This window comes from Streptacidiphilus neutrinimicus (genome assembly GCF_000787815.1).
In the GTDB taxonomy this organism is placed as follows: Bacteria; Actinomycetota; Actinomycetes; order Streptomycetales; family Streptomycetaceae; genus Streptacidiphilus; species Streptacidiphilus neutrinimicus.
The window spans coordinates 87,375-143,271 of sequence record NZ_BBPO01000010.1 but is presented as its reverse complement, the minus strand read 5'-3'; the positions used below and the strand labels follow the sequence as shown (position 1 = coordinate 143,271).

Sequence of the window (55,897 nt, the reverse complement as noted above, 5' to 3'; positions counted from 1 at the left end):
GCTCGCTGATACGCCCGCACCACGGCACCACGTCGACGCCCGTCCCGGCCCTGCGCAACGCGCTCGGCCGGGCGGGCGTCGACCCGTATCTGCTGGCGATCCTGGGGACCGTCGGTCTCGCGGCCCTGTTCCCCGCGCGTGGCGGCGCCACGCCCGCGGTCTCGGTGGCCACCGAGGTCGTCATCGGCCTGTTGTTCTTCCTCTACGGCGCGCGGCTGTCGCCGAGGGCGGCGCTGGACGGCGCGAAGCAGTGGCGGCTGCACCTGACGATCCTGCTCGCCACCTTCGCCCTCTTCCCGCTGCTGGGCGTCGCCGCGCAGACGCTCACCGCGCCCCTGCTGGGCCCTTCCCTGGCGAAGGGCGTGCTCTTCCTGACGCTGCTGCCGTCGACGGTGCAGTCCTCGATCGCGTTCACCTCGATCGCGGGCGGGAACGTCGCGGCGGCGGTCTGCGCGGCCTCCTTCTCCAGCCTCATCGGCATCGTCCTGACACCGCTGCTGACGGCGTGGCTGATGGGCGGCAGCGCCCGGATCGACGCGGGCTCCACGGTGGACCTGCTGCTGCAGTTGCTGTTGCCGTTCCTGCTGGGTCAGCTCTCCCGCCGCTGGATCGCGGGCTGGATTTCCCGGCACAAACCCACGCTGACGCTGGTCGACCGGGGGTCGATCCTGCTGGTCGTCTACAGCGCGTTCTCCGAGGGCATGGTCGACGGCGTCTGGAACGCGCTGTCGCCGACGCGGCTGGCCCTGCTGCTCGGCGTCTGCCTGGCACTGCTCTTCGCCGTGCTCGGCGTCACGACACTCGCGGGCAAGCGGTTGGGCTTCTCTCGCAGGGACCGGATCGTGCTCATCTTCTGCGGCAGCAAGAAGAGCCTGGCCAGTGGCCTGCCCATGGCGGCCGTGCTGTTCCCGGCGTCAGCGGTGAGCCTCACGGTGCTGCCGCTGATGCTCTTCCATCAGATCCAATTGATGGCCTGCACTGTTGTTTCGCGTCGGATGAACCGCCAGGAGCGCGGGGGACTGCGCGAGCAGCCACCCACACGGTCGGTCCCCGAACGCGCAGGGCCATCCGCACACGGTGGTACTCGCGCAGTTCCCCGCGCCCCTAGGTAGTGCCGCTCACCGCCGTCCGGAAGCCACCGGGACGGGGCCCCGGCGCTGGCCCGGGAAGGTTGCCGGCCGGCGCGGAGCGTCCTGCGGCGATGACGCCGGGAAGCTGCTCGTCGGGGGCGTCAGCGGGGCCAGCTGGACCTGGACGCCGCAGTCGGCCAGCGCGTCCAGCTCGCGGGCCGCAGGCTCGACCAGCGTCGCCTGCTCGTCCGTGACGAGGTGGGTGATCGCCTCGCTGGCGACGGTCTGGAACATCGTGTCGTTGCCGAGCTTGCTGTGGTCCGCCAGGACCACGACCTCCGCCGCGGCGTTCACCAGCGCGCGGTCGACGGACGCGCTCAGCATGTTCGTCGTGGACAGGCCGCGCTCCGCGCTCAGCCCGCTGCCGGAGATGAAGGCGCGGGTGACCCGCAGGCCCTGCAGGGACTGCTCGGCGCCGCTGCCCACCAGGGCGTAGTTGGACCCGCGCAGCGTCCCCCCGGTCATCACCACCTCGACGCGGTTGGCGTGCGCCAGCGCCTGCGCCACCAGCAGCGAGTTGGTGACGACGGTGAGGCCCGGGACCCGGGCCAGCCGACGTGCCAGCTCCTGCGTGGTGGTGCCGGCGCCGACCACGATGGCGTCACCCTCGGCGACCATGGTCGCGGCGAGGTCGGCGATGGCGCTCTTCTCGGCGGCGGCGAGATGAGTCTTCTGAGGGTATCCGGGCTCTCGGGAGAATCCGCCGGGGAGCACCGCGCCCCCGTGCCGACGGTCGAGCAAGCCCTCGGCCTCCAGGGCGCGTACGTCTCGGCGTACGGTCACCTCGGAGGTCTGGACGACGCGGGCGAGCTCCCGGAGCGAGACCGCTCCGTTTGCTCGCACCATTTCGAGGATCAACTGACGACGTTCTGCTGCGAACACGAAACAGACGGTAACGTGCACGACCGTTAGCTTTCAGGCGATTGCGCCTACTTGCCCAAAACGTCCGCAGCGGACCGGCGCACACCTCTACACTGTGCGCCGCACTTACGGCACGACGCGCTCCCCGAACGCGCCGTCAGCTCTCCTCTGCGCGCTTGCGCACGTGCAACTGACGCGCCGCCTCGGCGATCGAGCCCGACACCGAGGGGTAGACCGTGAACGCGTTGGCGATCTGCTCGACCGTCAGGTTGAGGTCCACCGCCAGCGAGATGGGGTGGATCAGCTCGCTCGCCTTCGGGGCCACGACGACGCCGCCGACCACGATGCCAGTGCCCGGGCGGCAGTAGAGCTTCACGAAGCCGTCGCGGATGCCCTGCATCTTCGCGCGCGCGTTGCTGCGCAGCGGCAGCTTGACGCAGACGGCGTCCATCTTGCCGCACTCGACGTCCGCGGCGCTGTAGCCGACGGTGGCGATCTCCGGGTCGGTGAAGACGTTGGACGAGACCGTCTTCAGGTTCAGCGGCGCCACCGCGTCGCCGAGCGCGTGGTACATCGCGATGCGGCCCTGCATCGCCGCGACGGAGGCCAGCGGCAGCACGCCGGTGACGTCGCCGGCGGCGTAGACGCCGGGCGCGGAGGTGCGGGAGACCCGGTCGACCCTGATGTGGCCGGAGTCGGAGGTCTTCACCCCGGCCGCCTCGAGTCCGAGGTCCTCGGAGTTGGGGATCGAGCCGACCGCCATCAGACAGTGCGAGCCGGTGATGACCCGGCCGTCGGAGAGCGTGACCTCGACCTTGTCGCCGATCCGGCGCGCGGACTCGGCGCGGGAGCGGCCCATGACGTTCATGCCGCGACGGCGGAAGACGTCCTCCAGCACGGTGGCGGCGTCCGGGTCCTCGCCGGGCAGCACGCGGTCGCGGCTGGAGACCAGGGTGACCTTGGAGCCGAGCGCCTGGTACGCGCCGGCGAACTCGGCGCCGGTGACGCCGGAGCCGACCACGATGAGCTCCTCGGGCAGTTCCTCCAGGTTGTAGACCTGGGTCCAGGTGAGGATCCGCTCGCCGTCCGGCTCGGCGTCGGGCAGCTCGCGCGGGTGGGTGCCGGTGGCCAGCAGCACGACGTCGGCGCGCAGCTCGTGGCTCTCCCCCTCGGCGGTGTCGACGATGACGGCCCGCGAGCCGTCCAGCGCCTGCCCGCCCTCCAGACGGCCGGACCCGCGCACCACGGTGACTCCGGCGCGGGTGACGGACTGGGTGATGTCGTGCGACTGGGCGACGGCGAGCCGCTTGACGCGTCGGTTGACCTTGCCCAGGTCGACGCCGATGAATCGTTCGTTCGCGAGCTGCGCCCCGTCCGCGACGACGATGCCGAGCTCCTCGTAGGAGCTGTCGAAGTTGGTCATCACCTCGGCCGTCGCGATCAGCGTCTTCGAGGGGACGCAGTCGGTGAGCACCGCGGCGCCGCCGAGGCCGTCGCGATCGACGATGGTCACCTCCGCGCCGAGTTGCGAGGCGACCAGCGCCGCCTCGTAGCCGCCAGGTCCGCCACCGATGATCACAATCCGAGTCACGTACCCCATTGTCCCGCACAATCGGACGCACCTTGCACCGGCCCGTACGCTAGGACCCATGACGCTCTACGCCGCGTATGCCAGCAACCTCGACGCGCGGCAGATGAGCCGCCGTGCCCCCCACTCGCCGCTGCGCGGCACGGGCTGGCTGGACGGTTGGCGGCTGACCTTCGGCGGCGAGCAGTTCGGCTGGGAGGGCTCGATCGCGACGGTCGTCGAGGACGAGAAGGACCAGGTCTTCGTCGCGCTGTACGACATCGCCCCCATGGACGAGCAGGGCCTCGACCGCTGGGAGGGCGTCCCGCTCGGCTTCTACCGCAAGCTCCGCGTCCGCGTGCACACCCTCGACGGCGACGTCACCGCGTGGACCTACGTGCTGAACGACTACGAGGGCGGCCTGCCCTCCGCGCGCTACCTGGGCATCATCGCCGACGCGGCGGAGTCCGCCGGAGCTCCCCACGACTACGTCATGGAGCTGCGCAAGCGCCCCTGCTGAGCCGGCCGGCCCGCCGATCGCCCGACTCCCCGGACACCCCGGGAGAGCCGCCGATCGGCGGGTTTTTCGTGTGTTCATCCGAAGAGCGACACGAGATCACCCGCAATGTCATCCGTTTGTGCTCTACGCGCGTAGGAGATTCTGGTTATCCTCGTTCTGTGAACGCTTTCCCCCAGCCGAACGCCGGCTCCACTCCCGCCAGCCCCTACGAGGCAGCCGCAGCCGCAGCCGCGCGTCTGCGCGAGCTCACGGACGGGCACCCGCACGACGTCGCGCTCGTGATGGGCTCCGGCTGGGTCCCCGCCGCCGACGAACTGGGCAAGCCTGACTTCGAGTTCGCCATCACCGAGCTGCCGGGCTTCCCGGCCCCCGCCGTCGCGGGCCACGCCGGCAAGATCCGGTCGATCAAGGTCGGCGACAAGCGCGCCCTGGTCTTCCTCGGCCGCACCCACTACTACGAGGGCCACGGCGTCGCCGCCGTCGCCCACGGCGTGCGCACCGCCGTCGCGGCCGGCTGCCGCACGGTCGTGCTGACCAACGGCTGCGGCGGTCTGCGTCAGGGCATGGAGCCCGGCCAGCCGGTCCTGATCAGCGACCACATCAACCTCACCGGCGCCTCCCCCATCGTCGGCGCCAATTTCGTGGACCTGACGGATCTGTACGCCTCCCGCCTGCGCGCGCTGTGCAAGGAGGTCGACCCCTCCCTGGAGGAGGGCGTCTACGTGCAGTTCCCCGGCCCGCACTACGAGACCCCGGCCGAGATCGGCATGGTCCGCGCGATCGGCGGCGACCTGGTCGGCATGTCCACCACGCTGGAGGCCATCGCCGCCCGCGAGGCCGGCGCCGAGGTGCTCGGCCTGTCGCTGGTCACCAACCTGGCCGCCGGCATCACCGGCGAGCCGCTCAACCACGAAGAGGTCCTGGAGGCCGGCCGCGCCTCGGCCACCCGCATGGGCGCGCTGCTGGCCAAGGTCCTCGAGCGGATCTGACCCTTCATTTTCTTCGATCCCCCGCATGGCATCCGACGGTTGGCGCGCCGGATGCCATGCTTTTTGTACGGCTTTGCACGGCACTTGCAGCACTTGCACCGCGCCTGCGCGGCGACTTCCCAGACGAGGACGTGACGCGATGACTGCCCACCACGACGGCGATCTGCTCTCCCGGGCGCGCATCTGGCTGGCCGAGGACCCGGATCAGGAGACCCGCAAGGAGCTCTCCTCGCTCCTCGCCGCCGCCGAGGGCGACCCGCACGAGGGCAGCGAGAAGGCCTGGTCCGAGCTGGCCGAACGGTTCAGCGGCACCCTGCAGTTCGGCACCGCGGGCCTGCGCGGCGAGATGGGCGCCGGGCCGATGCGGATGAACCGCGCCGTCGTCATCCGCGCCGCGGCGGGCCTCGCGGCCTACCTCAAGCGCGGGGCGAGCGCCGGGCTCGTCGTCATCGGCTACGACGCCCGCCACAACTCCGAGGCCTTCGCCCGCGACACCGCCGCGGTGATGGTCGCCCAGGGTCTCAAGGCCGTGCTGCTGCCCGGTCCGCTGCCCACCCCCGTGCTCGCCTTCGCCGTCCGCCACTTCGGCGCGGCCGCCGGCGTCGCCGTGACGGCCAGCCACAACCCGCCGCGCGACAACGGCTACAAGGTCTACCTGGGCGGCTCGTTCGGCGGCTCGCAGATCGTCCCGCCGCACGACGCCGGCATCGCCGCCGAGATCGACGCCATCGGCACGCTCGACGAAGTGCCGCTCGCGGTCGAGGGCTGGGAGGTCCTCTCCGAGGCGGACGTGCTGGAGCCCTACCTGGCCCGCGCCGCCGCCGTCGTGGACGAGCACGCGCCGCGCGACCTGTCCGTCGTGTACACCCCCATGCACGGCGTCGGCCGCGGCACCTTCCTGGCCGCCTTCGAGCGCGCGGGCTTCCCCGCGCCGACCGTGGTGGCCCCGCAGGGCGACCCGGACCCGGAGTTCCCGACCGTCTCCTTCCCGAACCCGGAGGAGCCCGGCGCGATGGACCTGGCCTTCGCGGCCGCCGCCGAGCACCAGCCGGACATCGTCATCGCCAACGACCCCGACGCCGACCGCCTCGCGGTCGCGATCCCCTCCGGCGCCCCGGAGCACGCCCTCGGCTGGCGGATGCTGCGCGGCGACGAGGTCGGTGCGCTGCTCGCCGCACACCTGGTCGCCAAGGGCGCGAAGGGCACCTTCGCCACGACGATCGTCTCGTCCTCCCTGCTCGGCCGGATCGCCGAGTCGGCGGGCCTCGGCTACGCCGAGACGCTGACCGGCTTCAAGTGGCTCTCACGTGTCGACGGCCTGCGCTACGGCTACGAGGAGGCGCTCGGCTACTGCGTCGACCCCGACGCGGTCCGCGACAAGGACGGCGTCAGCGCCGCCCTGCTGATGGCCGAGCTCGCCGCGACGCTGAAGGCCCAGGGCCGCACCCTGCAGGACCTGCTGGACGACCTGGCCGCCATCCACGGCCTGCACGCCACCGACCAGCTCTCCGTCCGCGTCGCCGACCTGCGCGTCATCGCCGACGCCATGGCCCGGCTGCGCGAGCAGCCGCCGACGCGCCTCGCCGGCCTGCAGGTCGACTCCGCGGAGGACCTGGAGGCCGGCTCCGCCAAGCTCCCGCCGACGGACGGCCTGCGGTACCACCTCAGCGGCGAGGGCGTCTCCTCCGCACGCGTCGTGGTCCGTCCGTCCGGGACGGAGCCGAAGCTGAAGTGCTACCTGGAGGTCGTGGTCCCGGTCGGCGGCGTCGCCGGACTGGGCGCGGCGCGGGAGCGGGCGGCCGCGCTGCTGGCCTCCCTCAAGACGGACCTGGCCGTGGCAGCGGGCATCTGATCTGACATGCTGTCGGCGTGTCGATTTCCGGTGCCGAACGCCTGATCCTCATCCCCGGCGTGCGCAATCTGCGCGACGCCGGGGGTTTCCCCACGACGAGCGGCGCCCGCGTCGCCGAGGCGCTGCTGTACCGCGCCGGCTCCCTCCACGAGCTGACCCCGGAGGGCGCGGAACGGCTGGCTGCGCTCGGCCTGCGCACGATCATCGACCTGCGGTCCGCGCCGGAACTCGAGGTCTGGCCGGACCACCCGCTGGACGGCGCGGTCCGCTTCCTGCACCTGCCGACGTTCCCGCCGCGGGAGCGCGAGACCGCGCACGACGCGCGGGACGCTCGTGACGCGGAGGCGGGGGAGGAGACGCTGGAGGACCTCTACGCCTTCATGTCCGCGACGGCGGGCCCCGCGATCGCCGCGACCGTCAGCGCGCTGGCCGCGCCGGGCGCGCTGCCCGCGCTGATCCACTGCGCGGTCGGCAAGGACCGCACCGGCGTCACGGTGGCCACCCTCCTCTCCGCGCTCGGCGTCAGCGACGCCGACATCGTCGCGGACTACCACCTCTCCAACGCCGGCCTCGGCCTGGACCGCGGCCCGGTCTACTACGTCGACGAGCACGGCACGGAGCGCCGCTCCCGCCCGGTCCACGAGGCCCTGATGACCACGTTCCTGGCCTCCCTCCGCGCCACCCACGGCGACGCGACCCAGTACCTCCTGGCCCACGGCGTCACCGAGCCCGAACTCACCACCCTCCGGTCCGCCCTCCTCTGACCCGCAGCAACCGCTCCCGGGTCGTCAGGGGACAGTGCAGCTTCCCCAGCGCCGCAGGCCGGGAAGTGCAGCTTCGCCTCAGCCCACGGCCAGCAGGATGATCAGGGCCAGCGCCCCCGCGACGATCGGGCCGATGATCCACCACGTCCAGGCGACCTTGACCTCCGGCGTGCCCGCATCCTCCGGGAGGGACTCGCGGTACGCGGCCACGCGTTCGTTCAGCTCGTCCACCGCTTTGTCCGCGTAAGCCTCCGTCGGCTGCTGCGAGGCGGCCGCCGTCGGCGCACCGAAGAGGCTGGGGCGCGGCTGGCGCGCCGTCGCGGAGGACGGGGCGTTGGAAATCGTGCCCCGGTCCCCCGCGTCGATCATCGCGCGGCGGTTCGCGCGCTTCCGCTGGCGGAGCGAGACCGGCAGGGCCCAGATGACGAACTTGTGCCCGCCCGCCCGCAGTTCGACGGAGAGCGCGGCGTTCAGCGACTCCACGCCGTCCCAACGCGTCTCGATGGTGCGGAAGGGGTTGCGCACCAGCAGCCGATCGGCGCCCGCGCGGACCTGGGGCCAGAGGGTGAACGCGACGATCAGCGGGGCGCCGAGGACCAGGACGGACGCCGCGAGGCCCGGCGCGGTGCCCGCGCCGCGCACCATCGCGTCGATGCTGAGCCAGAGGAGCAGGGCCAGGAGCAGGACGCCGCCGACGATGCCGCCCCCGCTCCGATAGACCTTGTCCTGAAACGTGGGGGCCGTGTTCTCACGGGCCGGGGTGTCGCTCATGGTCATCGATTCTGCCCCAGTTCACCCCGCTCACCACCGGAGCGCGGGTCTCAGAATCGCATCGGCGGGACAAAGTCACACGGACGCCCCCATGACGAAACGCTACGCGTGTAGATATGCTGCATTGGTGAGCATGTCCTCCTCCTCCACTGTCAGCGGGCGCCTCGCCGCGAGCGGGCTCGCCGAGGTCGCCTCCTCCGAGGCGTCCCTGCGGCGCTTCCTGCACGGGCTGCCCGGCATCGACGCCGTCGGCCTGCAGGCACGCGCCGCGGGTCTCGGCACGCGGTCGATCAAGACCACCGCCAAGGCGTACGCCATCGATCTGGCCATCTCCATGATCGACCTCACCACGCTGGAGGGTGCGGACACCCCCGGCAAGGTGCGCTCGCTCTGCCAGAAGGCCAAGAACCCCGACCCCGGGAACCCGGACGTCCCGCACACCGCGGCCGTCTGCGTCTACCCGGACATGGTCCCCGTCGCCAAGGAGGCCCTCGGCGGCGCGCCGATCAACGTCGCCGCCGTCGCCACCGCCTTCCCTTCCGGCCGGGCCGGGCTGCCGGTCAAGCTGGCCGACACCGCCGAGGCCGTCGCCGCCGGGGCCGACGAGGTCGACATGGTCATCGACCGGGGGGCCTTCCTCGCCGGCCGGTACCTGGAGATCTACGAGCTGATCGCCGAGATCAAGAAGGCGTGCGAGCGCCCGGACGGCACCACCGCGCACCTCAAGGTGATCTTCGAGACCGGCGAGCTCGTCACCTACGACAACATCCGCCGCGCCTCCTGGCTGGCGATGCTGGCCGGAGCCGACTTCATCAAGACCTCCACCGGCAAGGTCACCGTCAACGCGACCCCCGCCAACACGCTGGTGCTGATGGAGGCCGTCCGCGACTTCCGCAGTGCCACCGGCATCCAGGTGGGAGTCAAGCCGGCCGGGGGTATCCGTACCACCAAGGACGCCATGAAGTACCTGGTCATGGTGAACGAGATCCTCGGTGACGACTGGCTCTCCCCGGACTGGTTCAGGTTCGGCGCCTCCAGCCTGCTCAACGACCTGCTGATGCAGCGGCAGAAGCTGGCCTCCGGCCGCTACTCCGGTCCCGACTACGTGACGGTGGACTGATCACCATGGCACTGTTCGACTACGCCCCCGCGCCCGAGTCGCGCGCCGCCGCCGGCGACATCGCCTCGACGTACGGGCACTTCATCGACGGCGAGTTCGTCGAGTCCACCGGCTCCGAGGCCCTGAAGACCGTCGACCCCTCCACCGAGGAGGTCCTGGCGGAGTTCGCCCAGGGCACCGAGGCCGACGTGGACCGCGCCGTGGCCGCCGCCCGCAAGGCGTTCACCTCCTGGTCCGCCCTGCCCGGCGCCGAGCGCGGCAAGTACCTGTTCCGCATCGCCCGGATCATCCAGGAGCGCTCGCGCGAGCTGGCGGTCCTGGAGTCGATCGACAACGGCAAGCCGATCAAGGAGACCCGCGACGTCGACCTGCCGCTGGTCGCCGCGCACTTCTTCTACTACGCCGGCTGGGCCGACAAGCTGGAGTTCGCGGGCTACGGGGCCAACCCGCGCCCGGTGGGCGTGGCCGCCCAGGTCATCCCGTGGAACTTCCCGCTGCTGATGCTGGCGTGGAAGATCGCCCCGGCGCTCGCCACCGGCAACACGGTCGTGCTGAAGCCCGCCGAGACGACTCCCCTCACCGCGCTGCGCTTCGCGGAGATCTGCCGCCAGGCGGGCCTGCCCAAGGGCGTCGTCAACATCATCACCGGCGACGGACGCACCGGCGCCGCGCTGACCGCGCACCCGGAGATCGACAAGGTCGCGTTCACCGGCTCGACCGAGGTCGGCCGCGCCATCGCGCGCACCCTGGCCGGGACGACCAAGCGCCTGTCGCTGGAGCTCGGCGGCAAGGCCGCCAACATCGTCTTCGACGACGCGCCGGTCGACCAGGCGGTCGAGGGCATCGTCGACGGCATCTTCTTCAACCAGGGCCACGTCTGCTGCGCAGGCTCGCGCCTGCTGGTCCAGGAGTCGATCCACGACGACGTCATGGACGCCCTCAAGCGCCGCATGTCGACGCTGCGCGTCGGCGACCCGCTGGACAAGAACACCGACGTCGGCGCCATCAACTCCGCCGCGCAGCTCGCGCGGATCCAGGAGCTGACCGCCGCGGGCGAGGCCGAGGGCGCCGAGCGCTGGTCCCCCTCCTGCGAGCTGCCGTCCGCCGGTTACTGGTTCGCCCCGACGGTGTTCAGCAACGTCTCCGCCACGCACCGGATCGCCCGCGAGGAGATCTTCGGCCCGGTCCTGTCGGTGCTGACCTTCCGCACGCCGGAGGAGGCCGTGGCCAAGGCCAACAACACCCCGTACGGGCTGTCGGCCGGCATCTGGACCGAGAAGGGCTCGCGCATCCTGTGGATGGCGAGCAAGCTCCGCGCCGGCGTGGTGTGGTCCAACACCTTCAACAAGTTCGACCCGACCTCGCCCTTCGGCGGCTACAAGGAGTCGGGCTACGGCCGCGAGGGCGGTCGCCACGGTCTGGAGGCCTACCTCGATGTCTGAGCCCACCAGTGCTCTCCGCCTTGACGTCTACAAGACCTACAAGCTCTTCGTCGGCGGCAAGTTCCCGCGCTCCGAGAGCGGACGGGTGTACGAGGTGACCGACCGCAAGACCGGCGAGTGGCTCGCCAACGCCCCCCAGGGCACCCGCAAGGACACCCGCGACGCGGTCTCCGCCGCGCGCAAGGCCTTCGGTGGCTGGTCCGGCGCGACCGCGTACAACCGCGGTCAGATCCTCTACCGCGCGGCCGAGATGCTCCAGGGCCGCCGCGAGCAGTACCTCGCCGAGGTCGCGGTCTCCGAGGGCCTGACGGCGAAGAAGGCGGCGCCGCTCGTCGACGCCGCCATCGACCGCCTGGTCTGGTACGCGGGCTGGACCGACAAGGTCGCCCAGGTCGCGGGCAGCGCCAACCCGGTCGCCGGCCCGTACTTCAACCTGTCCACCCCGGAGCCCACCGGCGTCGTCGGCGTCGTCGCCCCGCAGGGCGGCAACGGCTTCTCGCTGCTGGGCCTCGTCTCGGTGCTGGCCCCCGTCATCGCGACGGGCAACACCGCGGTCGTGGCGCTGGCCCCGAACGCCCCGCTGCCCGGCCTCTCGCTGGGCGAGGTGCTGGCCACCTCCGACCTGCCGGGCGGCGTGGTCAACCTGATCTCGGGCCACACCGAGGACATCGCCCCGACGCTGGCCTCCCACGCCGACGTCAACGCGCTCGACCTGTCGGGCGTCGTGGCGGAGGAGGGGCCGGCCTCGGCCAAGGACCTGGAGGTCGCGGCGGCGGACACGCTCAAGCGCGTCCTGCGCCCGGAGCCGGCGTCCCACGACTGGACGACCGCGCCCGGCACCGACCGTCTGCTCACCTTCCTGGAGACCAAGACGGTCTGGCACCCGATGGGGATGTGACTCTCCCCTCACCGACGCGGGCACGTGCTCTCTCGCCGTGAGCACGTGCCCGTTCCTTTACCTGGGGATGTCACACTGGTGTCCCGTGGCTACCTCTTCCGTGAACCCTTCCCCGGCGCGCGTCATCCTCCTCTGCGGCCCCTCCGGTTCCGGCAAGTCCACCCTCGCCGAGCGCGCCGGGCTCCCGGTGCTCCAGCTCGACGACTTCTACAAGGACGGCGACGACCCGACGCTCCCCCGGCTCCACGACGGCAGCGTCGACTGGGACGACCCGCAGTCCTGGCACTTCGACGAGGCGATGGCGGCGATCCGCGCGCTCTGTGACACGGGTTCGACGGACGTCCCGGTCTACTCGATCCCCGCGAACGGCCGCGTCGGCACCCACACGATCACGCTCGACGGAACCGCCGCGTTCATCGCCGAGGGCATCTTCGCCGCCGAGATCGTCCGCGCGTGCGAGGCCGAGGGCCTGCTCGCGGACGCGATCTGCCTGCGCAACCACGCGTTCACGACGGCCTACCGCCGCTTCCTCCGCGACGTCCGCGAGGCCCGCAAGTCCGTCCCGTACCTGCTGCGCCGCGGCTACCGCCTGATGCGCGCCGAGCGGGCCGTGATCACCCGGCAGAAGGAGCTCGGGGCCACCCCGTGCAACGGCCGCGAGGCACTGGAGCGCCTCAGTGCCCGTGGGCGCGAGGCACTGCCCTTCCAGCCAGCCGCGGCGTGACACACAGAAGGCCTGGACCCCGGCGTCCCCCAACGCCGAAGCCCAGGCCTCGTGCTGCTGTGGGCTACCCCCGTGCCCACAGCCTCCCCCTCAAATGTGGTCTGTGTCGCTCTCAGGCGACGAGCTCGCCGAAGGCGTGGCCCAGGTCCCCGTCCTGCGCCGCCAGCGTCTCGTCCTCGCGGAGCCGGCGCAGCGCGCGCCAGATGCCGCTCTTGACCGTGCCGACGCTGATCCCCAGCACGTCGGCGATCTCCGGGTCGGTCTTGCCCTCGTAGTAGCGCAGCACCAGCATGGTGCGCTGGTTCTCCGGGAGCTTGGCCAGCGCCTGCCACAGCACCGTACGCAGCTCCGTGCCGCCCATCGCGTCGGTGTCGCCCGCGGTCTCCGGCATCTCCTCGGTGGGGTACTCGTTGACCTTGCGGCGGCGCCACGCCGAGATGTGCAGGTTGGTCATGGTGCGGCGCATGTAGCCGCCGACCGCGGCCTTGTCGGAGATCCGGTCCCAGGCCCGGTAAGTGCTGAAGAGCGCGCTCTGCAGCAGGTCCTCGGCCGCGAAGCGGTCCCCGGTCAGGTGGTAGGCCGTGGCGTAGAGCGAGGCCCGGCGCTCCTTCACGTAGGCGGTGAAGTCGTCGGCGTTGCCGGACTCCCAGGCGCCCGTGGAACCGAACGCCGCCTCGTGGCGTCCCACGGCGTGAAGGTGACGGACGGAGTACGTCTGGTGAGGCAGGGTCGCGGCGGCCTTGTCGGCGTGCGCCTCGAGGACTGCGTTCATCGGGTACTCCCTCGGATTCCGGTCGGTGCTGCTCGTTGCCGCGCCTCGGTGCTTGCTGCCGGGCGCTGGTTCCGCCCGACAGAGAAAATCCTGCCCGGGGGTTTTCATCGCCCTGTCCGTCGACTGTCACAGGCGTGTCACAGAGGCTGCCACGCCGTACCCCGGCGCACGGGAGGGTCGATCCCGCGCGGGCGGTACGCCACAATGAACCGCGTGTCTCACCTGTTGCTCATCGAGGACGACGACGCGATCCGTACCGGACTGGAGCTCGCGCTGACCCGCCAGGGTCACCGTGTCTCCGTGGCCGCCTCCGGCGAGGACGGCCTGAAGCTCTTCAAGGAGCAGCGCCCGGACCTGATCGTGCTCGACGTCATGCTGCCCGGCATCGACGGCTTCGAGGTCTGCCGGCGTATCCGCCGCACCGACCAGCTGCCGATCATCCTGCTGACGGCGCGCTCCGACGACATCGACGTGGTGGTCGGGCTGGAGTCCGGGGCGGACGACTACGTCGTCAAGCCGGTGCAGCCGCGTGTCCTGGACGCGCGCATCCGCGCGGTGCTGCGGCGCGGCGAGCGGGAGAGCTCGGACTCGGCGGCCTTCGGCGACCTGGTGATCGACCGCAACGCGATGACCGTGACGAAGCGCGGCGCGGAGCTCCAGCTGACCCCGACCGAGCTGCGGCTGCTGCTGGAACTGAGCCGTCGGCCCGGCCAGGCGCTGTCGCGCCAGCAGCTGCTGCGGCTGGTCTGGGAGCACGACTACCTGGGCGACTCCCGGCTGGTGGACGCCTGCGTCCAGCGCCTGCGCGCCAAGGTCGAGGACGTGCCGTCCGCGCCCACCCTGATCCGCACCGTGCGCGGTGTCGGCTACCGCCTGGACGCCCCGGCGTGACCAAGGGCTCCACGACCACCGCGCCGTCCGGCAACGGCCACGGCCACGATCGCTCCCCCTCCGGCCAGAGCTCCGGCGTGCCCCCGCACGGGGCCGAGCCGGGTCCGGCGCACCCGCGCGCCAGCTGGGTGGTGCGTCGGCTGCGGCTGACGTCGCTGCGGATAAGGATGATCGCCGTCTGCTCGGTGGTCGCCCTGGCGGCGGCGGTCTCCTCCTCGGGCATCGCGTACTGGCTCAACCGCGACGCGGTGCTCAAGCGCACCCAGGACACGGCCCTGGCCGACTTCCGCAACCAGCTCGACCGCACTGTCACCGCGCTGCCGCTGGAGCCGAGCTGCCAGGACCTGCAGCTGGCCGCCAACGTCGTGGCCACCACCGGGCTCCGCTACGACGTCGCGATGACCTCGCCGAGCTGCACGGTGGCCTCGCTGCGTTCCCACTACACGGCCGCCGACGTGCCCGACGCGCTGCGCCGACAGGTCGAGCAGCCGTGCATGCACTGCACCACGTCCCCGGGCCAGTACCACCTGTTCTGGCAGCGGGTGAACCTGGGCGGCGTGCCCTACCTGATCGGCGGCACCAAGGTGCTGCCGAGCGGGCCGACGGCCTACATGTTCAAGTCCCTGGACGACGAGCAGCGCGACCTGGACTCGCTGGCCTGGTCGCTGGGCATCGCGACGCTGCTGGCCCTGGTGGGGGCCGCGCTGCTGGCCCAGGCCGCGGCGGCCACCGTGCTGAAGCCGGTGGCCCGGCTCGCGGAGGCCGCGCGCCGACTGGGCGAGGGCAACCTCGACACCCGCCTGGACGTCACCGGCCAGGACGAGCTGGCGGAGCTGTCACGGACGTTCAACCACACGGCGGCCGCGCTGGAGGCGCAGGTCGACGAGTTGAGCGCGCGCGAGCACGCCAGCCGCCGCTTCGTGGCCGACATGTCGCACGAGCTGCGCACGCCGCTGACGGCGATGACCGCCGTCACGGACATCCTCGAGGACGAGGCGGACATGCTCGATCCCATGATCGAGCCGGCCGTGCGCCTGGTCGTCAGCGAGACCCGGCGGCTGACCGAGCTGGTGGAGAACCTCATGGAGGTGACCCGCTTCGACGCGGGCACCGCCAAGGTGGTCCTCGACGAGGTCGACATCGCCGACCTGATCACCTCCACCATCGACGCCCGCGCCTGGCTGGACGCCGTCGAGCTGGACGCGCCGCGCGGCCTGGTCGCCCGGCTGGACCCGCGCCGCATCGACGTGGTGCTGGCCAACCTGATCGGCAACGCGCTCAAGCACGGCGGCTCGCCGGTACGCGTCCGGGCCCGCGAGGAGTCCGACGCGCACGGCGACTGGCTGGTCGTCGAGGTCGCCGACGGCGGCCCGGGCATCCCGGACGACGTCCTGCCCCACGTCTTCGACCGGTTCTTCAAGGCGGACGCCTCGCGCCGCCGCTCCGAGGGCAGTGGACTCGGCCTGTCGATCGCGATGGAGAACGCCCGCATCCACGGCGGCGCCATCACCGCGGCCAACGCCGCGGACGGCGCCGGGGCCGTCTTCACGCTCCGGCTGCCGAAGAACCCGCCGATCAAGGACGGCATCACGCAATGAGCACCACCCAGCGCACGGTGGCCAGGTCCGCCCGGACCAGGGCCGTCCCGACCAGAGCGGTCCCGAACGGGTCCTTCGGGCGTGGGGCCTCCCCGGGTCCCTCGCCCGCGGAAGGGGCTCCCGGGCAGGGCGCGGGCCCGGGCGCGGGCCGTCGGCGGGGGCACGCGGCCACGGCCGCGCTGTCCGCGGTCGTCGTCGCCGCGATCGCCGCGGTCACCCTGAGCGGGTGCGGCATCCGCAGCACCGCCGTGCCGGTCGACGCGGGCATCCCCGCCTCCCGCACCGCGTGCCCGCCGACGCCGGGAGCGACGGGCGCACCGTCGGCCGACAGCACGGGACCGGCCGTCCTCACCACCCAGGCGCCGACGTACGTGCTGCCGGGCGTTCCCAGCGACTTGCCCTCGCAGCTCTCGTCGGAGACGCCGTGGGAGGCCCTGGCCTCCGCGCTTCCGGTCGGTCCCGGGCAGTTGTCGTCCGGGGCCGCGAGCGGGTCCGGCAGCGGGTCCGGGCCGGCGTCCACGACGCGTCCGTCCGCCGTCTCCGGCTCGGAGCGAGCGACGCCCCACCAGTCCGCCGCGCCCCGCGCGGCGTCCCCGGCCTCCTCGTCGGCCTCGGCTGCCTCGCCTGCCTCGCCTGCCGGGAACGCCTCGTCCGTGCCGTCCTCGTCGGGGTTCTCCGTGAACGACTGCCCCGGCGTCTCCGCCAACGGCACGCCGTGACGCGGCCGCCCGCGGCGCCGACGTCGGCGCCGAGACCGCACGCGCGGTGAGGCCCTACCGGGCGGGAGCGCGGGGGGCGGACGGCAGCGGCCGCCGGGCTGGGCGCGCACGTGACGGCGCACACAACGTCACACGCAACCACGCGCCCCACCCCGCGCGTCCCTGCTGGCGTGCAGCACGGAGAGAGCAGCGCTGATCCCCGTCCCTTCGCCGCCCGATCGGGCGGCGCGACGCCCGCCGTCCACGCGGGCGCCCGACGCCTCGGCCTGCTGCTGCTGACGGTCCATCTGACGCTGCTGCTGTGGACCACCTTGCGCAGCACCCCGGCGGTCTGGCTCGCCGACAGCAACCTCACGCCGTTCGCCTCGGTCCGCGCCGAGTTGGCCGGCGGCACTCTGCGGAACTACCTGGAGCTGCTGCGCAGCCTGCTCGCGCTGGCGCCGCTGGGGGTCCTGCTGCCGCTGGCCGGCGGTCGCCGGGACGCACCGCTGCTGCTCTCGTTCACGCGCACCCTGCTGGCGGGCGTCCTCGTCGCGACCGGCCTGGAGGTGCTGCAGACCACGCTCTCACTACGGCTGCTCAACGTCGACGACATCCTGCTGGCCTGCATCGGGATCGCGCTGACCCACCTGGCGGTGGTCCCCCCGGCCCGTGCCTGGCTGCGCCACCGCGCGGCGGTGCAGCTCGGGCGGAGCGACGCGGCGTACGCGGCGAGCGCCCCTGAGGGCGACCCTGAGGGCGACCCTGAGAGCACCCCTGAGACCAGGACCTTCCGGGGCACGAATCCCGGAAGGGTGCGAATCATCGGCGGGACTGACGCCGCCGCTCTCCCTGCGCGAGAGGCTTGAGACATCAAGCCGGCGGCCGGCCCCGGAGCACGGGGGCGGCCCGATCGACAGGAGTGATCCCATGTCCGCGACCGCCACTCTCGCCCGCCCCCGCAGCGGCCGCATGATCGGCGGTGTCTGCGCGGGAATCGCCCGGCGCTTCGGGCTGAGCCCGCTCACCGTCCGCGTGCTCTTCCTGCTCTCCTGCCTGCTGCCCGGGCCGCAGGTGCTCATATACCTGGCCCTGTGGCTGCTGCTCCCGGCCGAGTACTGATCCTCCCCGGTCCGAGCGGGGTGTCCGGCACGCCTCCGGGCCCGCCGGACACCCCGTCAGCCGGCGGTCCGCTCAGCTGATGGACGGCGGGTTCAGCGGCAGGTTCTGGTGCAGCGAGTCGAGCGCGTGCCCCGTCCCGCCCTGGAGCTGCCCGACGGCGGGCAGGCTGCTGAGGCTGCCCACGGCGGGCAGGCCCCCGTCGCGCTGCTGCGGCGTCAGGGACTGCACGGCGCGCGTCGGGACCGGCAGCGAGGACGTGGCGTTCTGCACCATCGGGGCGGCGCCGTTGATGACGCCCTGGGTGGTCGAGGTCAGGTTGTGCAGGCCCCCGCTGGGGGCGGTCAGCGACGACGCCGTGCCGGTCAGCGGGCTGGTCTGGGGAAGCCCGCCGAGCGGGTCCGCCGCGGCAGGTCCGGCGACGGCGGTGACGGCCGCGACGCCGAGCACGGCCGTACCGGCCGCCTGCAGGGTGGCCTTCTTCATGAGCAGTCTCCTCGTGTCCTGCGAGCCCGGCGATCACCGCACGTGCTCGACTGGCCGCCCAACGTATCCACGAGGTCCCGGACGCCCCAAATCCCGGTCCACCGATCGGCGTACCGGGATTCAGGGTGTTGACGGGCGCACGGGCGACCGACGGCCGCGAGGGCTCAGGCGAAGAGCCACTCCGCCTTCAGCGCGGCGTAGCCCGGCTTGATCACGTCATTGATCATGGCCAGTCGCTCGTCGAACGGGATGAAGGCGCTCTTCATCGCGTTGACGGTGAACCACTGCAGGTCGTCCAGCGTGTAGCCGAAGGCGTCGACCAGGTGCTGGAACTCCTGGCTCATGCTGGTGCCGCTCATCAGACGATTGTCGGTGTTGACCGTCACCCGGAAGTGGAGCCGGCGCAGCAGGCCGATGGGGTGCGCCGCGTAGGAGTCGGCGGCCCCGGTCTGCAGGTTGGAGGTGGGGCACATCTCCAGCGGGATGCGCTTGTCGCGCACGTAGGCGGCGAGTCGGCCGAGCTCGACCTGCCCGTCGTCCTTGACGGTGATGTCGTCGATGATGCGCACGCCGTGACCGAGGCGGTCGGCGCCGCAGCACTGGATCGCCTCCCAGATGGAGGGCAGACCGAAGGCCTCACCGGCGTGGATGGTGAAGTGGTTGTTCTCGCCCGCGAGGTACTCGAAGGCGTCCAGGTGCCGGGTGGGCGGGTAGCCGGCCTCGGCGCCGGCGATGTCGAAGCCCACCACGCCGTGGTCGCGGTAGCGGTTGGCCAGCTCGGCGATCTCACGGGAGCGGGCGGCGTGCCGCATCGCGGTGAGCAAGGTGCCGATCTTGATCCGGTCGCCGTTCTCCCGGGCCCGCTGCTCGCCCAGGCGGAATCCCTCGTTGACGGCCTCGACGACCTCGTCGAGGGTCAGCCCGGCCTCCAGGTGCTGCTCGGGGGCGTACCGCACCTCGGCGTAGACGACGCCGTCCCGGGCCAGGTCCTCGGCGCAGTCGGCGGCGACGCGGATCAGTGCCTCGCGGGTCTGCATGACGGCACAGGTGTGCGCGAAGGTCTCCAGGTACCGCTCCAGCGAGCCGGAGTCGGCGGCGTCACGGAACCACTGGCCGAGCTTGACCGGGTCGCGCTCGGGCAGAGCGTCGTACCCGACGGCGTCGGCCAGCTCAATGATCGTCTCGGGGCGCAGTCCACCGTCGAGATGATCGTGCAGGAGCACCTTCGGCGCGCGACGGATCTGCTCCGAGGTCGCGGCGGGGATCAGCGCACTGACGGTTTGAGGGTTGTGGGTCACCATTGCCCGATCGTAGCTCCTACGCGCGTAGACGTACCACCTGCCGGACGCGGGAAGTTGCACCGTCCGCAAGCGCGCGCCCCCGGACGGTGCAGCGTTCTGGCACTAACTCCTCAGCTCGTAGACGAGGTTGAACGGCGTCTCGGCCGCCCTGCGGAAGTGCGAGAAGCCGGCTTCCGCCGCGACCTCGCGGGTCCGCGCCTCACCCGCCTGCGCTCCCATCGCCCGGCCCACCGGCTGCGCCTGCGAGGCGGGCACGCAGATAATCGACGACGCGCCGTACATGGCCCGGCTGAGCGGGTGCATGTTCTCCGCAAGCTCGTCGGCGGCGTTGGGCTCGACCAGCATGACAACGCCGCCCTCCGCCAGCCGCGCCCGGCAGTGCGACAGCGCCCCGACCGGGTCGCCCATGTCGTGCAGGCAGTCGAAGAAGGCGATCAGGTCGTAGGGGCCGCCGCCGAAGTCGGCCGAGCTGGCGACCTCGAAGTCCACCCGCTTGCCCAGGTGCTCCGCCTTGGCCAGCCTGCGGGCCTGGTCGATCGAGGGCTGGTGGTAGTCGAAGCCGACGAAGTGCGCCTCCGGGAAGGCCTTGGCCATCATCATCGTCGAGTAGCCGAGCCCGCAGCCGACGTCCGCGGCGGCGCCGCCAGTGCGCAGCCGCTCCACGACGCCGTCGAGCGCCGGGAGCCACTGGTCCACCAGGAAGGTCGCGTAGCCGGTACGGAAGAAGCGGCCGACGTTCGGGAAGAGCTCCGCGTGGTGCTCCTCCCAGCCGACACCACCGCCCTTGAGGAAGGCCTGCTCCAGCTTGTCGCGCGTCTCCATCGAGCCGGCCGCCGAGAAGAGCTGGAACCCGCTCGGCGCGTAGTAGGGGCTGTCCTGCTGGGTGAAGACGACGATCTGCTCCGGGCTCAGCCGGAACCGACCGTCCGGGTCCAGGGTCACGTAGCCGCTGGCGGCCATGGCCGCGAGCCACTCACGGACGTTGCGCTCCTGGGTACCGGTCCGCGTCGCCAGGTCGACGGAGGTGAGCGGCGCGCCGTCGGCCATCGCCGTGAACAGGCCCAGCCGTTCGCCGATCACGAGCAGCGGCGCGATCGTCACCGCGCCCATGTCGACGAGGACCCTGCCCATCAGGGACTCCATCGCGTCCTCGTCGACGATCTCGTCCCGGGTGACGTCGAGGTTCACGAAGCGGGGCTCTCCGACACAGGCCTCCCGCATCTCCTCGGCGATGTGCCGGGTCTCGGGGAGGTCGCTGTTGCGCATCGCCTCCTCGTAGGAGGGGAACTCGACGATCTGCATGAAATGTGAGGGCTTCTCGCGGTCCTTGCCGAACATGGCGTGGTGTGCGGTCCGCTTGCCCTCGGTGATCCGCAACCACTCGTCCATCAGCCGGTCGACTCGGTCCTCATCGGTGGTTTCATATTCAATGACCTGCATGAACGTCATACCGACCAACCCCCTTTCAGAGGTACAGGAACAGCGTCCCGCTCGCCGGTAATGGGCACAAGCCGGACAATGCCGACCTCTCTCTGAATTCACCTGAATTCAACCGTGCAGCGGCAATCGGTCCTTCTCCGACAGCACGTAGTCACGGAAGGCGACCGCGGGCGGCGGCAGCGGCCGCACCGAGGACCAGACCAGCGCCAGTTCGCGCCGCGCCGCGGGCGAGGAGATGGCCACCTCCACCACGTCCGGACGCGGCACCGAGGCCGGCGGCAGCACGGCGACGCCCAGCCCCGCCGCCACGAGGCCGCGCAGCGTCTCGGCCTCCTCGCCCTCGAAGGAGATCCGCGGCGTGAAGCCGGCCTGGGCGCACAGCGCGTCCGTGATGCGGCGCAGACCGTAGCCGGGCTCCAGCCCGACGAAGGGGTCCTCAGCCGCCTCCTCCAGCCGCACCCGGCGGCGCCCGGCGAGCCGGTGGTCCGCCGAGACCACCAGCCGCAGCCGTTGCTCGCCCATCCGACGCGCGGTCAGATCCGCCGCCTCGGGCCGCGGCGAGAGCAGACACAGGTCCAGCTCGCCCTCGCGCAGCCGGGCCAGCATCTCGTCGGTGTAGCTCTGCACCAGCTGGAACCGCACCCGCGGCAACCGCGCGCGGAAGCCGCGCAGCAGCATCGGCACCGCCTCCGTCCCCATGGTGTGCAGGAAGCCGAACGCCACCCGGCCGCCCGTCGGGTCGGCCTCCGCACGCGCCGCGTCCGCACCGCGCTCGAGCTCGGCGAGCGCCCGCTCGGTGGAGGCCAGGAAGATCCGCCCGGCCCGGGTCAGCCGGACGGTGCGGCCCTCGCGTGCGAGCAGCACCACGCCCAGCTCCGCCTCCAGCCGGGCCACCGCCCGGCTCAGCGTCGGCTGCGGCATGCCGAGCTCCACCGCGGCCCGGGTCACGTGCTCGCCACGCGCGACCGCCGCGAACTGCGCGAGCAGCGGCGAGAGCCGCGCCGCGAGTGACGTGGGCGACAGCTCCACCTGCTCCGCGGGGAGGGGCACCGGCTCCGAGCTCAGTTCATACGTCACAGCATGAATCATGGCTCACTCATGCATTGGACGCATCAATTGCACAGTCCTAACGTCTGGAGCATGCCAGCGGACCCCGCCACAGCCAGCCTCCCCGCTCCTCCAGCCGTCCTCACGACCCCGCCGTCCGACCCGCGGCACCTGCCCGGCTCCCCCGGTCTGCGCCGCACCCAACTCGCGCTCTTCGGCGCGGGGCTGGCGACGTTCCTGCTGCTCTACTCCACCCAGGCGCTGCTGCCGAACCTCTCCGAGAGCCTGCGGCTGACACCCGGCCAGGCCAGCTGGACCGTCTCCGCCGCCTCCATCGGGCTGGCCGTCGCGGTGATCCCGATCAGCGCCCTGTCCGAGCGCTTCGGCCGCACCCGCATCATGTCGGTCGCGGTCTTCGCGGCCGTCGCCATCGCCCTGGTCCTGCCCTTCACCGACGACCTGAGCACCCTGATCGCGCTGCGCGGCCTCCAGGGCGTCGCCCTGGCGGGCCTGCCCGCGACCGCGATGGCCTTCCTCGCCGAGGAGGTCCACCCCTCGGCGCTGCCCTCCGCGATGGGCCTCTACGTGGCGGGCAACAGCATCGGCGGCATGAGCGGCCGCCTGCTCTCCGGCGTCGTCGCAGGCGCGTACGGCTGGCGCGCGGGCCTGGCGGCCGTGGCCGTCGCGTCGCTGCTGTGCGCGATCGCCTTCCGGGTGCTGATCCCCCGCGCCCGCTGCTTCCGGCCCGGCCCGGTCAACCCGCGCGCCCTCTGGCACACCGTCACCGGTCACCTCGCCAATCCGCTGCTGGCCCGGCTGTTCGCGCTCGGCCTGCTCTTCATGACGGTCTTCGGCGCGGTCTACACCGTCCTCGGCTACCGCCTGGTCGCCGCCCCGTTCGACCTGCCGCAGGCGCTCGCCTCCTCCATCTTCGTGGTCTACGTCGTCGGCACCGTCGCCTCGGCGGCGAGTGCGCGGATCGGCGCGCGCCTGGGACGTCGCGGCGCGCTGTACGCGGCGATCACCACGACCGCCGCCGGCCTGCTGCTCACCCTGCCCGACTCACTCCCGCTCACCCTGCTCGGCCTGGTCCTGATCACCGCGGGCTTCTTCACCGGCCACTGCGTCGCCTCCGCGGCGGTCGGCCGCACGGCGACCCACGGCCGCGCCCAGGCCTCGGCCCTGTACCTGGCGGCCTACTACATCGGCAACAGCCTCGGCGGCGCCGTCGGCGCGAGCGCGTACCACGGCAGCGGCTGGGGCGGGACGGTCGCGGTGGCCCTCACCGCGATGCTGCTGGCCACCGGTGTGACGGCGTGGGGCACCGTCTCGGCGCACCGGTCCCTGGCCGCCCGCGCATAGGGGCCGTCGCGCAGCCGCCGTTGCTCCCTCGGGGTGAATCCGCGCCCGGAGGCCGCCCGGGGCGGGTACCCCTCCGCTCATGCGACCGCGCCGGAAGCCCCGCGATCCAGTCGGCGAAGCCGGGAACGGCCCCACCACCACGGCCCGCTCCCGGCGGCGCCGCCTCGTCTGCGCGACGCTCGGCGGTGCCGTCGCGGTGACCCTCACCGTCTCCCTGTGCGTGAACGCGGCACTCGACGAGCCCGGCCCCGGCGGGGCGCCGACGAAGCTCGCCCGCTGGGGCCGCTGCCACGGGCTGGGCTCGGTGGTGAGCCTGGTCGACAACGCCCACCAGGGCGTGACCCCGGCGCTCTCCTGCAACGCGGCCCTCCTCGGCATCCGCGAGAACCCGTTCGGCCCGGCGGTGCGGCCCACGCCCACGCCGCCGCCGACAGGGCCGCCGATCCCGCTGCACGCGCCCGTCCGACCGCTCGTCAGCCCGGCCCAGCCCGGCGAGGGCGTCTTCACCGCCCTGGTCCGGGAGAAGGGCCAACCGGTCATCCAGAGCGCGCAGGTCCGGCCGGACTCCTACGACGTCGGGTACCCGGCCGGCATCGTCTGGATGAAGCAGCACGCCCTCCGCTTCGCCCTGCACCCCGGCGTGTCCGAGCCGGGCGGCAGCTGGGCCGTCCCGTCGACGATCACCCCCTCGGAGCGCACCGACCTGGTCGCCGCTTACAACGGCGGCTTCAAGGTCTCCAACGGCGACTCGCACGGCGGCTTCTACCTCGACGGCCGCACCGTCGGCTACCTCCGCGACGGCGCGGCCTCGGAGGTCTTCCACCGCGACGGCTCGCTGACCGTCGGCGTCTGGGGCCAGGACGCGGGGATGGCTCCGGACGTCGTCGGCGTCCGCCAGTGCCTCGTCCCCCTGGTCCGCGACGGCGAGATCACCGGTGCCGTCTACAACGGCGGCGCCGAGACCTGGGGCTTCGACGACGGCGGCTACCCCTCCGTGGCCCGCTCGGGCGTCGGCGTCGACCGCAACGGCGACATCGTCTACGTCGGCGGTCGCCTGCTGACCGTCCAGTCCCTCGCCACCCTGCTGCAGCGCGCGGGCGCGGTGACGGCCATGATGCTGGACATCAACCTCAGCTGGCCGTCCTTCATCTCCTACGACGGCACGAAGGACCCCCGCGACCCGGTCCCCCACAACCTGGTCAACTTCGTCCGCGCCCCGACCCGCTACTACGACTACTCCGCCCGCGACTTCGTCGCCGTCTACGCCCGCCCGTGATACGACCCGTCGTTACACTCCGTGCATGAGCGTTGACGCCGTCACGTACGCCAAGCTCCGGGAAGTCGCCCGCCAGTTGCCTCGGATCCCCGGAGCAGGGCGTGTGGAGATCGCGCACGGCGGGATCGTCATGATGCTGCCGCCGGTCCACCGACACGAACTGGCGGTGCTCAGGCTTTCCAGGCAGCTCGACGAGCAACTCCCGGACACACATCCCGAGCACGTCGTCCAGGCCGGGGCGCCTCTGGAGGATCCGGGGCTCGGCAGGCTACGGCGCCCCGACCTCATGGTGTTCCGGGAAGGCGCCCTGGAGGAGGACCCGCCGTCCGTGCCCCCGGCAGACGTTCTGCTCACCGTGGAGGTCGTCTCGAAGTCCAACCCCGAGAACGCCTACGAGGAGAAGGTCCGCGACTACGCCGCCATGGGCATCCCGCTCTACCTGCTCGTCGACCCGCGCGACGGCACCGGCATCGTGCACGCGCAGCCCAGGTACGCGAGCCGGGAGCGCTTCGTGTTCGGGGACGCGATCAAGGTCGGCCCGTGGCAGCTGGACACGAGTGTCCTGCTGACCTACGGGCCGTGACCTCTCCCGTGGGTGTGGCTAGGCGATCCGGTCGAGGATCAGCGGGGTCGGCTTGAAGTCCGCGCCGTCGGCGATGGTGATCGCGTCCGCGGCGGCCAGGGCCTCCAGGGCGTAGTCGAAGCGCTCCGGGGTGTCCGTGTGGAGGGTCAGCAGCGGCTGGCCCGCGGTGACCTGGGCGCCGGGCTTGGCGTGGATCTCGACGCCCGCGCCCGCCTGCACCGGGTCCTCCTTGCGCGCGCGGCCCGCGCCGAGACGCCAGGCGGCGACGCCTACGGCGTAGGCGTCGAGGCCGGTGAGCACGCCGCTCGCCGGGGCGGTGAAGACGTGCTGCTCCCGCGCGACCGGCAGGGCCGCGTCCGGGTCGCCGCCCTGTGACGCGATCATGCGGCGCCAGTGGTCCATCGCGGAGCCGTCGCGCAGCGCGGTCTCCGGGTCCTTGCCGCCGGTGACGCCCGCAGCGGCGAGCATCTCGCGCGCGAGCGCGATGGTCAGCTCGACGACGTCGGCCGGGCCGCCGCCGGCGAGGACCTCGACGGACTCCCGGACCTCGAGCGCGTTGCCCGCCGTCAGGCCGAGCGGGGTGCCCATGTCCGTCAGCAGGGCGACGGTGTTCACGCCCGCGTTCTTGCCGAGGCCGACCATGGTCCGGGCCAGCTCCTGCGCGTCGGCGAGGTTCTTCATGAAGGCGCCGGAGCCGACCTTCACATCCAGGACCAGCGCGCCGGTGCCCTCGGCGATCTTCTTCGACATGATCGAGGACGCGATCAGCGGGATCGCCTCGACGGTGCCGGTGACGTCGCGCAGCGCGTAGAGCTTCTTGTCGGCGGGCGCGAGGCCGTCGCCGGCCGCGCAGATGACCGCGCCGGTGTCGCGCAGCACCTGCATCATCTCGTCGTTGGAGAGCAGGGCGCGCCAGCCGGGGATGGACTCCAGCTTGTCCAGCGTGCCGCCGGTGTGGCCGAGCCCTCGGCCGGAGAGCTGCGGCACGGCCGCGCCGCAGGCCGCGACGAGCGGCGCGAGCGGCAGCGTGATCTTGTCTCCGACGCCGCCGGTGGAGTGCTTGTCGCTGGTGGGCAGCGGCAGCGAGGAGAAGTCCATCCGCACGCCGGACCGGATCATCGCGTCGGTCCAGCGGGAGATCTCCCGCAGGTTCATCCCGTTGAGCAGGATCGCCATCGCCAACGCGGACATCTGCTCGTCGGCGACCTCGCCGCGGGTGTAGGCGTCGATCACCCAGTCGATCTGAGCATCGGTCAGCTCGGCGCGGTCGCGCTTCGCGCGGATGACGGAGATGGCGTCCACGGTAACTCCAAGAGTGCGGAAGGACTATGCGGAAACTCTACGCGCGTAACAACGAGATGCTCTCCAGGGGCGCGAGGAACCGCGCGAGGAGCCACCGACATGCGGTTGGCCCTGCTCGCTCGGGACTCACCACCCAGGGTGGCTTGTCGCGCGGTTCCTCGCGCCCCTCGAGTACGTGCAACTACCCGCGGGAGCGAACAGTTACAGGCGTTCGGGTCCGAAGGCGTCCGGGAGGAGCTCGGACAGCGGGCGGATGCCGGAGACGGACTCGACGATCAGCTCCGCACCGCCGTGCTCCCACAGCAGCTGCCGACAGCGCCCGCAGGGCATCAGCGGCGCGCCGCTGCGATCACAGCAGGTGAACGCCACCAGGCGGCCGCCGCCCGACGCGTGGAGCGCGGAGACGAGTCCGCACTCCGCGCACAACGCGAGGCCGTAGGACGCGTTCTCGACGTTGCAGCCGCTGACGATGCGGCCGTCGTCGACCAGCGCCGCCGCGCCGACCGGGAAGCCGGAGTACGGCGCGTACGCGCGCCCCATCGCCTCCCGGGCCGCGGCACGCAGCGCGTCCCAGTCGATGTCCATGTCGACGTCCAAGGCCTCAGCCCTTGATGTAGGGCTTGCCGGACGCCGCCGGCGGGCGGGTCAGGCCGCCCATGGCCGCGACCACGAAGACGGTCACCAGGTAGGGGGCCATCGCCAGGTACGCGCCGGGGATCGGCGTGTTCAGGGAGGACAGTGCCACCTGCAGCTCGGTGGCGAAACCGAACAGGATCGCCGCGCCGAAGGCGCCGATCGGGGACCAGCGGCCGACGATCAGGGCCGCGAGGGCGATATAGCCCTTGCCGGAGCTCATGTCCTTGCCGAACGCGCTGGCCAGACCGAGCGTCAGCCAGACGCCGCCGAGACCGGAGAGCAGGCCGGCGGTGATGACGTTGCGGTAGCGCAGGCCGATGACCTTGATGCCGACGGTGTCGGCGGCCGTCGGGTGCTCGCCGACCGCACGGGTGCGCAGGCCCCAGCGGGTGCGGAAGAGCAGGAACCACATCACCGGCACCAGGATGTAGGCCAGGTAGAAGATGATGTTCTGGTTGAACAGCTCACCGATGATCGGGATCGAGGAGAGACCCGGGATCTTGATCGCCGAGAAGCCGGTCGCCTGGTTGTAGGTGCCGCCGTTGGTCGACATGACCCGGTCGTAGAGGAAGCCGGTGACGCCGGAGGCCAGCAGGTTGAGCACGACGCCGAGGACGACCTGCTCGATCAGGTAGCGGTTGGCGAAGACGGCCAGCAGGGCGCACATCAGCGCGCCGCCGAGGCAGCCCGCGATCGCGCCGGCCCAGAGCGAGCCGGTGCTGGACGCGGTGATGACGGCCGCGAACGCGCCGAAGAGGAACTGACCCTCGATCGCGATGTTGACGACACCCGAGCGCTCGCACATCAGGCCGCTCAGCGAGCCGAGGATCAGCGGGACCGCGCCCGCCGCCGTCAGGACGATGATCGACGGCACGTTCAGGCCGACGGACGAGCCCGCCGCCGCCCACACCAGGAAGGCGACCACCAGGCTGGCGAAGTAGACCCCGTCCAGCCAGAGCTGGACCTTCTTCGAGATCGGGACGAAGGCCCGGACCAGGCCGCAGAGGATGGCCAGCGAGGTCAGCGCGAGTGCGACCGGTTGGGCGGACGCCGAGATGGGGCTGAGGCCGCTGGTCTGGCTCGGGTCGTACTTGAGGCCGAACAGCGTGTGCGCATCGTTGCTGACGCGCGAGCTGAGGCCGAAGCCCCACAGTGCCAGGGCGCCGATCACGGCCATGACGACGCCGCTGATCATCTTGGACCGGGTGTCCGTGGCCACTGCGGCCACGTTCGTCGCAGGGGCGTTCCCGGTTGCGGTGGATGCCGTGCTCATTCCTCGCCTCCGGCAACGTTGATGGTTTCGGTCGTGTGGAACGGGTCGACGGTCGGGGTGACCTCGTCGCCGCCCTTACCCGTGTCGATCTTGTGGGCCCGCAGGTGGAAGATCTCCTTCACCAGCTGCGGCGCGGCCACGAAGATGACGATCAGGGCCTGGATGACGGTGATGATCTCGATCGAGACCTGCGCCTGCGTCTGCATCAGCGCGCCACCGGCCTGGAGCGCGCCGAAGAGCAGCGAGGCTCCGACGACGCCCCACGGCTTGGTGCGGCCCAGCAGCGCGACGGTGATCGCGCTGAAGCCGAGGCCGGCGTCGATGTTCGGGCTCAGCGAGTTGTTGTTCGGGTTGGCCAGACCGAGGGTCTGGGTCACACCGATCAGACCCATCAGCGCACCGGAGATCAGCATGGAGGCGATCTGCACCCGGCTGACGTTGATGCCGGCGGTCCGGGCGGCGCTCGGCCGCAGGCCGACCGCGCGCACCTCGAAGCCGAGCTTGCTGCGCTTGAAGAACCACGCCACGGCGAAGGTGGCGGCGATCGCGAAGAGCAGGCCGATGTCGGTGAAGAGCTGGTCGCCGAAGAGGTGCGGCAGCACCGCGCTGGGCGCGGCCGGCTTGGAGATGGCCTGGCCGGCGGCGGCCGGGTTGTGGAACACCGAGGTGTTCAGCAGCCAGCCGCCGAGGAAGAGCAGGGCGACGTAGTTGAGCATGATCGTCACGATCACCTCGTGCGCGCCCCGCTTGGCCTTGAGCCAGCCGACGATGCCGCCGTAGAGCATGCCGCCGATGATGCCGGCCAGCACGGCCACGATCATGTGGAGCACGCCGGGCAGCGCGGTCCAGGAGAAGCCGACGTACGAGGCGAAGATCGCGCCGACGATCAGCTGGCCCTGGCCGCCGATGTTGAACATGCCGGCCCGGAAGGCCACCGAGATCGCCAGACCACCGAAGATCAGCGGCGTGGCGTACTCGAGGGTGTTCGAGATCGGACCGAAGAACTGCTCCGGCGTGCCGGAGATCGTCGCCGGGTCGAAGATCGCGCCCTTGAACAGCGAGGAGTAGGCGCTGGAGATGTCGTTCCAGGCCGAGGAGAGGAAGTCGCCGGGCGACGCGAAGAAGTAGCCCAGCTTGTTCATCGTGTCGGTGCTCGACAGGACGATCATGAGGGCGCCGACCACGAGCGCGAGCACGATGGCCAGGAAGGTGACCATCGCGCCGTTCTCGGCGGTGAAGACGTTGCGGATGATCACGCCCCAGTCGCGGGGCGGCCGGTCCGGCTGCGGCTTCGGGGCTGCGGTCGCCGACTTCGCGGCGTCGGCAGCCTCGTTCTTCTCAGGTTCGGGCGTGCTCACGAGTCCGCCTCCTCCGTGTTCGTGGTGGCGGCGTCGGCCGCTTCGGTGGTGCTCCCGGTGCCCTCGACGCTCGTAGCGCCGCCGGCACCGGCGGCGCTACCGGCGTCGGCGCTGTCGCCGTTGCCGGTGATGCCGGCCATCAGCAGGCCGATCTCGTCGCGGGAGGTGGTCGGCGGAACCGTGGCGACGATCTTGCCGCGGTACATCACGGCGACCTTGTCGGCCAGCGCCAGCACCTCGTCGAGCTCGGTGGAGACGACCACGACGGGGCGGCCCTGGTCGCGCTCGGCGACGATGCGCTTGTGGATGAACTCCATGGCGCCGACGTCCACGCCGCGGGTCGGCTGCGAGGCGACCAGCAGGCGCAGCGGGCGCGAGAGCTCGCGGGCCACGACGACCTTCTGGGCGTTGCCGCCGGAGAGCTTGCCCGCCGGGTGCTGAGGAGCGGCCGGGCGGATGTCGAACTCCTTGACGCGCGCGTCGGCGTTCTTGGCGATCTCGTCCAGGTTGATCGAGAGGCCGCGCCCGAAGGGCGGCTTCTTGTACAGGTCCAGGACCAGGTTCTCGGCCACGGTGAACTCGCCGACCACGCCGTCGTGGCCGCGGTCCTCGGGGACGAAGCCGACGCCGGCGTCGAGCACCTGGCGCGGGGTCCGGCCGGTCAGCTGCTTGCCGTCCAGCGAGATCGTCCCGGCGGCGGCCGGCACCAGGCCGAGGATCGCCTCGGCCAGCTCGGACTGACCGTTGCCCTGGACGCCCGCGATGCCGAGGATCTCGCCGTCGTGGACGGTGAACGACACGTCGTCGACGGCGGCCTGGCCGTTGGCGTCGAGCACGGTCAGGTTCTCGACCTGGAAGGAGGCGTTGCCGGGCTTGCTCAGCTCCTTGTCGACGACCAGCTGAACGGAGCGGCCGACCATCATCGAGGCCAGTTCCTGCTCGCTGGAGGTCGGGGAGGCCTCGCCGACGACCGCGCCACGCCGGATCACGGTGATCCGGTCGGCGATCGCCTTGACCTCCTTGAGCTTGTGGGTGATGAAGACGATCGACTTGCCGGCCTCGCGCAGCGAGTTCATGACGACGAAGAGGTCGTCGATCTCCTGCGGGGTGAGCACGGCGGTCGGCTCGTCGAGGATCAGCGTCTGGGCGTCGCGGACGAGAGCCTTGACGATCTCGACACGCTGCTGGACACCGACGGGCAGGTCCTCGACCAGGGCGTCCGGGTTGACGGGGAGGCCGTAGCGCTTGGACACCTCCTGCACGTCCTTGCGGGCGCGGCGGCGGTCCAGCAGGCCGAGCGGGCCGCGGCTGGCGCCGAGCTCGACCTCGTCGCCGAGGACGACGTTCTCGGCCACGGTGAAGACCGGGACCAGCATGAAGTGCTGGTGGACCATGCCGATGCCGTTGGCGATCGCGTCACGCGGACCGCTGATCGTCTTGGCGACGCCGTCGACGAGGATCTCGCCCTCGTCGGGCTGGTGAAGTCCGTACAGGACGTTCATCAGCGTGGACTTGCCGGCACCGTTCTCACCCAGCAGACAGTGGACCTCACCTGGTTCGACCGTCAGGTCGATGTGGTCGTTGGCGACCAGCGAACCGAATCGCTTGGTGATGCCGCGAAGTTCCAGACGCACTTGTGAACACACTCCTCACGCCGGGCATCAGAGTCGATCGGCGGAAGCTATCGAGGACTTGGCGGGGCCTGCCAGACCCGGGGCGGGAAAACCGGGGACGACAGGCCGGTGGGCGGGCGCGCCCCAGCGCGCCCGCCCCGGACGGTCCGAAATCAGCCGGCGGTCGGCTGGCTCTTGGACTTGATGACGATGGTGCCGTTGATGATCTGCTGCTTCACCGCGGCGATCTGGGCGGTCAGCGAGGCGGGCACCTTGGACGCGAACTCGTGGTACGGCGCCAGGCCGGTGCCGTTGTTGGCGAGGGTGCCGACGAACGGGGTGGCCGAGAAGTTGCCCTTGGCCGCGTCCTGCACCGAGGTGCTCACGGCGGTGGCGATGCCCTTGGTGACGGACGTCATGATGACCGAGGCGTACTGCGGGTTGGAGACCACGCCGTCGTCGTCGACCCAGATGGCGTTCATCTTCCCGCCCGAGGACTGGGCCTGGGACAGCGCGCCGATGCCGGTGCCGCCGGCGACCGGGAAGATGATGTCCGCGCCCTCGGACTGGAAGGTCGCGGCGATCTGCTTGCCGCCCGCCTGGTCGGTGAAGGACTGGGTCGGGTCGAAGGTGCCCTGCTGGGTGGTCTCGTTCCAGCCGAGGACCTGCACGTGGGTGCCGTGCTTCTGGTTGTAGTACTGCACACCCTCCCAGAAGCCGTCCATGTAGACGGTCACGGTCGGGTAGTTGGCGCCGCCGAAGGTGGCGACCTTACCGGTCTTGCTCATGCCGGCCGCGAAGTAACCGCCGAGGAAGGCGCCCTGCGCGGTGTTGAACTCCAGGCCCTTGATCTGCGGCGCGGTCGAGGTGTTGTCCACGATCGCGTAGTGCTGGTTCGGGTTCTTCTTGGCCGACGCGACGGTGGCGTCGTTCATGGCGAAGCCGACCGTGACGATCAGGTTGCACTGGGCGGAGACGAAGCCGGCGATGTTGCTGGCGTAGTCGTTCTCCGTCGCGGAGGTGGCGTTCTGGACGGTGATGCTGGAGTTGGCGTGGTGCGCGTCCTGCATGCCGGCCCAGGACTCGGCGTTGAACGAGTGGTCGTCCAGGCCGCCGGTGTCGGTGACCATGCAGGCCTTGTAGCTACCGGCGGCGTTCGCGGAGCTGGTGCTCGTGCCCGAGGTCGAAACGGGCTTCGATCCACAGGCCGTGGCGGTCAGTGCGACCAGTGTCGCGATCGCTGCCAGCTGAACGGGCTTGTTCATCAATTCCTCCAGATGGGAGCCGACATCGCAGAGCCCGGGGGCAGGGAGCGGCTTTGCTCAACCGATTGGATGCGAGGTTAACGCGCGTAGAACACTTTTGGATTACGGCTGCGGTGCCGTTATCAGATCGTCGCATTTCTACCATCGCCAGCGCACCGAAGGGGCCGGATAAACCGGACGATTCCACTCCGATTTCGCTCGCTCGGCGCACACCTGTCACCACCATGAGACACCAAACGACGCCGCCCCGGAGGGTCGGCGCCGTTTGTCCGCGTGTCGGCTTCGGTGCGGCCGATCGGCCAGGCGGTTCGGGCCCCGCCGGTGAGCCGGTCCGGGCCCGGTCGGTCAGCCGTTCGGCCCGGTCGGTCAGCCCAGCGCGAGAGCGCTGAAGAGCTCCACCCCCACGCCGATGGCCCGCTCGTCCGCGTCGAAGGTGCCCTGGTGCAGGTCGCGCACCCCCTGCTCGTCGGGCGACCGCACGCCCAGACGGGCGAGCGCGCCCGGGACCTCCTGCAGGTACCAGGAGAAGTCCTCGCCGCCCAGGCTCTGCTCCGTCGACTCCACCGTCTCCGCGCCGAACCGTTCCGCCATCGCCAGCTCCAGCAGCGCGATCGACTCCGCCTCGTTGACCACGGGCGGCACCCCGCGGCGATAGTCCAGCACCCACTTGGCCCGGTGCGTCTCCGCGATCTGCCCGACCAGCTCGTCGATCGCGCCCGGCGCCTCGCGCCAGCCGGCCGTCTCCAGGCAGCGGACCGTGCCCTCCAGCTCCGCGTGCTGCGGGATCGCGTTGGCGGCGGAGCCGGACTCGATCCGACCCCAGACCAGGCTGACGCCCCAGCGCGGATCCATCCGGCGCTGCAGGGCCGCCGGCAGCTCGGTGGCCGTCTTGGCCACGGCCATCACCAGGTCCGTCGTCAGGTGCGGCCGGGCGGTGTGGCCGCCGGGGCCGTCCAGGTTCAGCTTGAGCAGGTCGCAGGCGGAGGTGATCGCCCCGACCTTCAGCCCGATCTTCCCGACCTCGACCCGCGGGTCGCAGTGCACCGCGAAGATCCGCTCCAGGCCGGACAGCACGCCCGCCTTGATCACGTCCAGCGCCCCGCCGGGCATCTGCTCCTCGGCGGGCTGGAAGACCAGCCGCACCGGACGCCGCAGCGCGCCCTCGCGGGCGGCCTCGGCCAGGACCAGCGCGGTGCCGAGGACGACGGTGGTGTGCACGTCGTGGCCGCAGGCGTGGCAGCAGCCCGGCACGGTCGAGCGGTAGGGGACGTCGAGCGGCTTGGCGTCCTCGATCGGCAGCGCGTCGATGTCGGCCCGGAAGCCCCACACGCCCCGCTCGGCGGAGAGCCCCGCCGGGACGATGTCGCACAACAGGCCCGTGCCCCCGGGCAGCACGCGCGGCGCGAGGCCGGCCTGCTCGAGACGGGCCTTGATGAGCGCGGTCGTGCGCACTTCCTGCCGACCCAGCTCGGGGTGCATGTGGAGGTCGCGCCGGAAGGCGATCAGCTCGGGCTGGAGGGCGTCGACGCGGGACCGCAGCTCATTCCACTGGTTCACCTCCACAAGGCTACGGCCCTGGGGCGGTTGGGGCAGGGGATCACCGAAATTCATACCGCCGGACGAGAAGTTTGTCGCCCGCTCGGCGCATGATCCGCCCCGGACGGGGTAGGGAACCTCTTTCATGCTGCCTCCCGCACTGCATCGTTGAAGAGATCAACGAGCGAGCGGGCCGGACGTTGCCATCGTCTCATGCGCCGGCCAGGCGCCGGTCAGGTTGCCGAGCAGGTGCCGAGGTCTCAGAAGCTGTCGACCGGGACGTAGGCGCCCCAGACCTCCCGCAGCGCGTCGCAGGTCTCGCCCACCGTCGCACGCGCGGCCAGCGCCTCCTTCATCGGGTACAGCACGTTCTCCCCCGAGGTCTCCGCCGCGCGCCGGAGCGCGGACAGCGCGCGGTCCACCGCCGCGCTGTCGCGGTCCGCCCGGAGCCTCCTGAGGCGCTCCGCCTGCTGCCGCTCGATCGCCGGGTCGACGCGGAGCGGCTCGTACGGCTCCTCCTCGTCCAACTGGAAGCGGTTGACGCCGACGACGGTCCGCTCGCCGGAGTCCGTCTGCAGGGCGATCCGGTAGGCGCTGCGCTCGATCTCGGACTTCTGGTAGCCGCGCTCGATGCCGGCGACGGCGCCGCCCATCTCCTCCAGCTTGGCCATCAGCTCCAGCGCCGCGGCCTCGACCTCGTCGGTCAGCCGCTCGACGACGTAGGAGCCGGCGAACGGGTCGACCGTCGCGGTCACGTCGGTCTCGTACGCCAGCACCTGCTGCGTGCGCAGAGCCAGGCGTGCGGATTTCTCCGTCGGCAGCGCGATGGCCTCGTCGAAGCTGTTGGTGTGCAGCGACTGGGTGCCGCCCAGCACCGCCGCGAGGGCCTGCACGGAGACGCGGACCAGATTGACCTCGGGCTGCTGGGCCGTCAGCTGCACGCCCGCGGTCTGGGTGTGGAAGCGCAGCATCATGGACTTGGGGTTCTCCGCCCGGAACTCCTCCTTCATGACCCGCGCCCAGATCCGCCGGGCGGCGCGGAACTTGGCCACCTCCTCCAGCAGCGTGGTGCGCGAGACGAAGAAGAAGGACAGGCGCGGCGCGAAGTCGTCGACGTCCATGCCGGCGGCCAGCGCGGTGCGCACGTACTCGATGCCGTTGGCCAGGGTGAAGGCGATCTCCTGCGCGGGCGTCGCCCCGGCCTCGGCCATGTGGTAGCCGGAGATGGAGATGGTGTTCCAGCGCGGGATCTCGGCCCTGCAGTACTTGAAGATGTCCGCGATCAGGCGGAGCGAGGGCTTCGGCGGGAAGATGTAGGTGCCGCGGGCGATGTACTCCTTGAGCACGTCGTTCTGGATGGTGCCGGTCAGCTTCCCCGGGGGAACGCCCTGGGCCTCGCCGACCAGCTGGTAGAGCAGGAGCAGCAGCGAGCCCGGCGCGTTGATCGTCATCGAGGTGGAGACCTCGCCCAGCGGGATCCCGCCGAACAGCACGCCCATGTCCTCGACCGAGTCGATCGCGACGCCGACCTTGCCGACCTCGCCGTGCGCGATCGCCGCGTCCGAGTCGTAGCCCATCTGGGTGGGCAGGTCGAAGGCGACGGAGAGGCCCGTGGTGCCGTTGGCGATCAGCTGCTGGTAGCGGGCGTTCGACTCGGCGGCGGTGCCGAAGCCGGCGTACTGCCGCATGGTCCACGGCTTGCCCGTGTACATCGTCGGATAGACGCCGCGGGTGAACGGGTACCGCCCCGGTTCGCCGAGCTTGACGGCCGGATCCCAGCCTTCCTGGGAGGCCGGCCCGTAGACGGGCTCGATGGGCAGTCCTGACTCGGACAGGCGGGCCATGGGGGTCCTCCGCGACGGGTGAAGACGAGGAAGTCAGCGGCGATTAACGTCCAATCCGCTACGTACGGTAATGATGCGCGCGGGAGAGGAATAGTCGCATCCTCTGGGAGCTTGCTCACAAGACACAACGCCATTGGAGGAACAGGTCACATGACAGTCCAGAAGGTCGCGGTCGTGACGGGCGCGAGCAGTGGCATCGGAGCGGCGACGGCGCGGGGCCTCGCGGCGGCCGGCTACCGGGTCGCCCTGGTCGCGCGTCGGGCGGAGCGCCTGGAGGCGCTGGCCAAGGAGATCGGCGACGCGGCCAGCGTCCACGCCGTCGACGTCACCGACCGCGCGGCGGTGGACGCGTTCGCGGCGACCCTGGATCGGGTGGACGTCCTGGTCAACAACGCCGGCGGGGCGATCGGCGCGGAGTCGGTGGAGACCGGCGACCCGACGGACTGGCTGCGGATGTACCAGGTCAACGTGCTGGGCGTGCTGCACGCGACCCAGGCGTTCCTGCCCGCGCTGCGCGCGTCCGGCGACGGCACCGTCCTGGTCCTCTCCTCGACGGCGGCGTTCGCGGCGTACGAGGGCGGCGGCGGCTACGTCGCGGCGAAGGCGGGAGCGCACGCCATCGCGGGGACGCTGCGGCTGGAGCTGGTCGGGGAGCCGATCCGGGTCATCGAGGTCGCGCCCGGCATGGTGAAGACGGACGAGTTCGCCCTCACCCGCTTCCGCGGCGACGCCGCGAAGGCCGAGTCCATTTACGCGGGCGTCCCGGACCCCCTCACCGCGGAGGACGTCGCGGACACCATCATCTGGGCGGTGACGCGTCCCCCGCACGTCAACATCGACCTCCTCGTCGTCCGCCCCCGCGCCCAGGCCGCGCAGCACAAGGTCCACCGGCGCTAGCCGTCAGTGGCGCGGGGAACTGCGCGACAAGCCACCCACGCAGGCAGGGCCCCGAACGCGCGGGGCCATCCGCATGCCGGTGGCTGGCCGCGCAGAGCCTCGCGCCCCTGTCGGGCATCGCCGTTCATCGGGCTGACGCCGTCTCATAATTCGGGCCTCAGGGGCTCGACTTAATACCCCGTACGAGTGAATCCTGGTGTCCGGTGCCGTTGTGGCGCCGCTTCTGGCGTCCCCTGTAGTGCCGACGAAGTCGGTCGCACCCCTTAACCTCAAGGGCTCCAACCCGTTCGAGGAGGACCCGCTGGCCAGGTCGCAGATCCCGCCGCCGTCCGCACCGCAGTCGCCCGTACCGGGGCTGTCCCGTCTCAACGACGCGGCACCCGGTGCCGCCGAGGAGGCGTTGCTGGCCTGCTGCGGGAGCCGGCGCTGGGCGATAAGGATGACCGCCCACCGTCCGTACCCGGACGTGGACTCGCTGCTGGCCGCCGCGAGCGAGGCCTCGTACGACATGTCGCACCGCGACCTCTCGGAGGCGCTCGCCGACGAGAGCTGCATGCCCCAGCCCCTGCTGGGCATGCGCGCGCCGGGCAGCGCCGCAGCGCACACCGCGCTGCGGGCCGCCCACGCCGCGTACGAGGCGCGCTTCGGGCACGTGTTCGTGGTCTGCCTGGACGAGTGCCCGCCGGAGGAGATGCTGGACACGGTGCTCGCCAGCATCCGCGCACGGCTCGGCAGCGATCCGGACGAGGAGCGCAGCACCACCGCGGAGCAGCTGCGGCGGATCACCCTCAGCCGGCTGACCCACCTGGTCTCGTCTCACGCCTCGGCGTCTTCGTGAGATCACGAAGGTGAGATCGCCCACATCCGCCGACCTCCCGCTTTGACGCCGCACCAGGGAAGCCATGGGCGTTCCCTGGGAAAACCCGGGATCAAGGCCCCTTCCGGCGGGTCACGAGCCGGTTACGGGCAGATCATCTGAGTGGATCTCGGCCCGCCGCAGGGGCCCCGACAGGCCCGCGGGCCTCCGGCCTGGCTACGATGGCCGCGGCCGGTGGACCGTATCCGGCCGGGCCGACCGACACCGACGACGATGCCGCCGAGCTGATCGGGCGACCCCCGCCCCGCTCCCGGAGGGTTCTTCCGTGCCGGCTGGAACGCTGTACCGCGGCCGGGAAGGCATGTGGTCGTGGGTGGCTCATCGAGTCACCGGCGTCCTCATCTTCTTCTTCCTGTTCGCCCACGTCCTCGACACCGCATTGGTCCGCGTCTCGCCGCAGGCCTACAACAGCGTGATCGCGACGTACAAGACGCCGCTCGTCAACCTGATGGAGTACGGCCTGACGGCCGCCATCCTCTTCCACGCGCTGAACGGTCTTCGGGTCATCGCGGTGGACTTCTGGGCCAAGGGGCCGAAGTACCAGCGTCAGATGCTGTGGACCGTCGTGACCGTCTGGGTCCTGCTGATGGCCGGGGCGTTCTACCCCGTCCTGCAGGAGACCCTCCAGTGGCTCTTCGGGTGAGGGTGAGATAACAGATGGCTACCGACTCCATCGGCAACGTCGAGCTCACTGACTCGACTCCGACCGACGCGACGGCGTTCCTCATCGAACCGCCGCGCAAGCGCACCAAGACCACCTCTGGCCGCCGCAGCCGGACCAACTTCGAGATGCTGGCGTGGCTGTTCATGCGCCTGTCCGGCATCGTGCTGGTCTTCCTGGTCCTCGGCCACCTCATCATCCAGCTGGTGCTGGACGGCGGCGTCTCGAAGATCTCCTTCGCGTTCGTGGCCGGCCGCTGGGCCTCGCCGTTCTGGCAGGTCTGGGACCTGCTGATGCTGTGGCTGGCGATGCTCCACGGCGCCAACGGCATGCGCACCGTGATCAACGACTACGCCGAGCGCCCGAACACCCGCTTCTGGCTGAAGGTCCTTCTGGTGGCCGCCACGGTCTTCACCGTGGCCCTGGGCACCCTGGTGATCTTCACCTTCGACCCGAACATCAGCTGACGCGGACGGACGACGAGGCAGCGAAGAGACCATGAAGATTCACCAGTACGACACCGTCATCGTCGGCGCCGGCGGCGCGGGCATGCGCGCCGCCGTCGAGGCCACGAAGCGCAGCCGCACCGCGGTCCTGACCAAGCTCTACCCGACCCGCTCCCACACCGGCGCGGCCCAGGGCGGCATGGCCGCCGCCCTCGCCAACGTCGAGGACGACAACTGGGAGTGGCACACCTTCGACACCGTCAAGGGCGGTGACTACCTGGTCGACCAGGACGCCGCCGAGATCCTGGCCAAGGAGGCGATCGACGCCGTCCTCGACCTGGAGAAGATGGGTCTGCCCTTCAACCGGACGCCCGAGGGCAAGATCGACCAGCGCCGCTTCGGCGGCCACACCCGCAACCACGGCGAGGCGGCGGTGCGCCGCTCCTGCTACGCCGCGGACCGCACCGGCCACATGATCCTCCAGACGCTGTACCAGAACTGCGTCAAGGAGGGTGTCGAGTTCTTCAACGAGTACTACGTCCTGGACCTGCTGCTCGCCGAGGTCGACGGCGTCAAGAAGGTCGCCGGCGTCGTCTCCTACGAGCTGGCCACCGGCGAGGTGCACGTCTTCCAGGCGAAGTCCGTCATCTTCGCCTCGGGCGGCAACGGCAAGTTCTTCAAGGTGACCTCGAACGCGCACACCCTGACCGGTGACGGCCAGGCCGCCGCGTTCCGCCGGGGCCTGCCGCTGGAGGACATGGAGTTCTTCCAGTTCCACCCGACGGGCATCTGGCGCATGGGCATCCTGCTCACCGAGGGCGCCCGCGGCGAGGGCGGCATCCTTCGCAACAAGGACGGCGAGCGCTTCATGGAGCGTTACGCGCCGGTCATGAAGGACCTCGCGTCCCGTGACGTCGTCTCCCGCGCCATCTACTCGGAGATCCGGGCCGGCCGCGGCTGCGGGCTCAACGGCGACCACGTCTACCTGGACCTGACCCACCTGCCGCCGGAGCAGTTGGACGCCAAGCTGCCGGACATCACCGAGTTCGCGCGCACCTACCTCGGCATCGAGCCCTACACGGACCCGATCCCGATCCAGCCCACCGCGCACTACGCCATGGGCGGCATCCCGACGAACAACGAGTCCGAGGTCCTGCTGGACAACGAGACCGTCGTCCCGGGTCTGTACGCCGCCGGCGAGGTCGCCTGCGTGTCGGTCCACGGCGCCAACCGTCTGGGCACCAACTCGCTGCTCGACATCAACGTCTTCGGCCGCCGCGCCGGCATCGCCGCCGCGAAGTACGCCGAGACCGCCGACTTCGTCGAGCTCCCGGAGAACCCGGCCGCAAAGGTCGTCGAGATGCTGGAGACCATCCGCACCTCGAACGGCACCGAGCGGGTCGGCGAGATCCGTGAGGCGCTGCAGCAGTCCATGGACACCAACGTGTCCGTGTACCGCACCGAGGAGACCCTGAAGCAGGCGGTGGCCGACATCGCCGAGCTGAAGGAGCGCTACAAGAACATCTCGGTGATGGACAAGGGCAAGCGCTACAACACCGACCTGCTGGAGGCCGTCGAGCTGGGCAACCTGCTCGACCTGGCCGAGGTCACCGCGGTCTCCGCCCTCGCCCGTAAGGAGTCGCGCGGCGGTCACTTCCGCGAGGACTACCCGAACCGCGACGACGTCAACTTCATGCGCCACACCATGGCGTACCGCGAGGTCGACGCGAACGGCGACACGACCGTGCGTCTGGACTACAAGCCGGTCGTGGTCACCCGCTACCAGCCGATGGAGCGTAAGTACTGATGAGCACCCCCACCATCGAGGAAACCGCCGCGCACTCGGCCGCACTGGACGCCGCCGAGTCGGGCAAGGTCGAGCTGATCACCATCACGCTCCGGATCCGCCGGTTCAACCCGGAGGAGCACCCGGACGCGGTGTGGGTCGACTACCAGCTCACGGTGGACCCGAAGGAGCGCGTCCTGGACGCGATCAACCGGGTCAAGTGGGAGCAGGACGGCACGCTCACCTACCGTCGCTCCTGCGCCCACGGCGTCTGCGGCTCCGACGCGATGCGGATCAACGGCAAGAACCGTCTTGCCTGCAAGACCCTCATCAAGGACGTGAACCCCGAGAAGCCGATCACGATCGAGGCCATCAAGGGCATGACGGTCCTCAAGGACCTCGTCGTGGACATGGACCCGTTCTTCCAGGCGTACCGCGACGTGATGCCCTTCCTGATCACCAAGGGCAACGCGCCGACGCGGGAGCGGATCCAGTCGGAGGAGGACGTCCAGCGCTTCGAGGACACCACCAAGTGCATCCTCTGCGCCGCCTGCACCTCCTCCTGCCCGGTGTTCTGGAACGACGGCCAGTACTTCGGTCCGGCCGCGATCGTGAACGCCCACCGCTTCATCTTCGACTCGCGGGACGAGGGCGCGGAGCAGCGGCTGGAGATCCTGAACGACCGTGAGGGCGTGTGGCGCTGCCGCACCACCTTCAACTGCACCGACGCGTGCCCGCGTGGCATCGAGGTGACCAAGGCGATCCAGGAAGTGAAGCGCGCGCTGCTGACGCGTCGCTACTGATCCCGGGCTCCTGACGCCGGAAGGCCCGGCCCCCACGTGGGGGCCGGGCCTTCCGTCTGTGCGCCTGGCCTGCTCGGCCTTGCTCGGCCTTGCTCGGCCTTATTTGGCGGTCACGTAGCTGCTGCCGGAGACGGCCGCGCCGGACACGGCGTTGCCGCCGTAGACCAGACGCCAGCTGCCCGAGGCGTAGTCACGGACGGAGACGCTGACCGAGCCGTTCGCGGCGGTCTTCGCGGAGGCCTTGGTCACCCAGGCGCCCTTGGCGTTGCGCAGCTGGAGCAGGACCACCTGGCCGCCGTTGCCGGCCCAGACGCGCTTGTTCCAGTCGGCCCGGTCGAGCAGGCCCTTGACGGTCAGCAGGGCGCCCTTGCGGACGGTGCCGGCGGTCGGCTTGGCGGACAGCACGTCGGCGCGCGTCCAGCGGTAGGAGGCGCCCTTCGCCTCGAAGGTGGTGCTGCCGTCCTTGGCCGTGACCAGGATGGCGACGCCGTAGGTCCCGGCTATCTCGTTCGGGAACCGGTCGACCGCCACGTTGATGACGTCGGACGCGCCCACGGTCAGGGTGGTCGCCGTCCGCGAGAGCGTCGGCAGCGAGCTGCCGGGCTCCTTGGCCACGTCGGACTGGGTCGGGACCGCGTGGGCCGCGAGCGAGTACGGCAGGGCCTTGATGCTCGCGACGCCCTTGGCGTCCTTGGCGCTGATGTTGACCGCGAAGGTCACCTTGCCGGTCAGACCCATGTTCAGCGAGGTCACCGCGGCATGGGTGATCTGCGGCTTGACCGGCTGGGTCGCGGCGAAGGCGGTGCCCGGCGCGGCGACGGCGGCCAAGGCGAGCGCACCCACGAGGGCGGGCGCGGCGGTACGAATGGGCATGATGCTCCAAGCGTGTGATCCACCGTAAGGGTGGACGGTTGGAGCCTTTATAGATCATGCTCCCGGCGTCGCCTCCACCGGGTCGGCGGCCTCGCGCGCGGGGTCGGCGGCCTTGCGGAGAGAGCGGAGACTGCGCACCCCGAGCGAGCCGACGACGACGCCGAGGAGCAGCGAGCTCAGCGCCAGCGCGGCGTGGATCCAGAAGTAGGCGGTGGGCTTACCGTGGTCGCCACCGGTGAAGGCGAGGCCCTCGTGGTCCGCCCAGAGGTTCTTGAAGAAGGTCACCCAGATCCAGATCGACCAGACGCCGAAGGCCGTCAGGAACCAGGATGCACGTCGGCTGAGTCTCATGAGGTCAGTATGGTCGGCCGTCCGGCCGCATCCGGACGAGGGGTCCCGTGTGCTTTTCTGACCGGGTACGAAAGGGATTGGGTACGGTCGTCGGCGTGCAGCTACATGATCGCGTCCGCAGTCGGACAGTACGGACGGTACGGGGGACGGCCGCCACGGCGGTCGCCGTTGGAGTGGTGCTGACGCTCACCGCGGCAGGGCGCACCCCGAGCCCGAGCGCCACTGCGGTCAGACAGCCGCCCGCGCAGATGTCCACCGTCGGCGGCGACGCGCTCGGCCGCCCCGGCCCGCAGGCGGGCGTCGGCGCGCCCGCCCTCCCGCAGGGCCTCTCCGCGCTGTCCTGGATCGTCTCGGACGCGGACACCGGCGACGTCCTCGCCGCGGAGAACCCGCACTGGCCGCTGCCCCCGGCGAGCACGCTGAAGACGCTCTTCGCGGACACCGTCCTGCCGAAGCTCCCGGCGGACGCGACCCACAAGGTCGCCCCGTCCGACTTCGACGGCATGGGTGCCGGCAGCAGCGAGGTCGGCGTCGTCCCCGGCCAGACCTACGCGGTCTCCGCCCTGTGGCTCGGCGTCTTCCTGCGCTCCGGCAACGACGCGGTGCACGTCCTGGCCGCGATGAACGGCGGCGTCGCCGCGACGGTCCAGCAGATGCAGGCGCGCGCCCAGACGTTGGGGGCGAAGGACACGCACGTCGTCAGCCCCGACGGCTACGACATGCCCGGCCAGGTCTCCTCGGCCTACGACCTGTCGCTCTTCGCCCGCGACGGGCTGAAGGACCCCGCCTTCGCGAAGTACTGCGACACCGCGTTCGCGGAGTTCCCTGGCGGGCCGAACACCAAGGGCAAGCCCTTTCAGATCGCCAACACCAACCGGCTGCTCACCGGTCTGAACAGGGTCGGCGGCCGCTATCCGGGCCTGATCGGCGTCAAGAACGGCTACACCACCAACGCGGGCAACACCCTGGTCGAGGCCGCCCAGCGGAACGGGCACACCCTGCTGGTGACCGTGATGAACCCGCAGAACCACGCGGAGGACGAGGTCTACCACGAGGCCCGCGCCCTCCTCGACTGGGGCTTCGCTGCCGAGGGCCGCACCAAGCCCATCGGCACCCTCGACGCCACCAAGCCCGCCTCCTCCGACGCCGCGAGCGCCTCCCCGCACGCCCCTTCCGGCGGCACGGCCGCCGGCCCCTGGTCCCCGTCGGATTCCTCGTCCGGCGGCATCTCGTCGACGACGTACGCGGCCGGGGGCGTGGCCGCCGCTGTGGTGGCGGGCGTCGGCGGGGTCCTGCTCCTGCGCAGGCGGCGCCGGAGGCAGACCTTCTAGGCGGGAACGCCACCGTCCGGGGGTGCGGGGCCTGCCTGATCGCACGACAGCGCCTCGCGTCCCCGGCGCCCGTGCGTGCGGCGACGCCCCGTTCAGAGGTCCTCGTCCGCCTTGGCGACGGCCTCGACCGCCCGCGCCCGCGCCCGCAGGCGTGCGGCCTCCGGGTCCGCAGTGGCGGTCCAGGCCACGCAGTACAGCAGCCAGCGGCACATGAAGTTGATCCACAGCAGCAGCGCGATCGGGGTGCCGAAGGCGCCGTATACGCTCTTCGTCGCGACGCCCGCGATGTACGCGGCGAGGGCCTGCTTGAGGATCTCGAAGCCGATCGCGCCCAGCAGCGCGGCCTCCAGCACCACCCGCCGCGGTTGGCCGAAGATGCGCGGCAGCCCGACGAGCAGGTACGAGAAGACCATCAGGTCGACCACGACCGCGAGCACGAACGCGAGGACGGCCAGCGCGACCCGGCCCGCGGTCGAGCCTTCCAGGCCGAGCCACTGGGCCACGCGGCCGGTCAGCGCGCCCGCTGCGGTCGACGCCGCGAGGGACACCGCGCCGACCACGCCGAGCCCGACCAGCATGACGGTGTCCCAGAACTTGCGGACGACCACGTTGCCGGGCTCCAGCGGCAGGTACCAGGAGGAGCGGATGCAGACGCGGGTGGTGTCGACCCAGCCGAGGCCGGAAACCAGCAGGATGACGCCGCTGACCAGGCCCACCGTCGCGGCGTTCGCGGCCACCTCGTGCAGGTTCAGCTGCCGCGACAGGCCGGGGATCTGCTCGGCGATCTTCTGCTGGAGCGTGTTGACCCTGCTGTCCGAGAGCACCGAGGCGGCCACCGCCAGCGCGACCGTCAACAGCGGGAACAGGGCGAGAAAGCCGAAGAAGGTGACCGAGCCGGCCATCCGGTTGGAGCCGACGTCGTCGAAGTGCTCGTAGACCTTGTAGGCCCGGGTGTGCGCCACCCGGGCCACGATCGGTCCGATCACGGGCAGTCGGGTGAGCTGGTTCACGCCCCAGAACGTACCCCGATCACAGGGGCAGCCTGCGGAAGACCGGGCGGGGGAGGTGCCGCAGACCGGACATGACGAAGCGGAGCGCGCCCGGCACCCAGACGGTCTCGCTGCCCCGCCGGAGCCCGCTGACGACCGCCTCGGCGACGGAGTCGGCGGTGGTGGCGAGGGGCGCGTCGGGCAGGCCCTCCGTCATACGGGTGCGGACGAAGCCGGGGCGGACGACCATGACCCGCGCGCCGCTGCCGTGCAGCGAGTCGCCGAGGCCCTGGGCGAAGGCGTCGAGGCCCGCCTTGGTGGAGCCGTAGATGAAGTTGGAGCGGCGGGCCCGCTCGCCCGCGACCGAGGAGAGCACGACCAGCGCGCCGTGCCCCTGGCGGCGCAGCGCCTGTGCGCACAGCAGCCCGGAGGTGACCGCGCCGAGGTAGTTGACCCGGGCCACCGCCGCGGCCGCCAGCGGCTCGCGCTCGCCCTGCTCCTGGTCGCCGAGGACGCCGAAGGCGAGCAGGACGACGTCGACGTCGCCCTCGGCGAAGATCTTGCCGAGGACCGTCTCGTGGGTCTCGACCGCTGATGCGTCGAAGTCGTGGACGTGCACCTGCGCGCCGAGCGCGTGCAGTTCGGCGGCGGCCGCGTCCAGTGCGGGCGAGGGCCGCCCGGCCAGGTGGACCGTCTCGACCCGGGAGCCGACCAGCCGTCGGGCCGTGGCCAGGCCGATCTCGGAGGAGCCGCCGAGAACCAGCAGGGACTGGGGATCACCCAGGGCGTTCATCATCGGGACAGCCTTTCGGGCTTCGGACTCGCCACAGCGTTCACAGCGTTCACAGCGCGAGTCTGCGGGCGAGGTCGGAGGTGAAGACGCCGTGCGGGTCGATCCGCGCGCGCAGGGCGCGGAAGTCGGCGAGCCTCGGGTACATGGCGGCCAGGGTCCGCGGGCGCATCCGCGAGTCCTTGGCCAGGTAGACACGGCCCCCGGCCGCGAGCACCTGCTCGTCCAGCCGGTCCAGCAGCGGGCCGAGGCCGGGGACGGAGGCGGGCAGGTCGAGGGCCAGCGTCCAGCCGGGCATCGGGAAGGAGAGCCAGCCGGGGCCGCCCTCGCCGAAGCGCTTGAGCACGGCGAGGAAGGACGGGCAGCCGTGCCGGCTGAGCTGCTCGACGATGGAGCGCAGCGTCGCCTCCTGGCCGTAGGGGACGACGAACTGGTACTGCAGGAAGCCGCCGGGCCCGTAGACGCGGTTCCACTCGGGCACGCCGTCGAGCGGGTGGAAGAAGGCGCCGATCCGCTGCAGTTGGCCGCGCCGGTCGCGCGGGGCGCGGCGGTACCAGAGCTCGTTGAAGGCCCCGACGGTGGCGGTGCGGAGCAGCCCGCCGGGGATCCCGCGGGGCGCGGGCGGGAGGCTGCGCGGGCGGAAGACCAGCGGATCGCGGCGCTGACGCGGAGTCAGCTCCTCGATCGCGGCATGGTCGCCGCGTGTGAGCACCGCGCGGCCCGTGGCGGCCCCGCGGGCGACGAGGTCGATCCAGGCGACCGAGTAGCGGTAGCGGTGGTCGGTGGCCTCCAGGCGCCGCATCAGGTCGTCCAGGTCGGCCGCGCGTTCGGTGTCGACGGACATCAGCGACGTCGCCACGGGCAGCAGCTTGATCGTGACGTCGAGGATCACGCCGGTGAGGCCCATGCCGCCCGTGGTGGCGTCGAACAGCTCCTCGCCGGGGGTGAGCTCGACCTCCTCCCCGGCCGCCGTCAGCAGCCGCATCCGGGTGACGTGGTGGCCGAAACTGCCGCTGACGTGGTGGTTCTTCCCGTGGATGTCCGCGCCCACGGCTCCGCCGACGGTGACGTACCGCGTGCCCGGGGTGACCGGGACGAACCAGCCGAAGGGCAGCAGCAGCCTCATCAGCCGGTCGAGGCTGACCCCGGCCTCGCAGGTGACCAGGCCCCGCTCCAGGTCGAGCGCGAGCACCCGCGCCAGCGCGGTCATGTCGAGGACGGTGCCGCCCGCGTTCTGCGCGGCGTCGCCGTAGCTGCGGCCCAGGCCGCGGGCGAGCGTGCCGCGCTCGCCCGCGGCGCGCACGGCGGCAGCGGCCTCGGCCGCCGTCGTCGGCGCGCAGAGCCGGGCCGTCGTGGGCGCGGTGCGCCCCCACCCCGTGAGTCGTCCTTCCATGCCAGCGACGCTAAGCCCGGGCGCCGACAGCGCGCAGGAGGTCGCGGTGCGGCGATTCGTGACCAAAGCGCCAACCCGCCGGTTAGTCACCTGGAATACGCACGGTCCCGGTCACGGGAGCACCTCGCGGAGCACACCCGAACGGGTGAGTGAAAGCTGCGGCCGCGAGTTGACGGCGAGGTAGGCGCATGACGGAGAACTCCACCGGGACCACCCCCGGGACGGCTCTGCTCGACCCCGGGACCGATTGCGGCGGTCCCGGCGGCGGTCGGAGCGGTGACCGGGGCGGCGGTCGGGATCGTGGGCCGGGCGCCGACCGCGGCGGCGGTCACCCGATCGGGGGACCGCCGCCCTCCGTCCCCTCCCCGATGCCGGTGCTGCCGCCGTTCCCGTACAGCTGCCCGGTGGCGGGGCTAGGATGACCGCTCCCCGGCCCCGCGCCGACGACGAGCGCGCGCCGACGCCCGCCGGCGCCACGACCGTCGGGGCCGCGGCACGGGCGGCCCTGGCCCGCCGCCTGGCCGGGCCCGGATCGGTGCTGCTGGGGACGGCGCTGGTGGCCGTGCAGGCATCGCGGCTGAAGGCCTGGATCGTCGACGACGCGGCGATCACCTTCGCCTACGCCCGCAGTGTGGCGCACGGCCTCGGGCCGGTCCAGCAGGCCGGGGCGCCGCCCGTCGAGGGCTACTCGAACCCGAGCTGGCTGGCCGTACTGACGCTCGGTCACGGTCTGGGCCTCTTCGACCACGGCTCGCTCCTCGGGGTCAGCGACCTCGTCTGGTTCCCCAAGCTGCTGGCCCTGCTCTGTGTCGCCGGTGTGCTGTGGTGCGTGCGCGCCACGACCGGCTCCGCGCCGGCGACGCTGTTCGCCGCGGCGGTGCTGGCCACGAACTGGTCGTTCGTCATCTGGGCGTTCTCCGGTCTGGAGAACCCGCTGTACGGCCTGCTCGTCGCCGTCCTCGCGGCCCTGCTGGCGCGGGCCGCCGCGCGCGGCGCGCTGCCGGGCACGGGGGTCGCCGTCCGGGCCGGACTGCTGGCCGTGGCCGCGGCGCTGACCAGGCCGGACGGCGTGATCTACGCGGGCGCCTACCCGCTGGCGCTGATGCTGACCGTCCCGCGCTCGGCGCTGGGGCCGGCCGGTCTGGCCGCCCGTGTGGTCCGGCCGTCCGCGCTCGCGCTCGCCGTGTTCGGCGTGCCGTACGGGGTGTTCCTGTTCTGGCGGAAGGCCGAGTTCGGGCACTGGGCGCCGAACACGGCCGTGGCCAAGGCCCAGGCAGCGCCGGCGCTCTCCGATGTGTGGCACCGGGCGGTCGACGTGCTCGGCTACGCGGGCTGGGCGGGCGTGGCCGTCGTCGCGGCGGCCGCCGCCCTGGTGCTGGTCCGGCCCGGTCCGGCGCGGGCGGAGCTGGTCGCGGCCGGGGTGCCGGCCGGGCTCGCGGTGCTTGCCTTCGCGGTGCTGCGGCCGGACTGGATGCCGCTGTTCCGGTTCGCCACGCCCGTCTGGACGGCGGGCGCGCTGTTCGGCGCGCTCGCGCTGACGCGCGCCTGGTCCGCGCGCCGGCCGGCCCGCTCGTTCGGGCCGGTGCCCTCGTGGTGGGCCGCGCGCGCCGTCCTGGCGGTGGCGGCCGTGGTGGCGCTGGCGGTCTCGGCGCTCCCGCAGGCGGCCTCGGCTGCCACGTTCCGCCGGTGGCCCACGCTGTCGATGTGCAGCGTGGCCCTGCGCTACGGGCTGATGTTCAACCAGTACGCCGACCGCCTGGGCCTGCCGCGCCGCACCAGCAGCCTGCTGCTGCCCGACATCGGCGGCACGCTGCTCTCCAGCCGACTGCGCGTCGTCGACCTGGCGGGGCTCACCGACCCGGCCATCGCCCGCGACTACCGCTCCGGGGAGATGCGGGCGCTGCGCTCCTACGTGTTCCGCGAGGTGCGGCCGACCTTCGTCCATGTGCACGGCCCGTGGGCGAGCGGCCCCGGCCTGCTGCCGGACACGCTGCGCGCCGAGGGCTACGTGCCGATCTACGACTCGGGCGCGCGCTCGGGCCCGGGCGCGTTCGACGGCGACTGGGTCCGCGCGGACGCGGTGGCCTCGCCCGCTCGACTCGCGAGCCTGCGGACCTGGGCGCAGCATGAGGTTCCCGCCGCCGAACAGCGGCGCGCGGACTCCCCGCTGATGACCTGTGACCTTCCGAACGAAATTCCAGGATAGTCCGACAATTATTTTTCCCGGCGAATTCGTGGCTATTTTGCAATTCGCGCCGGACCACCCCAGGATTGTTTTTCGAAATGAAAGTCCTCGTGCGCTCCTCCGCCCTTCTCACCGGCTTCGCCGCAGCCCTGCTGGTCCTGCTCGGGGTCGGTGGCTTCTGGGTGCGCCCGGCCGCCGACGACTGGTGCTACCAGACGAACATGCGCACCATGTCGGTCGGTCAGTTCGTCCACTACCTCTACCAGGACAGCAACGGCCGGGCGGGCAACGCCGTGCTGCTCGCCTGGGTGCACGGGCTCGGTCCGCTCGGCCTGCAGATCTACCCGGTCGTCGTCATCGCCCTGCTGCTCGGCTCGCTGTGGCTGCTCATCGCCCGGCTCACCCGTTTGGCCGGGCATCACGTCCCCGTCGCGGTGCAGCTGCTGACGGCCGCGACCGCGTCGCTGGCCTTCCTGCTGGTCTGCCCGCAGCCCTACCAGACCACCTACTGGGCCTCGGGCGGCATCTCGCACACCGTGCCCGCGGTGCTCAGCACCGTGCTGGTCGCCGCCGTGCTCTGTCTGCCCGGCCGCAGCGGCCGCGCGGGCCTGCTCGGACGCTGGACGGCGGCGCTCGCGCTGCTGCTCGGCTTCGCCTTCGTCGCGGTCGTCTCCGAGGCGATGGCGCTGGTCGTCGGCGTCCTCGCCGCTGTGCTGTGGCTGCGGGCGGGCGACGTCTGCGCCGACCGTGCGGCCCGCCGCGCGGCCCGGCTCGGCGCCCTCGCCGCCGTCGCCGGATCGGCGGGCGGCCTGCTGGTCGAGTACCTCTCCCCCGGCATGCACGCCCGCAGCGCGGGCCTCGGCGTCCCGCACGGCGTGGAGCTCCTGCACCGGCTCCGCGACGGCGTGCTCACCTGGATCGGCGACCTGGCCACGACGTTCACCAGCTTCGACTACGTCGCCGTCGTCCTCGCGGGCGTGCTGCTCGGCCTGACCACCCGTCGCCTCACGGCCGACGCGCTCGCCCGCACGGGCTCGCGGGCCGGAGCCGCCCTCGCCCGGCGTCGCCCCTCACGCGCCGTCGCCCACCCGACGCGGCCGGGCGAGGAGGCGCACACGGAGGACGCCACGTCGGCGGTGGACAGCGCGCTGCCGGTCGGCGCCGCGGATCCGGGAGCCCTGCGCACGGCGGGAGCCGTCACGGACTCCGCGGGCACGAGCCGCGCGGGTGCCGCGCACACGGGCGAGGACGCGGATGCGGGCCGTCCCGGACCGGACCACCACCCCGGACCGGACCACCACCCCGGACCGGACCACCACCCCGGACCGGACCGGACCGCCCCGGACGCGACCGCCCCGGACGCGCCCGGCCCCGCGCTGGCCGTGCGCTCGCCGTTGCGGGTGCTGCTCTGGGCCGCGGCCGGCGTGCTGCTCGGCAGCCTGCTCGTCACCGAGCTGGTCCGGGCCGTCTTCGGGTCCTGGATCTGGTACATGGTGCGCACCTGGAACGACTGGCGGCTGCCCTACACGCTGCTGCTCGCCGCCGTCGGCGTCGCCGCGGGGCGGCTGCTCGCGACCGCCCTGGCACCCGCTCCCGGCACGACGGTCACGCCGCGTCGGCGACGCGCCGCGCTGCTGCTCCCGGCCCTGCTCGGGCTCGCCCTGCTGGGCCTCGCCCAGCCCGCCGTCGCCGTGGTGCACCAGACCCGGGTGCGCGCCCACCACTGGGACGCCCAGCAGGCCCAACTGGAGGCGCAGATGCGCGCCGGGGCCAAGAACCCGACCTACGTGCCCTCCTACATCGGCCACCTGCGCGACGCCTACACCCGCGGCGGCAGGCCGGACTGGGTCGCCTCCTGCATCGACGACTACTACGGCACGCACATCCGCCTGCCGGCGCACAGCACCGACTGGGTGAACCAGTCGCAGAACGCGCCGATCCCCTGACTCGCCCCTGCCACCCGCCCGTCACGACCGCCCGACCGCACCGACCCGCCTCACGACCCGTCCCCGATCCGAAAGGCCCGAGCGGATGCCCCCGCGTCTCTCCGTCGTCGTCCCGATCTACAACGTCGAGCGCTATCTCGACGAGTGCCTCGCCTCGCTGGCCGCCCAGACCATGGGCGACTTCGAGGTCGTCATGGTGGACGACGGCTCAACGGACGGCAGCGCCGCGATCGCGCACGCGTGGGAGCGGCGCGACCCGCGCTTCCGGTCGGTCCACAAGGAGAACGGCGGACTCGGCCCCGCCCGCAACACCGGCATCGAGGCGCTCACGCCCGGCACCGAGTTCCTTGCCTTCGTCGACAGCGACGACACGCTGCCGGAGACCGCCTACGAGCTGATGATCGGCACACTCGACCGGACCGGCTCGGATTTCGTCGCCGGAAACGTGCGGCGGTTCCGCAGCGCCGGTTCGCGGCAGTCCCCGGTGCACGCGCGGCCGTTCGAGCGCACCCGGCTGAGCACCCACATCAGCGAGTTCCCGGCGCTGATCACCGACCGGACCGCGTGGAACAAGGTCTACCGGCGTTCCTTCTTCGACGCCCACGGGCTGCGCTACCCGGGAATCCTCTATGAGGACGCGCCAGTCAGCGTGCCGCTGCACTACCTGGCCGAGAAGGTCGACATCCTCGGGGACCCGATCTACAACTGGCGCGAGCGCGAGACCGGCCAGCGCTCCATCACCCAGAACCGCAGCGACCCGCGCGGCCTGAGGGACCGGGTCACCTCGATGCGGCTGGTCAGGGCGTTCCTGACGGCGCAGACCGCGCCGGAGTACCGCGCCCACCTGCGCGCCTACGACCGCAACGCGCTGACGGAGGAGATCCCGCTCTTCTTCCGCGCGGCGCTCGACGGCGACTCGGCGCTGCACCAGGTCTTCGCCGAGCACGTGGGCGGGCTGCTGTCGGAGATCGGCGCCGCGTCGATCGAGCGGCTGCCCGCGGACCACCGGCTGCGTTACCACCTGATCGCGCAGGGCCGGATCGACGACTTCCTGGCGGTGCTGCGCTGGCAGTGGGAGCACAAGGGGGCCATCCCCGTCCGCGGCCAGCTGCGGCCGCACGCGGCCTACCCCGTGCTGGCGGACCGCCCGCCCGTCCCGGCGAGCGTGCTGCGGCTCGGCCCCGAGTTGGTGGTCCGCACCCAGCTGCGCGGCGCCGACTGGGACGACAAGGGCGTGCTGCGGCTCACCGGCCACGCGTACCCGACGCATCTGGGTGCGCCCACGCGGCACAGCGCGCTGAAGATGTTGATGCTGCGCGAGACGCACAGCCGCCGCACCCTGGTGCTGCCGGCGAAGACGGTCCGCTCGCCGGAGGTGACGGCCGACCACGGCCAACTGCTGCGCGACTGCGACCTGGCGGGCTTCTCGGCCGGTCTCGACCCGCGCCGGCTGCGGCAGGACGGGCGCTGGGTGGACGGGACCTGGCGGGTCACCGTCGCCGTACTCAGCGCCGGACGTCCGCGGCGCAGCCGGATCAAGGCCGGTCACCGCGCCTCCGGGCAGAGCCCGCGCTCCAGCTGGGTCGCCGACGACGTGCGCGTCATCCCGGAGATCCGGGACCAGCACCTCTACCTGCGGGTCGAGCACGCGCACGCGCTGACCGGCGAGATCAGGGAGAACGGCGGCCGACTGGAGATCAACGGCCGGATCCGCGCCGCCGTGGCGCACCGCGTCGAGGCGCTGCGCGTCCGTCACGTGGAGGACGGCTCCACCGCCATCCTCGAACTGCCCGTCACCTTCGCGGGCGCGGCGGCCGAACGGGCGGCGTCGTCAGATGCGGCGTCACGTGCGGCTTCGGCCGGGGCGGCAGCGGCGGGCGCGGCGGCCGGAGCGGGAGCCGTCGGCTCGGAGGCGGACGCGTACCTCGCGGGACGTGAGGACGCGCTGCGCGCGCTGGGCGTCGAGGGCGTCACTCAGGCCGAGGCCGCCCACGCGGGGACGGCCGAGAGTGTCCGGGGCTCGCAGGACGTCCGGGGGCGGCAGGACACGGGCGGCCTCAGCGGGGCCGGCGTGACGACCGCGCCCTGGCCCGCTCCCGGTGTGAACCCGGTCAACAGCCGGAACGGGGGAAACGGCAGCGCCGCGAAGGCGGGCCCGTCCGGGGCCCTCACACCGGACGCCGAGGGCTGGCTCCCCTTCACGGTCACCCTCGACCTCCGCGAGCTGGACGCCGCCCGCGAGCAGTACGAGCGGTTGCGGCCGCAGGTCCCGGCCACCCACGGACACCGTTGGGCCGTCGACCTGCGCCTGGAGGGCGAGGAGGACGAGGAGGGCACCTCGCTGCCGCTCGTCCACGACGAGCGCACCCAGCCCGAGGCGCAGCAGGTGCCGCTGCCGGGCGGACAGGGGCTGACGCGTCTCGTCTGCGTCAAGCGCTCGCCCACCGGCTACCTCCAGCTGGTCGACCAGCCGGTCCAGCCGCTGTTCGAGGAGGTCGTCGCCGACCTCGCCAAGGAGTCCTTCCGGCTCGTCGGCAGCTACCCGCTGCCGGGCCGCCACGCTCTGGAGCTGGTGCTGCGTCACCCGACGCAGAGCCGGCCCGAGGTCCACGCCTTCGAGGCGGTCGACGGGCGGATCGACACGCTGCTCCCCGCCGTGCCCGTCTCCGGCTACGCCGGGAAGATCCCGCTGGCCTGGGGCGACTGGCAGATCTTCGTCCGCACCCCCGCCCCGAAGGAGGCGGCGCAGGACGCGCCCAAGCCGGCCGAGTGCCAGGCCCGGCTCTCCCCCGCGATGCACGCGGCGGTCCCCGTCGCCCTCCAGGCCCGCGGCAAGACCGTGCGGCTGACCCGGCAGGGCTACGACGGGATGCTGCTCAGCGTCTCCGCCGCGCTCGGCCCGCACGAGCGCGGCGACTACCACCAGTACCGGCTGCTCAACGGCGCCCTGCCCGCCGCCCGCAAGCGCCCGCTGCTTCCCCAGGTGCTCTACGACGTCTTCGAGGGCCGCTCCTACTCCTGCTCCCCGCGCGCCGTGCACGAGGAGATGCTGCGCCGCGGCGACGGGAACGTGGCGCACCTGTGGGCGGTGCTCGACCAGCGGATGCCGACGCCGCCCGGCGCCCGTTCCGTGGTGATCGGCTCGGCCGAGTGGTACGAGGCGCTCGCCCGCAGCCGCTGGGTCGTCGGCAACACCCACCTGCCGACGGAGCTGGAGCGGCGCGAGGGCCAGGTCGTCGTACAGACCTGGCATGGCACCCCGTTGAAGAAGATCGGCTTCGACTTCGAGAACGACTGGTTCACCGACACCGACTACCTGCGCCGACTGGAGTTCGAGGCGAGGCAGTGGCAGGTGCTGCTCTCCCCGAACCGGTTCAGCACGCCGATCCTGCGCAACGCCTTCCGTTACGAGGGCGAGATCCTGGAGTCCGGCTACCCGCGCAACGACGTGCTGCTCGCCCCGGACCGGGAACTGCGGGCGGACGCCGTGCGCCGGCAGCTCGGGCTGCCGCCGGGCAAGCGGGTGATCCTCTACGCGCCGACCTGGCGGGAGCACCGGCTCCGGCTGAGCCACGGCGGCCACCACCTCGACCTGCAGCTCGACCTGGACACGATGCGCCGCGCGCTCGGCGCGGACCACGTGCTGCTGGTCCGCCCGCACGCCCACGTGGTCGACCAGGTTCCGGGCGCCGGCGACGGCTTCGTGTGGGACGTCGGCAGCTACCCGGACATCCAGGACCTCTACCTGGTCTCGGACGTCCTGGTCACGGACTACTCCTCGGCGATGTTCGACTTCGCGGTGACCGGCCGTCCGATGCTCTTCTTCACCTACGACCTGGAGCTGTACCGCGACACCCTGCGCGGCTTCTACATCGACTTCGAGGCGACCGCCCCCGGCCCGCTGTTGCCCACCTGCGACGACGTCATCGCGGCACTGCGCGACCTGGCCCCCGCCGTCGAGCCGTACCGCGGCGCGTACGAGGTGTTCCGCAAGACCTACTGCGACCTCGACGACGGCGCGGCCTCCCGCCGCGTCGTGGACCGGATGCTGGAGCTGAGCTGAGCTGAGCGAGGCGGGACGGTGAAAACCGCCTTCGAAGGTTCTCGTAGCTACAGACAGGCGCGGAGCGAAGGCGTAGCCTCCGATCCCATGACCTGGCGCAAGACTGTGAACACCACGCTGCGGCAGCTGACCGGCTACGAACTGCGCCGGATCCAGCGCCGCCCCGCCGCCGCGCGACCCGCGGCGGCGCCGGCCCCCTCGGCGCAGCCGGCCGCCCCCGCGGCGCCGAAGCCGCTGACGTTCCCGGCGGACTACGACGAGACCACCAGGGAGATCATCACCGCGGTGAAACCGTGGACGATGACCTCGATGGAGCGCCTGAACGCGCTGGTCCAGGCGGTGCGCTACGTGACCCGGCACGAGCTGCCCGGCGACATCGTCGAGTGCGGCGTCTGGCGGGGCGGCTCGATGCAGGCGGTGGGCCCGGGCGCTGCTGTCGCTGGGCGTGAAGGACCGCGAGGTCTCCTG

49 protein-coding genes are annotated in these 55,897 nt (G+C 71.8%); 27 read left to right on the top strand and 22 right to left on the bottom strand.

Annotated elements, in window-relative coordinates:
* The first annotated feature begins 50 nt into the window (after positions 1 to 50).
* Positions 51 to 1,112: a bile acid:sodium symporter family protein gene (locus tag TR48_RS09835; protein WP_042365616.1), complete on the top strand. Its 1,062-nt coding sequence runs from the start codon at positions 51 to 53 to the stop codon at positions 1,110 to 1,112.
* Between the two features lie 6 nt (positions 1,113 to 1,118).
* Here TR48_RS09835 and TR48_RS09830 read toward each other — a convergent pair whose 3' ends face one another.
* Both TR48_RS09830 and TR48_RS09825 read right to left on the bottom strand, forming a co-directional pair.
* The gene (locus TR48_RS09830) at positions 1,119 to 1,976 is read right to left on the bottom strand and encodes a DeoR/GlpR family DNA-binding transcription regulator (protein ID WP_439654459.1); all 858 of its coding nucleotides are present in this window, start codon (positions 1,974 to 1,976) and stop codon (positions 1,119 to 1,121) included.
* A 172-nt stretch (positions 1,977 to 2,148) separates the two neighbouring features.
* Positions 2,149 to 3,591: an NAD(P)H-quinone dehydrogenase gene (locus TR48_RS09825; protein ID WP_042365579.1), complete on the bottom strand. Its 1,443-nt coding sequence runs from the start codon at positions 3,589 to 3,591 to the stop codon at positions 2,149 to 2,151.
* Between the two features lie 49 nt (positions 3,592 to 3,640).
* Here TR48_RS09825 and TR48_RS09820 point away from each other — a divergent pair, with 49 nt between their 5' ends.
* From TR48_RS09820 to TR48_RS09805, 4 genes are all read left to right on the top strand, one after another.
* Positions 3,641 to 4,078, top strand: a complete 438-nt coding sequence (locus TR48_RS09820) for a gamma-glutamylcyclotransferase family protein (protein ID WP_042365578.1) — start codon at positions 3,641 to 3,643, stop codon at positions 4,076 to 4,078.
* Positions 4,079 to 4,236: 158 nt separating this feature from the next.
* Positions 4,237 to 5,067, top strand: coding sequence for a purine-nucleoside phosphorylase (locus TR48_RS09815; protein WP_042365577.1), 831 nt, complete (start codon positions 4,237 to 4,239; stop codon positions 5,065 to 5,067).
* Positions 5,068 to 5,206: 139 nt separating this feature from the next.
* Positions 5,207 to 6,919, top strand: coding sequence for a phospho-sugar mutase (locus tag TR48_RS09810; protein ID WP_042365576.1), 1,713 nt, complete (start codon positions 5,207 to 5,209; stop codon positions 6,917 to 6,919).
* Between the two features lie 17 nt (positions 6,920 to 6,936).
* Entirely contained in the window at positions 6,937 to 7,683 is a 747-nt protein-coding gene (locus tag TR48_RS09805) for a tyrosine-protein phosphatase (RefSeq protein WP_042365575.1), read from the top strand.
* A 78-nt stretch (positions 7,684 to 7,761) separates the two neighbouring features.
* Here TR48_RS09805 and TR48_RS09800 read toward each other — a convergent pair whose 3' ends face one another.
* Positions 7,762 to 8,454: a PH domain-containing protein gene (locus TR48_RS09800; RefSeq protein WP_052442532.1), complete on the bottom strand. Its 693-nt coding sequence runs from the start codon at positions 8,452 to 8,454 to the stop codon at positions 7,762 to 7,764.
* A gap of 133 nt (positions 8,455 to 8,587) precedes the next feature.
* Between TR48_RS09800 and deoC the strand changes: the two genes are divergently transcribed.
* The 4 genes from deoC (at position 8,588) to TR48_RS09780 (ending at position 12,638) form a co-directional block, all read left to right on the top strand.
* Entirely contained in the window at positions 8,588 to 9,574 is a 987-nt protein-coding gene (gene deoC / locus TR48_RS09795; RefSeq protein WP_042365573.1) for a deoxyribose-phosphate aldolase, read from the top strand.
* Positions 9,575 to 9,579: 5 nt separating this feature from the next.
* Positions 9,580 to 11,016, top strand: coding sequence for an aldehyde dehydrogenase family protein (locus TR48_RS09790; RefSeq protein ID WP_042365572.1), 1,437 nt, complete (start codon positions 9,580 to 9,582; stop codon positions 11,014 to 11,016).
* Entirely contained in the window at positions 11,009 to 11,914 is a 906-nt protein-coding gene (locus tag TR48_RS09785) for an aldehyde dehydrogenase family protein (protein WP_042365571.1), read from the top strand. The genes TR48_RS09790 and TR48_RS09785 overlap by 8 nt, the downstream gene beginning before the upstream one ends.
* 67 nt (positions 11,915 to 11,981) lie before the next feature.
* Complete coding sequence (locus tag TR48_RS09780) at positions 11,982 to 12,638, top strand: uridine kinase family protein (protein ID WP_042365570.1); 657 nt, start codon at positions 11,982 to 11,984, stop codon at positions 12,636 to 12,638.
* 112 nt (positions 12,639 to 12,750) lie between these two features.
* On the opposite strand, the gene TR48_RS09775 is transcribed toward TR48_RS09780, so the two are convergent.
* Positions 12,751 to 13,410: a SigE family RNA polymerase sigma factor gene (locus tag TR48_RS09775; protein WP_084729106.1), complete on the bottom strand. Its 660-nt coding sequence runs from the start codon at positions 13,408 to 13,410 to the stop codon at positions 12,751 to 12,753.
* 213 nt (positions 13,411 to 13,623) lie between these two features.
* Between TR48_RS09775 and TR48_RS09770 the strand changes: the two genes are divergently transcribed.
* Both TR48_RS09770 and TR48_RS09765 read left to right on the top strand, forming a co-directional pair.
* A complete protein-coding gene (locus tag TR48_RS09770) occupies positions 13,624 to 14,301 on the top strand; it encodes a response regulator (protein ID WP_152627877.1) in 678 nt (225 codons plus the stop codon).
* Positions 14,298 to 15,899 carry an ATP-binding protein gene (locus tag TR48_RS09765; RefSeq protein WP_439654458.1) on the top strand — a complete coding sequence of 534 codons (1,602 nt, stop codon included), beginning with the start codon at positions 14,298 to 14,300 and terminating at the stop codon, positions 15,897 to 15,899. The genes TR48_RS09770 and TR48_RS09765 overlap by 4 nt, the downstream gene beginning before the upstream one ends.
* On the opposite strand, the gene TR48_RS09760 is transcribed toward TR48_RS09765, so the two are convergent.
* Complete coding sequence (locus TR48_RS09760; protein ID WP_152627876.1) at positions 15,889 to 16,605, bottom strand: hypothetical protein; 717 nt, start codon at positions 16,603 to 16,605, stop codon at positions 15,889 to 15,891. The two genes, TR48_RS09765 and TR48_RS09760, sit on opposite strands and share 11 nt — an antisense overlap.
* 183 nt (positions 16,606 to 16,788) lie before the next feature.
* Between TR48_RS09760 and TR48_RS38715 the strand changes: the two genes are divergently transcribed.
* Both TR48_RS38715 and TR48_RS09750 read left to right on the top strand, forming a co-directional pair.
* Complete coding sequence (locus tag TR48_RS38715; protein ID WP_052442531.1) at positions 16,789 to 17,466, top strand: VanZ family protein; 678 nt, start codon at positions 16,789 to 16,791, stop codon at positions 17,464 to 17,466.
* Positions 17,467 to 17,527: 61 nt separating this feature from the next.
* Complete coding sequence (locus TR48_RS09750) at positions 17,528 to 17,719, top strand: PspC domain-containing protein (protein ID WP_042365567.1); 192 nt, start codon at positions 17,528 to 17,530, stop codon at positions 17,717 to 17,719.
* A 72-nt stretch (positions 17,720 to 17,791) separates the two neighbouring features.
* On the opposite strand, the gene TR48_RS09745 is transcribed toward TR48_RS09750, so the two are convergent.
* The 4 genes from TR48_RS09745 to TR48_RS09730 all read right to left on the bottom strand — a co-directional run bounded on the left by TR48_RS09745 (position 17,792) and on the right by TR48_RS09730 (position 22,020).
* The gene (locus tag TR48_RS09745; RefSeq protein WP_042365566.1) at positions 17,792 to 18,202 is read right to left on the bottom strand and encodes a hypothetical protein; all 411 of its coding nucleotides are present in this window, start codon (positions 18,200 to 18,202) and stop codon (positions 17,792 to 17,794) included.
* A gap of 164 nt (positions 18,203 to 18,366) precedes the next feature.
* A complete protein-coding gene (locus TR48_RS09740; RefSeq protein ID WP_042365565.1) occupies positions 18,367 to 19,503 on the bottom strand; it encodes an adenosine deaminase in 1,137 nt (378 codons plus the stop codon).
* Between the two features lie 102 nt (positions 19,504 to 19,605).
* Complete coding sequence (locus tag TR48_RS44925; protein ID WP_236652082.1) at positions 19,606 to 20,952, bottom strand: methyltransferase; 1,347 nt, start codon at positions 20,950 to 20,952, stop codon at positions 19,606 to 19,608.
* A gap of 99 nt (positions 20,953 to 21,051) precedes the next feature.
* A complete protein-coding gene (locus TR48_RS09730; RefSeq protein ID WP_084729102.1) occupies positions 21,052 to 22,020 on the bottom strand; it encodes a LysR family transcriptional regulator in 969 nt (322 codons plus the stop codon).
* Between the two features lie 63 nt (positions 22,021 to 22,083).
* Between TR48_RS09730 and TR48_RS09725 the strand changes: the two genes are divergently transcribed.
* From TR48_RS09725 to TR48_RS09715, 3 genes are all read left to right on the top strand, one after another.
* The gene (locus tag TR48_RS09725) at positions 22,084 to 23,352 is read left to right on the top strand and encodes an MFS transporter (RefSeq protein ID WP_042365564.1); all 1,269 of its coding nucleotides are present in this window, start codon (positions 22,084 to 22,086) and stop codon (positions 23,350 to 23,352) included.
* Positions 23,353 to 23,431: 79 nt separating this feature from the next.
* Entirely contained in the window at positions 23,432 to 24,628 is a 1,197-nt protein-coding gene (locus TR48_RS09720) for a phosphodiester glycosidase family protein (RefSeq protein ID WP_042365563.1), read from the top strand.
* A gap of 25 nt (positions 24,629 to 24,653) precedes the next feature.
* Positions 24,654 to 25,211 carry a Uma2 family endonuclease gene (locus TR48_RS09715; protein ID WP_042365562.1) on the top strand — a complete coding sequence of 186 codons (558 nt, stop codon included), beginning with the start codon at positions 24,654 to 24,656 and terminating at the stop codon, positions 25,209 to 25,211.
* A gap of 18 nt (positions 25,212 to 25,229) precedes the next feature.
* Here TR48_RS09715 and TR48_RS09710 read toward each other — a convergent pair whose 3' ends face one another.
* The 8 genes from TR48_RS09710 to TR48_RS09675 form a co-directional block, all read right to left on the bottom strand.
* Positions 25,230 to 26,513, bottom strand: a complete 1,284-nt coding sequence (locus TR48_RS09710) for a thymidine phosphorylase (RefSeq protein WP_042365561.1) — start codon at positions 26,511 to 26,513, stop codon at positions 25,230 to 25,232.
* A 201-nt stretch (positions 26,514 to 26,714) separates the two neighbouring features.
* Complete coding sequence (locus TR48_RS09705) at positions 26,715 to 27,098, bottom strand: cytidine deaminase (RefSeq protein ID WP_042365609.1); 384 nt, start codon at positions 27,096 to 27,098, stop codon at positions 26,715 to 26,717.
* Between the two features lie 16 nt (positions 27,099 to 27,114).
* Entirely contained in the window at positions 27,115 to 28,422 is a 1,308-nt protein-coding gene (locus tag TR48_RS09700) for an ABC transporter permease (protein WP_052442530.1), read from the bottom strand.
* Positions 28,419 to 29,780, bottom strand: a complete 1,362-nt coding sequence (locus TR48_RS09695; RefSeq protein WP_063770952.1) for an ABC transporter permease — start codon at positions 29,778 to 29,780, stop codon at positions 28,419 to 28,421. Before TR48_RS09695 ends, TR48_RS09700 begins: the two co-directional genes overlap by 4 nt.
* The gene (locus tag TR48_RS09690) at positions 29,777 to 31,414 is read right to left on the bottom strand and encodes an ABC transporter ATP-binding protein (protein ID WP_084729098.1); all 1,638 of its coding nucleotides are present in this window, start codon (positions 31,412 to 31,414) and stop codon (positions 29,777 to 29,779) included. The genes TR48_RS09695 and TR48_RS09690 overlap by 4 nt, the downstream gene beginning before the upstream one ends.
* Positions 31,415 to 31,566: 152 nt before the next feature.
* Positions 31,567 to 32,658: a BMP family lipoprotein gene (locus TR48_RS09685; protein WP_042365560.1), complete on the bottom strand. Its 1,092-nt coding sequence runs from the start codon at positions 32,656 to 32,658 to the stop codon at positions 31,567 to 31,569.
* Positions 32,659 to 33,024: 366 nt separating this feature from the next.
* The gene (locus tag TR48_RS09680; protein ID WP_084729096.1) at positions 33,025 to 34,269 is read right to left on the bottom strand and encodes an amidohydrolase; all 1,245 of its coding nucleotides are present in this window, start codon (positions 34,267 to 34,269) and stop codon (positions 33,025 to 33,027) included.
* Positions 34,270 to 34,454: 185 nt separating this feature from the next.
* Positions 34,455 to 36,038, bottom strand: coding sequence for an acyl-CoA mutase large subunit family protein (locus tag TR48_RS09675; protein ID WP_042365557.1), 1,584 nt, complete (start codon positions 36,036 to 36,038; stop codon positions 34,455 to 34,457).
* Between the two features lie 150 nt (positions 36,039 to 36,188).
* On the opposite strand from TR48_RS09675, the gene TR48_RS09670 reads away from it, so the two are divergent.
* The 6 genes from TR48_RS09670 to TR48_RS09645 all read left to right on the top strand — a co-directional run bounded on the left by TR48_RS09670 (position 36,189) and on the right by TR48_RS09645 (position 41,508).
* Positions 36,189 to 36,935 carry an SDR family NAD(P)-dependent oxidoreductase gene (locus tag TR48_RS09670; protein WP_042365555.1) on the top strand — a complete coding sequence of 249 codons (747 nt, stop codon included), beginning with the start codon at positions 36,189 to 36,191 and terminating at the stop codon, positions 36,933 to 36,935.
* A 238-nt stretch (positions 36,936 to 37,173) separates the two neighbouring features.
* The gene (locus tag TR48_RS09665; protein WP_439654457.1) at positions 37,174 to 37,773 is read left to right on the top strand and encodes a 2-oxo-4-hydroxy-4-carboxy-5-ureidoimidazoline decarboxylase; all 600 of its coding nucleotides are present in this window, start codon (positions 37,174 to 37,176) and stop codon (positions 37,771 to 37,773) included.
* A gap of 304 nt (positions 37,774 to 38,077) precedes the next feature.
* A complete protein-coding gene (gene sdhC, locus TR48_RS09660; RefSeq protein ID WP_042365554.1) occupies positions 38,078 to 38,455 on the top strand; it encodes a succinate dehydrogenase, cytochrome b556 subunit in 378 nt (125 codons plus the stop codon).
* A 14-nt stretch (positions 38,456 to 38,469) separates the two neighbouring features.
* Positions 38,470 to 38,940 (top strand): succinate dehydrogenase hydrophobic membrane anchor subunit, encoded by a 471-nt coding sequence (locus tag TR48_RS09655; RefSeq protein WP_042365553.1) that lies wholly within the window; start codon positions 38,470 to 38,472, stop codon positions 38,938 to 38,940.
* Positions 38,941 to 38,971: 31 nt separating this feature from the next.
* Positions 38,972 to 40,726, top strand: a complete 1,755-nt coding sequence (gene sdhA, locus TR48_RS09650; protein WP_042365551.1) for a succinate dehydrogenase flavoprotein subunit — start codon at positions 38,972 to 38,974, stop codon at positions 40,724 to 40,726.
* A complete protein-coding gene (locus tag TR48_RS09645) occupies positions 40,726 to 41,508 on the top strand; it encodes a succinate dehydrogenase iron-sulfur subunit (protein WP_042365550.1) in 783 nt (260 codons plus the stop codon). Before sdhA ends, TR48_RS09645 begins: the two co-directional genes overlap by 1 nt.
* 99 nt (positions 41,509 to 41,607) lie before the next feature.
* Here TR48_RS09645 and TR48_RS38710 read toward each other — a convergent pair whose 3' ends face one another.
* Both TR48_RS38710 and TR48_RS09635 read right to left on the bottom strand, forming a co-directional pair.
* Complete coding sequence (locus TR48_RS38710) at positions 41,608 to 42,381, bottom strand: hypothetical protein (protein WP_152627874.1); 774 nt, start codon at positions 42,379 to 42,381, stop codon at positions 41,608 to 41,610.
* 54 nt (positions 42,382 to 42,435) lie between these two features.
* A complete protein-coding gene (locus TR48_RS09635; protein ID WP_042365549.1) occupies positions 42,436 to 42,732 on the bottom strand; it encodes an SCO4848 family membrane protein in 297 nt (98 codons plus the stop codon).
* A 248-nt stretch (positions 42,733 to 42,980) separates the two neighbouring features.
* Here TR48_RS09635 and TR48_RS45345 point away from each other — a divergent pair, with 248 nt between their 5' ends.
* Positions 42,981 to 44,063: a D-alanyl-D-alanine carboxypeptidase family protein gene (locus TR48_RS45345; protein ID WP_042365548.1), complete on the top strand. Its 1,083-nt coding sequence runs from the start codon at positions 42,981 to 42,983 to the stop codon at positions 44,061 to 44,063.
* A gap of 92 nt (positions 44,064 to 44,155) precedes the next feature.
* Here TR48_RS45345 and TR48_RS09625 read toward each other — a convergent pair whose 3' ends face one another.
* The 3 genes from TR48_RS09625 to dprE1 are packed head-to-tail and all read right to left on the bottom strand — an operon-like array spanning position 44,156 to position 47,235.
* Positions 44,156 to 45,073: a YihY/virulence factor BrkB family protein gene (locus TR48_RS09625; protein ID WP_052442528.1), complete on the bottom strand. Its 918-nt coding sequence runs from the start codon at positions 45,071 to 45,073 to the stop codon at positions 44,156 to 44,158.
* Between the two features lie 19 nt (positions 45,074 to 45,092).
* Positions 45,093 to 45,848, bottom strand: a complete 756-nt coding sequence (dprE2, locus tag TR48_RS09620) for a decaprenylphospho-beta-D-erythro-pentofuranosid-2-ulose 2-reductase (protein WP_042365547.1) — start codon at positions 45,846 to 45,848, stop codon at positions 45,093 to 45,095.
* Between the two features lie 46 nt (positions 45,849 to 45,894).
* Complete coding sequence (dprE1, locus tag TR48_RS09615; RefSeq protein ID WP_042365546.1) at positions 45,895 to 47,235, bottom strand: decaprenylphosphoryl-beta-D-ribose oxidase; 1,341 nt, start codon at positions 47,233 to 47,235, stop codon at positions 45,895 to 45,897.
* A gap of 418 nt (positions 47,236 to 47,653) precedes the next feature.
* Between dprE1 and TR48_RS09610 the strand changes: the two genes are divergently transcribed.
* The 4 genes from TR48_RS09610 to TR48_RS09595 all read left to right on the top strand — a co-directional run.
* The gene (locus TR48_RS09610) at positions 47,654 to 49,441 is read left to right on the top strand and encodes a hypothetical protein (protein WP_052442527.1); all 1,788 of its coding nucleotides are present in this window, start codon (positions 47,654 to 47,656) and stop codon (positions 49,439 to 49,441) included.
* A 77-nt stretch (positions 49,442 to 49,518) separates the two neighbouring features.
* Positions 49,519 to 51,366: a hypothetical protein gene (locus TR48_RS09605; protein ID WP_042365545.1), complete on the top strand. Its 1,848-nt coding sequence runs from the start codon at positions 49,519 to 49,521 to the stop codon at positions 51,364 to 51,366.
* A gap of 85 nt (positions 51,367 to 51,451) precedes the next feature.
* Positions 51,452 to 55,429, top strand: coding sequence for a bifunctional glycosyltransferase/CDP-glycerol:glycerophosphate glycerophosphotransferase (locus TR48_RS09600; protein ID WP_042365544.1), 3,978 nt, complete (start codon positions 51,452 to 51,454; stop codon positions 55,427 to 55,429).
* Positions 55,430 to 55,516: 87 nt separating this feature from the next.
* Positions 55,517 to 55,897 (top strand): TylF/MycF/NovP-related O-methyltransferase (locus tag TR48_RS09595; RefSeq protein ID WP_369405567.1); only part of this gene is annotated, 381 nt, incomplete at its 3' end.

Excerpts from the sequence above, each read along its gene's own strand:
- TR48_RS44925 (WP_236652082.1), bottom strand. The coding sequence starts at position 20,952 with ATGACGTTCATGCAGGTCATTGAATATGAAACCACCGATGAGGACCGA.
- TR48_RS09705 (WP_042365609.1), bottom strand. The coding sequence starts at position 27,098 with ATGGACATCGACTGGGACGCGCTGCGTGCCGCGGCCCGGGAGGCGATG.
- TR48_RS09780 (WP_042365570.1), top strand. The coding sequence starts at position 11,982 with ATGTCACACTGGTGTCCCGTGGCTACCTCTTCCGTGAACCCTTCCCCG.
- TR48_RS09645 (WP_042365550.1), top strand. The coding sequence starts at position 40,726 with ATGAGCACCCCCACCATCGAGGAAACCGCCGCGCACTCGGCCGCACTG.
- TR48_RS09725 (WP_042365564.1), top strand. The coding sequence starts at position 22,084 with ATGCCAGCGGACCCCGCCACAGCCAGCCTCCCCGCTCCTCCAGCCGTC.
- TR48_RS09775 (WP_084729106.1), bottom strand. The coding sequence starts at position 13,410 with ATGAACGCAGTCCTCGAGGCGCACGCCGACAAGGCCGCCGCGACCCTG.
- TR48_RS38710 (WP_152627874.1), bottom strand. The coding sequence starts at position 42,381 with ATGCCCATTCGTACCGCCGCGCCCGCCCTCGTGGGTGCGCTCGCCTTG.
- TR48_RS09655 (WP_042365553.1), top strand. The coding sequence starts at position 38,470 with ATGGCTACCGACTCCATCGGCAACGTCGAGCTCACTGACTCGACTCCG.
- TR48_RS09820 (WP_042365578.1), top strand. The coding sequence starts at position 3,641 with ATGACGCTCTACGCCGCGTATGCCAGCAACCTCGACGCGCGGCAGATG.
- TR48_RS09810 (WP_042365576.1), top strand. The coding sequence starts at position 5,207 with ATGACTGCCCACCACGACGGCGATCTGCTCTCCCGGGCGCGCATCTGG.
- TR48_RS09830 (WP_439654459.1), bottom strand. The coding sequence starts at position 1,976 with ATGGTGCGAGCAAACGGAGCGGTCTCGCTCCGGGAGCTCGCCCGCGTC.
- deoC (WP_042365573.1), top strand. The coding sequence starts at position 8,588 with ATGTCCTCCTCCTCCACTGTCAGCGGGCGCCTCGCCGCGAGCGGGCTC.
- TR48_RS09825 (WP_042365579.1), bottom strand. The coding sequence starts at position 3,591 with ATGGGGTACGTGACTCGGATTGTGATCATCGGTGGCGGACCTGGCGGC.
- TR48_RS09610 (WP_052442527.1), top strand. The coding sequence starts at position 47,654 with ATGACCGCTCCCCGGCCCCGCGCCGACGACGAGCGCGCGCCGACGCCC.
- TR48_RS09700 (WP_052442530.1), bottom strand. The coding sequence starts at position 28,422 with ATGAGCACGGCATCCACCGCAACCGGGAACGCCCCTGCGACGAACGTG.
- TR48_RS09605 (WP_042365545.1), top strand. The coding sequence starts at position 49,519 with ATGAAAGTCCTCGTGCGCTCCTCCGCCCTTCTCACCGGCTTCGCCGCA.
- TR48_RS09740 (WP_042365565.1), bottom strand. The coding sequence starts at position 19,503 with ATGGTGACCCACAACCCTCAAACCGTCAGTGCGCTGATCCCCGCCGCG.
- TR48_RS09675 (WP_042365557.1), bottom strand. The coding sequence starts at position 36,038 with ATGGCCCGCCTGTCCGAGTCAGGACTGCCCATCGAGCCCGTCTACGGG.
- TR48_RS09600 (WP_042365544.1), top strand. The coding sequence starts at position 51,452 with ATGCCCCCGCGTCTCTCCGTCGTCGTCCCGATCTACAACGTCGAGCGC.
- TR48_RS09680 (WP_084729096.1), bottom strand. The coding sequence starts at position 34,269 with ATGAATTTCGGTGATCCCCTGCCCCAACCGCCCCAGGGCCGTAGCCTT.
- dprE1 (WP_042365546.1), bottom strand. The coding sequence starts at position 47,235 with ATGGAAGGACGACTCACGGGGTGGGGGCGCACCGCGCCCACGACGGCC.
- TR48_RS09790 (WP_042365572.1), top strand. The coding sequence starts at position 9,580 with ATGGCACTGTTCGACTACGCCCCCGCGCCCGAGTCGCGCGCCGCCGCC.
- TR48_RS09670 (WP_042365555.1), top strand. The coding sequence starts at position 36,189 with ATGACAGTCCAGAAGGTCGCGGTCGTGACGGGCGCGAGCAGTGGCATC.
- TR48_RS45345 (WP_042365548.1), top strand. The coding sequence starts at position 42,981 with ATGTCCACCGTCGGCGGCGACGCGCTCGGCCGCCCCGGCCCGCAGGCG.
- TR48_RS09720 (WP_042365563.1), top strand. The coding sequence starts at position 23,432 with ATGCGACCGCGCCGGAAGCCCCGCGATCCAGTCGGCGAAGCCGGGAAC.
- TR48_RS09635 (WP_042365549.1), bottom strand. The coding sequence starts at position 42,732 with ATGAGACTCAGCCGACGTGCATCCTGGTTCCTGACGGCCTTCGGCGTC.
- TR48_RS09685 (WP_042365560.1), bottom strand. The coding sequence starts at position 32,658 with ATGAACAAGCCCGTTCAGCTGGCAGCGATCGCGACACTGGTCGCACTG.
- sdhA (WP_042365551.1), top strand. The coding sequence starts at position 38,972 with ATGAAGATTCACCAGTACGACACCGTCATCGTCGGCGCCGGCGGCGCG.
- TR48_RS09785 (WP_042365571.1), top strand. The coding sequence starts at position 11,009 with ATGTCTGAGCCCACCAGTGCTCTCCGCCTTGACGTCTACAAGACCTAC.
- TR48_RS09750 (WP_042365567.1), top strand. The coding sequence starts at position 17,528 with ATGTCCGCGACCGCCACTCTCGCCCGCCCCCGCAGCGGCCGCATGATC.
- dprE2 (WP_042365547.1), bottom strand. The coding sequence starts at position 45,848 with ATGATGAACGCCCTGGGTGATCCCCAGTCCCTGCTGGTTCTCGGCGGC.
- TR48_RS09715 (WP_042365562.1), top strand. The coding sequence starts at position 24,654 with ATGAGCGTTGACGCCGTCACGTACGCCAAGCTCCGGGAAGTCGCCCGC.
- TR48_RS09745 (WP_042365566.1), bottom strand. The coding sequence starts at position 18,202 with ATGAAGAAGGCCACCCTGCAGGCGGCCGGTACGGCCGTGCTCGGCGTC.
- TR48_RS09800 (WP_052442532.1), bottom strand. The coding sequence starts at position 8,454 with ATGAGCGACACCCCGGCCCGTGAGAACACGGCCCCCACGTTTCAGGAC.